The 56,873-nt window shown below is 70.8% G+C and carries 54 protein-coding genes, 1 tRNA gene and 2 rRNA genes (1 of these 57 running past the window's edge); 46 read left to right on the forward strand and 11 right to left on the reverse strand.

Going from position 1 to position 56,873, the window contains the following annotated elements:
* Positions 1-125, forward strand: a 23S ribosomal RNA gene (locus KDL01_RS01855); the annotation flags it as partial.
* Between the two features lie 112 nt (positions 126-237).
* A 5S ribosomal RNA gene (rrf, locus tag KDL01_RS01860) occupies positions 238-354 on the forward strand.
* Between the two features lie 107 nt (positions 355-461).
* Here rrf and KDL01_RS01865 read toward each other — a convergent pair.
* The 6 genes from KDL01_RS01865 to KDL01_RS01890 form a co-directional block, all read right to left on the reverse strand.
* The gene (locus tag KDL01_RS01865; protein ID WP_212526523.1) at positions 462-704 is read right to left on the reverse strand and encodes a hypothetical protein; all 243 of its coding nucleotides are present in this window, start codon (positions 702-704) and stop codon (positions 462-464) included.
* A 60-nt stretch (positions 705-764) separates the two neighbouring features.
* Positions 765-2,135 carry a DUF58 domain-containing protein gene (locus tag KDL01_RS01870; RefSeq protein ID WP_212526587.1) on the reverse strand — a complete coding sequence of 457 codons (1,371 nt, stop codon included), beginning with the start codon at positions 2,133-2,135 and terminating at the stop codon, positions 765-767.
* Between the two features lie 341 nt (positions 2,136-2,476).
* A complete protein-coding gene (locus KDL01_RS01875) occupies positions 2,477-3,586 on the reverse strand; it encodes an AAA family ATPase (protein WP_212526588.1) in 1,110 nt (369 codons plus the stop codon).
* Between the two features lie 65 nt (positions 3,587-3,651).
* Positions 3,652-4,992: a DUF4350 domain-containing protein gene (locus KDL01_RS01880; RefSeq protein WP_212526524.1), complete on the reverse strand. Its 1,341-nt coding sequence runs from the start codon at positions 4,990-4,992 to the stop codon at positions 3,652-3,654.
* Positions 4,989-5,699, reverse strand: coding sequence for a DUF4129 domain-containing protein (locus tag KDL01_RS01885; RefSeq protein ID WP_212526525.1), 711 nt, complete (start codon positions 5,697-5,699; stop codon positions 4,989-4,991). The genes KDL01_RS01880 and KDL01_RS01885 overlap by 4 nt, the downstream gene beginning before the upstream one ends.
* Positions 5,696-6,862 (reverse strand): hypothetical protein, encoded by a 1,167-nt coding sequence (locus KDL01_RS01890; RefSeq protein WP_212526526.1) that lies wholly within the window; start codon positions 6,860-6,862, stop codon positions 5,696-5,698. The genes KDL01_RS01885 and KDL01_RS01890 overlap by 4 nt, the downstream gene beginning before the upstream one ends.
* Before the next feature lie 219 nt (positions 6,863-7,081).
* Here KDL01_RS01890 and mtrA point away from each other — a divergent pair, with 219 nt between their 5' ends.
* From mtrA to pth, 11 genes are all read left to right on the forward strand, one after another.
* Positions 7,082-7,759: an MtrAB system response regulator MtrA gene (gene mtrA, locus KDL01_RS01895; RefSeq protein ID WP_034267548.1), complete on the forward strand. Its 678-nt coding sequence runs from the start codon at positions 7,082-7,084 to the stop codon at positions 7,757-7,759.
* 52 nt (positions 7,760-7,811) lie between these two features.
* Positions 7,812-9,710 (forward strand): MtrAB system histidine kinase MtrB, encoded by a 1,899-nt coding sequence (gene mtrB, locus KDL01_RS01900; protein WP_212526527.1) that lies wholly within the window; start codon positions 7,812-7,814, stop codon positions 9,708-9,710.
* Between the two features lie 2 nt (positions 9,711-9,712).
* On the forward strand, positions 9,713-11,503 hold the full coding sequence (locus tag KDL01_RS01905) for an LpqB family beta-propeller domain-containing protein (protein ID WP_212526528.1): 1,791 nt from the start codon (positions 9,713-9,715) through the stop codon (positions 11,501-11,503).
* Between the two features lie 371 nt (positions 11,504-11,874).
* A complete protein-coding gene (locus tag KDL01_RS42945; RefSeq protein ID WP_246575818.1) occupies positions 11,875-12,579 on the forward strand; it encodes a ComF family protein in 705 nt (234 codons plus the stop codon).
* Positions 12,580-12,884: 305 nt separating this feature from the next.
* Entirely contained in the window at positions 12,885-13,565 is a 681-nt protein-coding gene (gene hpf, locus KDL01_RS45050; protein ID WP_212526529.1) for a ribosome hibernation-promoting factor, HPF/YfiA family, read from the forward strand.
* A gap of 170 nt (positions 13,566-13,735) precedes the next feature.
* Entirely contained in the window at positions 13,736-14,461 is a 726-nt protein-coding gene (locus KDL01_RS01920; RefSeq protein ID WP_212526530.1) for a response regulator, read from the forward strand.
* 141 nt (positions 14,462-14,602) lie between these two features.
* Positions 14,603-14,673 (forward strand) — tRNA-Gln (locus KDL01_RS01925).
* Positions 14,674-14,749: 76 nt separating this feature from the next.
* The gene (gene glmU, locus KDL01_RS01930) at positions 14,750-16,213 is read left to right on the forward strand and encodes a bifunctional UDP-N-acetylglucosamine diphosphorylase/glucosamine-1-phosphate N-acetyltransferase GlmU (protein WP_212526531.1); all 1,464 of its coding nucleotides are present in this window, start codon (positions 14,750-14,752) and stop codon (positions 16,211-16,213) included.
* Positions 16,214-16,456: 243 nt separating this feature from the next.
* Positions 16,457-17,434, forward strand: a complete 978-nt coding sequence (locus KDL01_RS01935; RefSeq protein ID WP_212526532.1) for a ribose-phosphate diphosphokinase — start codon at positions 16,457-16,459, stop codon at positions 17,432-17,434.
* Between the two features lie 191 nt (positions 17,435-17,625).
* Complete coding sequence (locus KDL01_RS01940) at positions 17,626-18,243, forward strand: 50S ribosomal protein L25/general stress protein Ctc (protein WP_212526533.1); 618 nt, start codon at positions 17,626-17,628, stop codon at positions 18,241-18,243.
* Between the two features lie 18 nt (positions 18,244-18,261).
* Positions 18,262-18,840 (forward strand): aminoacyl-tRNA hydrolase, encoded by a 579-nt coding sequence (pth, locus tag KDL01_RS01945; RefSeq protein ID WP_212526534.1) that lies wholly within the window; start codon positions 18,262-18,264, stop codon positions 18,838-18,840.
* Between the two features lie 29 nt (positions 18,841-18,869).
* Here the strand turns inward: pth and KDL01_RS01950 are convergent, their stop codons facing one another.
* The 4 genes from KDL01_RS01950 to KDL01_RS01960 all read right to left on the reverse strand — a co-directional run bounded on the left by KDL01_RS01950 (position 18,870) and on the right by KDL01_RS01960 (position 21,354).
* The gene (locus KDL01_RS01950; RefSeq protein ID WP_246575827.1) at positions 18,870-19,547 is read right to left on the reverse strand and encodes an IS630 family transposase; all 678 of its coding nucleotides are present in this window, start codon (positions 19,545-19,547) and stop codon (positions 18,870-18,872) included.
* Positions 19,457-19,918, reverse strand: a complete 462-nt coding sequence (locus tag KDL01_RS42960; RefSeq protein WP_246575819.1) for a helix-turn-helix domain-containing protein — start codon at positions 19,916-19,918, stop codon at positions 19,457-19,459. The genes KDL01_RS01950 and KDL01_RS42960 overlap by 91 nt, the downstream gene beginning before the upstream one ends.
* Positions 19,919-20,031: 113 nt before the next feature.
* Positions 20,032-20,829: a hypothetical protein gene (locus tag KDL01_RS01955; protein ID WP_212526536.1), complete on the reverse strand. Its 798-nt coding sequence runs from the start codon at positions 20,827-20,829 to the stop codon at positions 20,032-20,034.
* An 18-nt stretch (positions 20,830-20,847) separates the two neighbouring features.
* The gene (locus KDL01_RS01960) at positions 20,848-21,354 is read right to left on the reverse strand and encodes a SigE family RNA polymerase sigma factor (RefSeq protein ID WP_212526537.1); all 507 of its coding nucleotides are present in this window, start codon (positions 21,352-21,354) and stop codon (positions 20,848-20,850) included.
* Between the two features lie 78 nt (positions 21,355-21,432).
* On the opposite strand from KDL01_RS01960, the gene hemL reads away from it, so the two are divergent.
* The 19 genes from hemL to KDL01_RS02055 all read left to right on the forward strand — a co-directional run bounded on the left by hemL (position 21,433) and on the right by KDL01_RS02055 (position 41,520).
* Positions 21,433-22,743: a glutamate-1-semialdehyde 2,1-aminomutase gene (hemL, locus tag KDL01_RS01965; RefSeq protein ID WP_212526538.1), complete on the forward strand. Its 1,311-nt coding sequence runs from the start codon at positions 21,433-21,435 to the stop codon at positions 22,741-22,743.
* 10 nt (positions 22,744-22,753) lie between these two features.
* The gene (locus tag KDL01_RS01970) at positions 22,754-23,419 is read left to right on the forward strand and encodes a histidine phosphatase family protein (protein WP_212526539.1); all 666 of its coding nucleotides are present in this window, start codon (positions 22,754-22,756) and stop codon (positions 23,417-23,419) included.
* Positions 23,420-23,535: 116 nt separating this feature from the next.
* Positions 23,536-24,120, forward strand: a complete 585-nt coding sequence (locus tag KDL01_RS01975; RefSeq protein ID WP_212526540.1) for a TlpA family protein disulfide reductase — start codon at positions 23,536-23,538, stop codon at positions 24,118-24,120.
* A gap of 3 nt (positions 24,121-24,123) precedes the next feature.
* Positions 24,124-24,954 carry a cytochrome c biogenesis CcdA family protein gene (locus tag KDL01_RS01980; protein ID WP_212526541.1) on the forward strand — a complete coding sequence of 277 codons (831 nt, stop codon included), beginning with the start codon at positions 24,124-24,126 and terminating at the stop codon, positions 24,952-24,954.
* Between the two features lie 32 nt (positions 24,955-24,986).
* Positions 24,987-26,789 (forward strand): cytochrome c biogenesis protein ResB, encoded by a 1,803-nt coding sequence (gene resB, locus KDL01_RS01985; RefSeq protein WP_212526542.1) that lies wholly within the window; start codon positions 24,987-24,989, stop codon positions 26,787-26,789.
* A complete protein-coding gene (gene ccsB / locus KDL01_RS01990) occupies positions 26,786-27,835 on the forward strand; it encodes a c-type cytochrome biogenesis protein CcsB (protein ID WP_212526543.1) in 1,050 nt (349 codons plus the stop codon). Before resB ends, ccsB begins: the two co-directional genes overlap by 4 nt.
* Before the next feature lie 146 nt (positions 27,836-27,981).
* Entirely contained in the window at positions 27,982-29,622 is a 1,641-nt protein-coding gene (locus KDL01_RS01995; RefSeq protein WP_212526544.1) for an LCP family protein, read from the forward strand.
* A gap of 80 nt (positions 29,623-29,702) precedes the next feature.
* A complete protein-coding gene (locus KDL01_RS02000) occupies positions 29,703-30,776 on the forward strand; it encodes a dihydrofolate reductase family protein (RefSeq protein ID WP_212526545.1) in 1,074 nt (357 codons plus the stop codon).
* Positions 30,777-30,901: 125 nt separating this feature from the next.
* Positions 30,902-31,576: a L,D-transpeptidase gene (locus KDL01_RS02005; RefSeq protein ID WP_212526546.1), complete on the forward strand. Its 675-nt coding sequence runs from the start codon at positions 30,902-30,904 to the stop codon at positions 31,574-31,576.
* Positions 31,577-31,684: 108 nt separating this feature from the next.
* On the forward strand, positions 31,685-33,151 hold the full coding sequence (locus KDL01_RS02010) for a menaquinone biosynthesis decarboxylase (RefSeq protein ID WP_212526547.1): 1,467 nt from the start codon (positions 31,685-31,687) through the stop codon (positions 33,149-33,151).
* Positions 33,148-34,068 carry a menaquinone biosynthesis prenyltransferase MqnP gene (gene mqnP / locus KDL01_RS02015; RefSeq protein WP_307846021.1) on the forward strand — a complete coding sequence of 307 codons (921 nt, stop codon included), beginning with the start codon at positions 33,148-33,150 and terminating at the stop codon, positions 34,066-34,068. The genes KDL01_RS02010 and mqnP overlap by 4 nt, the downstream gene beginning before the upstream one ends.
* Positions 34,069-34,087: 19 nt before the next feature.
* Entirely contained in the window at positions 34,088-34,789 is a 702-nt protein-coding gene (locus KDL01_RS02020; RefSeq protein WP_212526548.1) for a UbiX family flavin prenyltransferase, read from the forward strand.
* Between the two features lie 465 nt (positions 34,790-35,254).
* The gene (locus KDL01_RS02025) at positions 35,255-35,710 is read left to right on the forward strand and encodes an Lrp/AsnC family transcriptional regulator (RefSeq protein ID WP_212526591.1); all 456 of its coding nucleotides are present in this window, start codon (positions 35,255-35,257) and stop codon (positions 35,708-35,710) included.
* Positions 35,711-35,771: 61 nt separating this feature from the next.
* Positions 35,772-36,938, forward strand: coding sequence for an aminofutalosine synthase MqnE (mqnE, locus tag KDL01_RS02030; protein WP_212526549.1), 1,167 nt, complete (start codon positions 35,772-35,774; stop codon positions 36,936-36,938).
* 85 nt (positions 36,939-37,023) lie between these two features.
* Positions 37,024-37,578, forward strand: coding sequence for a GNAT family N-acetyltransferase (locus KDL01_RS02035; RefSeq protein ID WP_212526550.1), 555 nt, complete (start codon positions 37,024-37,026; stop codon positions 37,576-37,578).
* Positions 37,579-37,592: 14 nt separating this feature from the next.
* On the forward strand, positions 37,593-37,922 hold the full coding sequence (locus tag KDL01_RS02040) for a DUF4229 domain-containing protein (protein WP_212526551.1): 330 nt from the start codon (positions 37,593-37,595) through the stop codon (positions 37,920-37,922).
* Positions 37,919-38,770: a menaquinone biosynthetic enzyme MqnA/MqnD family protein gene (locus tag KDL01_RS02045; RefSeq protein ID WP_212526552.1), complete on the forward strand. Its 852-nt coding sequence runs from the start codon at positions 37,919-37,921 to the stop codon at positions 38,768-38,770. Before KDL01_RS02040 ends, KDL01_RS02045 begins: the two co-directional genes overlap by 4 nt.
* Positions 38,771-38,779: 9 nt before the next feature.
* Entirely contained in the window at positions 38,780-39,928 is a 1,149-nt protein-coding gene (gene mqnC, locus KDL01_RS02050) for a cyclic dehypoxanthinyl futalosine synthase (RefSeq protein WP_212526553.1), read from the forward strand.
* Positions 39,929-40,245: 317 nt separating this feature from the next.
* On the forward strand, positions 40,246-41,520 hold the full coding sequence (locus KDL01_RS02055; protein ID WP_212526554.1) for an amidohydrolase family protein: 1,275 nt from the start codon (positions 40,246-40,248) through the stop codon (positions 41,518-41,520).
* 91 nt (positions 41,521-41,611) lie between these two features.
* Here KDL01_RS02055 and KDL01_RS02060 read toward each other — a convergent pair whose 3' ends face one another.
* Positions 41,612-42,301 carry a demethylmenaquinone methyltransferase gene (locus KDL01_RS02060; protein WP_212526555.1) on the reverse strand — a complete coding sequence of 230 codons (690 nt, stop codon included), beginning with the start codon at positions 42,299-42,301 and terminating at the stop codon, positions 41,612-41,614.
* Between the two features lie 52 nt (positions 42,302-42,353).
* On the opposite strand from KDL01_RS02060, the gene KDL01_RS02065 reads away from it, so the two are divergent.
* The 14 genes from KDL01_RS02065 to nuoL all read left to right on the forward strand — a co-directional run.
* Positions 42,354-43,979: a N,N-dimethylformamidase beta subunit family domain-containing protein gene (locus KDL01_RS02065; RefSeq protein ID WP_246575820.1), complete on the forward strand. Its 1,626-nt coding sequence runs from the start codon at positions 42,354-42,356 to the stop codon at positions 43,977-43,979.
* 69 nt (positions 43,980-44,048) lie between these two features.
* A complete protein-coding gene (locus tag KDL01_RS02070) occupies positions 44,049-45,362 on the forward strand; it encodes a geranylgeranyl reductase family protein (RefSeq protein ID WP_307846024.1) in 1,314 nt (437 codons plus the stop codon).
* A 681-nt stretch (positions 45,363-46,043) separates the two neighbouring features.
* On the forward strand, positions 46,044-46,403 hold the full coding sequence (locus KDL01_RS02075) for an NADH-quinone oxidoreductase subunit A (protein WP_212526556.1): 360 nt from the start codon (positions 46,044-46,046) through the stop codon (positions 46,401-46,403).
* A gap of 9 nt (positions 46,404-46,412) precedes the next feature.
* Complete coding sequence (locus tag KDL01_RS02080; protein WP_212526557.1) at positions 46,413-46,967, forward strand: NuoB/complex I 20 kDa subunit family protein; 555 nt, start codon at positions 46,413-46,415, stop codon at positions 46,965-46,967.
* Positions 46,964-47,698, forward strand: coding sequence for an NADH-quinone oxidoreductase subunit C (locus KDL01_RS02085; RefSeq protein ID WP_212526558.1), 735 nt, complete (start codon positions 46,964-46,966; stop codon positions 47,696-47,698). The genes KDL01_RS02080 and KDL01_RS02085 overlap by 4 nt, the downstream gene beginning before the upstream one ends.
* Positions 47,695-49,107 (forward strand): NADH-quinone oxidoreductase subunit D, encoded by a 1,413-nt coding sequence (locus tag KDL01_RS02090; RefSeq protein ID WP_212526559.1) that lies wholly within the window; start codon positions 47,695-47,697, stop codon positions 49,105-49,107. The genes KDL01_RS02085 and KDL01_RS02090 overlap by 4 nt, the downstream gene beginning before the upstream one ends.
* Positions 49,104-49,808, forward strand: coding sequence for an NADH-quinone oxidoreductase subunit NuoE (gene nuoE, locus KDL01_RS02095; RefSeq protein ID WP_212526560.1), 705 nt, complete (start codon positions 49,104-49,106; stop codon positions 49,806-49,808). Before KDL01_RS02090 ends, nuoE begins: the two co-directional genes overlap by 4 nt.
* Positions 49,805-51,121, forward strand: coding sequence for an NADH-quinone oxidoreductase subunit NuoF (nuoF, locus tag KDL01_RS02100; RefSeq protein ID WP_212526561.1), 1,317 nt, complete (start codon positions 49,805-49,807; stop codon positions 51,119-51,121). Before nuoE ends, nuoF begins: the two co-directional genes overlap by 4 nt.
* Position 51,122: 1 nt before the next feature.
* Positions 51,123-53,669: an NADH-quinone oxidoreductase subunit G gene (locus KDL01_RS02105; protein ID WP_212526562.1), complete on the forward strand. Its 2,547-nt coding sequence runs from the start codon at positions 51,123-51,125 to the stop codon at positions 53,667-53,669.
* Positions 53,669-55,030, forward strand: coding sequence for an NADH-quinone oxidoreductase subunit NuoH (gene nuoH / locus KDL01_RS02110; RefSeq protein WP_212526563.1), 1,362 nt, complete (start codon positions 53,669-53,671; stop codon positions 55,028-55,030). The genes KDL01_RS02105 and nuoH overlap by 1 nt, the downstream gene beginning before the upstream one ends.
* A 91-nt stretch (positions 55,031-55,121) precedes the next feature.
* Positions 55,122-55,709: an NADH-quinone oxidoreductase subunit NuoI gene (gene nuoI, locus KDL01_RS02115; RefSeq protein ID WP_438801943.1), complete on the forward strand. Its 588-nt coding sequence runs from the start codon at positions 55,122-55,124 to the stop codon at positions 55,707-55,709.
* Positions 55,709-56,524 (forward strand): NADH-quinone oxidoreductase subunit J, encoded by an 816-nt coding sequence (locus KDL01_RS02120; RefSeq protein ID WP_212526565.1) that lies wholly within the window; start codon positions 55,709-55,711, stop codon positions 56,522-56,524. Before nuoI ends, KDL01_RS02120 begins: the two co-directional genes overlap by 1 nt.
* Positions 56,521-56,820, forward strand: a complete 300-nt coding sequence (nuoK, locus tag KDL01_RS02125; protein WP_212526566.1) for an NADH-quinone oxidoreductase subunit NuoK — start codon at positions 56,521-56,523, stop codon at positions 56,818-56,820. The genes KDL01_RS02120 and nuoK overlap by 4 nt, the downstream gene beginning before the upstream one ends.
* A 19-nt stretch (positions 56,821-56,839) precedes the next feature.
* Positions 56,840-56,873: the 5' portion of an NADH-quinone oxidoreductase subunit L gene (gene nuoL, locus KDL01_RS02130; protein WP_212526594.1), read on the forward strand. It continues 1,895 nt past the right edge of the window; only the first 34 of its 1,929 coding nucleotides appear in the window; the start codon lies at positions 56,840-56,842; its stop codon lies off the right edge, out of view.

The following is a 56,873-nucleotide window of genomic DNA, read 5'->3' on the forward strand; positions in this document are numbered from 1 at the left end:
AGATGAGTCCTCCCACCACCTTGAGTGGGTAAGGCCCCCTAGAGACCATGGGGTTGATAGGCCGGACATGGAAGCGGGGTAACTCGTGGAGTGGACCGGTACTAATAGGCCGAGGGCTTACACACCCATCAAGATTCTCTTCTGCTGCAGCGCAGCACACACTCGCATCCACTATCTGGTTCACAGGTACCCGACCCGCCCCTGCCCGGGGTGTGTGGTTGATGTATCTGACGAACGTGCGGCGGTCATGGCGGCGGGGAAACGCCCGGTCCCATCCCGAACCCGGAAGCTAAGCCCGCCAGCGCCGATGGTACTGCCAGGGAGACCTGGTGGGAGAGTAGGACGCCGCCGCACTACACGTAAGCCCTGTAGGCCCCCGACCAGCAATGGTCAGGGGCCTACAGGCATTTGTGCACGAATTCGGATGCTCGGGCTTCAGCATGCGCTGCCTCGCCGGGCGATCACAGCCCCCGAAGCGCCTGCTCGAGGGTCGCATAGATCGACCAGCACAGAATCGATCCGTCGTCGAAGATCGTCCCCATGTACCAGTCGTCGTCGCTGACGCATTTCACGACACAGAGCTCGTGGCACGCGATGACCAGCTCAGGTCGGAGACCGACCTCGACCTGTCCGGAGAAGTCCGCGGTGACGGCCATGGTGGGTTCCAGCAGGACCGCGGTGACATCACCGGAGACGGCGCGCACTCGTTCGACGGTCCATCCGGTAGGCAGGAGGCTGGCCACGGCTCAGTATTTCAGCCGCTGTCAGAGCTTGCCGCGGACCTTCAGCGACAGGTACTTGTCCGCGAGGGCGGGGGCGAAGTCGCTGGGAACCTCGTCCACCACTTCGACGCCGATGCGGTCGAGCTCGGCGGCGGTGCCGCGGCGCACGCTCAGGGCGAGTTCGGACGAGGCGGCGGAGAACACCGCGTTCGCGTTGCCGCGGCCGGCCGCCATCTCGGCGATGCGGGGATCGGCGACCGAGGCCACGATGACGGTGTGCTTCCTCGTCAGCTGCTTGAGCTCCGGGAGCAGGCCCTCGTGGATCGCGGCCGCGTCCAGGCTGGTCAGCAGCACGATCAGGGAACGGCGGCGCACCTGGGCCAGCAGCTGGCGGGCCAGGCCGCTGCCGTCGAGTTCGACGAGGGCGGGCTCGAGGGTGGCCATGGCGTCGCTGAAGAGCGCGAGCGTGCGGCCGGGCAGGGCGCCGGTCACCGAGACGCGCAGATCCTGGTCATAGGCAAGCAGATCCACGCGGTCTCCGGCGCGGGTGGCCAGGGCGGCCAGCAGCAGCGCGGCGTCCATCGCGGAGTCCAGCTTCGGCTCGTCGCCCACCCGGCCGGCGGAGGTGCGGCCGGTGTCGAGGGCGATCACCACGTGGCGGTCGCGTTCCGGACGCCAGGTGCGCACCACGACGTCGTTGCGTCGGGCGGTGGCCCGCCAGTCGATCGAACGCACGTCGTCGCCGATCACGTATTCGCGCAGCGAGTCGAACTCGCTGCCCTGACCGCGCACCAGAACCGGTGTGGCGCCGTCGGTTTCGCGCAGTTGCCGCAGCCGCATCGGCAGGTGCCTGCGACTGTGGAACGGCGGCAGGACGCGCAGGCGCCACGGGACCTCGTGCGAGACCTGACGTCCCGCCAGGCCGAACGGTCCGAACGTGCGCACCGTCACCAGGTCGGGCCTGCGGTCTCCGCGCCGGGTCGGCGTGAGCACCGTCTCGACGTGCTGCACCGCTCCCGGAGGCAGGTCGAGCGTGTGCCGGGGCTCCACGGGCAGACGCCCAGGCGCCGCGGCCGCGGGGGAGTCGGCGGACGCCGGTTCCCGGGGAACGCTGCCGGCGCTCGGCGTCCAGGCGTCGCGCAGGACTCCCTGCAGGGTGCGCTGACCGGTGTTGCGGACCAGCAGGCTGACATGCGCGGTGGCGCCGAGGCGGACCGCCGCGTCGCCGCCGCGCTCGAACTCGAGGTCCTGCGGCCGGCCGCACTGCACCAGGTCCATCGCGATTCCGGTGCCCAGCACGGCTTCGAACGCCGCGGCACACAGCAGCCCGGGCACGTGCAGCAGGCCGGAGCCCGCCGCCACGGCCACGCTGCCCAGCCCGGCGACCAGGCCGGTGCGCCCGGTCAGCACGATGCTGCGCACGGCGTGCCGGGCCGAGTGGGTGGTGCGGGCGTCGTGCGCTTCAGAAGTGCCGGTACCGACGGGTGCGGGGGCAGCCTGATCGTGAGGGATTGCGGCGAAGTCGGTCGGCAGGATCCGCGTGGGGACGGGCCCGGGCGCGGAGGCAGCGGCGGCATGGGTCTGCGTCGTACCCGCCGCGGCCGCCCAGCTCCCGCCGCCCTGGACCTGCGTCGGGGGCAGTGGCGCGGGCGGCTGCCCGCCCTGGCCCCAGGCTGCGGGCGTGCGCGGGGGCACCGGCGGCTGCTGGGGCTGAGCCTGAGCCGGGGTGTCCGCGCCGCGCCTGCTGCCTGTTCTCACCGTGGGACGACCACGGCGCCGAGGATCGAATCGAGCACGGAGTCGGCCGAGACGCCCTCGAGCTCCATCTCCGGGCGCAGCCGGACGCGGTGCCGCAGCACCGGCTTGGCCAGTGCTTTGACGTCGTCCGGGGTCACGTAGTCGCGGCCGGAGAGCCAGGCCCAGGCGCGCGAGGCCTGCAGCAGCGCGGTCGCGCCGCGCGGGGAGACACCGACCTCGAACGCGGCGGAGGCGCGGGTCGCGCGGACCAGGTCGGCGATGTAGCCGAGCACCTCGTGCGCGGCCGTCACCCGGCGTACCGCCGCGCGGGCCACGGCCAGCTGCTCCGCGTCCGCCACCGGCCGCACGCCCGCCGCGGCGAGGTCGCGCGGGTCGAAGCCCTTGGCGTGCCGCTCGAGCACCGCGATCTCCTCGTCCCGCGAGGGCAGCGGCAGCACCAGCTTCAGCAGGAACCGGTCCAGCTGCGCCTCCGGCAGCGGGTAGGTGCCCTCGAACTCCAGCGGGTTCTGCGTCGCGGCGACCATGAAGGGCGTCGGCAGCGGGCGGGACTCGCCGTCCATGGAGACCTGGCGCTCCTCCATCGCCTCGAGCAGCGCCGCCTGGGTCTTCGGCGGGGTGCGGTTGATCTCGTCGGCCAGCAGCATGTTCGTGAACACCGGGCCCTCGCGGAAGGAGAACTCCGCGGTCCGGGCGTCGTAGATCAGCGAGCCGGTGATGTCGCCGGGCATCAGGTCCGGGGTGAACTGCACCCGCTTGGTGCCCAGCGAGATCGACGCCGACAGCGCGCGCACCAGCAGCGTCTTGGCGACACCGGGCACGCCCTCGAGCAGCACATGCCCCTGGCACAGCAGCGCGATGACCAGGCCGGTGACGGCCGCGTCCTGGCCCACCACCGCCTTCGCCACCTCGGTGCGCACCCCGCGCAGGGCCCGCAGCGCCGCGGCCGCCTGCGCCGCCTCGGCGGACTGGCCCTGTTCGGGCGCGGACGGGGCCTGTGCGGGGGTGGCCGGCCGGGTCGGGATCGGCTGCGGCGCGTCGGCGTACGGCGTGGCCGGCAGCGTCGCGTCGAAGGGCTGCGCCTGGGGCGGGACCCCGGGCGCGGGCATGGACTGGTGCGGTACCTCGGGAGCGCCGTCGCTCACCGGTGTGACATGCGTGGCTCCGGACTCGCTCACCGTGACCGGACCTCCTGTTCCAATCGGTCGAGCTGGTCGGTCAGCCGCACCAGTTCGGCTTCGGTCTGCGGCACGTCGCCCGCGAGGACGGCGTGTACCTCCTCGGGGCTGTGCCCCAGCCGCGCCGCCAGGGGCGCCACCAGCATCTGCGGGGATCTGCCCGCGGGACCGGCCGGAAGTCCCAGCAGCGGCGCCACCCGGCGGGCCGTGGCCGCGCGCAGCAGGCCGGCCGCCCGGCCGTGCGCGGCGGCCCTGCGGTAGAGATTCGCGTGGCCCTCGACCGTCTCGGCCGCGCGGACCCGCACCGGCAGGGCCTCGCCCACCAGCCGTCCCATCCGCCGGGCCCGCCAGTACGCCAGGGCCGCGGCCGCGACCACCAGCTGCAGCACGGCCCACCAGATCCAGTGCGGCAGCAGCGAGTTCACCTGCAGCGCGCCGGCTCCGCCCGCCTGCGGCGGGGCGGTGGGCAGCAGCGTCTGGTTGCCGCTGCCGGCCCCGCCGGACTGGGAGCCGCCGTCGCAGGCCGAGCCGCCGCAGCCGCCGAGGTTCGGGTCCTCGGTGAACGAGGCGGCCAGCCACACCAGGTCGGAGTGCGCGCCGAACAGCCGCAGCGCCAGGGCCGCGTCCCCGTCGTCGGTCAGGTACCTGTTCTCCGCGAACGACGTGGTGCCGAGCACGATGACGTCGCCGCCGGTGTGGTCGTCGTGCAGCGAGACCATTGTGGGCTCGTGCTCCCCGGCCGCGGACGCGACGTCGTAGCAGCCGGTCACGTCGGAGACGTAGGCGGACGCGGTCGACGCGGTGGACTGCGCGCTTGGACTCGCGCTCGGCGAGGCCGAAGCCGTGGCCGTGGCCTTCGGCTCGTTGATCGCGTAGAAGGTGGAGTAGTCCGGCGCCAGGATCGTTCCGGCCACGGCGGCATCGGCCTGGTCGCAGGAGGCCTGCAGTCCCGTGGTCGTGCTCCGCTCCGGGTCGTCGCTCGACCCGGCCAGGGTCACCCCGGGAGCGAACGCCGCGAGCAGGTCGGCGTCGGTGGTCAGCACGATCACCCGGCCCCACTGGGCGGTGGCGAGCTCGGAGACCTCGGCCGCGGAGAGCCCGACCTCGTCGTCGTTGATGACGAGGGTGGAGTCGGGTCCGGCGTCGCCGAGGGCCTCGTCCGGGGACTGGGCCGTGTCGTACTCGACGCCGTTCTCCATCAGCAGATTGAGCAGGGCGTCGTTGTTCGTCGGGTCGGCCAGCGGGCCGCTGTCCGCCCCGGCCATGGCGGCCGGGCCGAGCGCGAGCGCGGCGGACATCAGCACCAGCGCGAGGCTCCGGCGTGCGTGCTGCCTCATCGGCCTACCGCCTGCTCTCGCGTGCTCACGGCCTCGTCCACGGCGCTGATCACGCTGTAACCCTCCGGTGTGCCCAGGTACTCGCCGTATTCGACCTCGTCGAAGGCCTGGGCCGCGTCGAGCAGGGCCGCGGAGTGCTCGGGCAGGACCAGACCGGCGTCCCAGGCGGCCTCGTCGGCGGTGCGGTCCCGGCGCTCGGGCAGCAGAGCACGTTCATCGAGCACTGCGATGGTCGCCCGGAACCGCTCGCGGATGGCCTCCTGCCAGTCGCCGCCGCGGGCCGCCTGCTCGGCGTTGTGCCGGTGCAGGGCGGCGCCGGTCAGCGGGCGCTCGGCGGCGGCGCCGAGATGCTTGGGGGCCTTGGACTTCCGGGTCTCAGTGCCCTTGTCCTTCTCGGACTTCTTGTCCTTCGCGTCCCGGCGCGGCTTGCCGAGTTTGCGCAGGATCAGCAGCAGCACAATGCCGAAGATGACGATGAGCACGACCACCAGCAGCGTGGTCAGATCGCTCGAGGAGTGGTGCGCCGCGGCCGCGGTGGCCGTGGGCGACGGAGTGGGGGTCGGACTCGGCGACGGAGAGGCCGTGGTCGGCGGTGGCGGCGTGGTGGGGGCCAGGTGGTACTTGCCCTGGGACAGCTCCTGCTGCGCCAGCTGCTGTGCCTGCTGCTTGTCCGGCGTCACCGGCACGTCGGCGCGGATCACGCTCATGCGCTCGGGCCTCCGCTCCCGCGCCGCGGTGCGATCTGCGCCAGCCGGGCCCAGGCGATGCGGATGTCCAGGCCCTCGCGGCGGAAGCGGCGGTCGACGTAGACCAGCACGGCCGTCGCGGCCCGGTAGGGCGTGGTCAGCAGCCCGGTCAGCAGGTAGACGAGCGCGTAGGTCAGCAGCCACCAGCTGAAGCCGGGACTGCCGGGCAGGGCCGCGAACTGGGCGCCGACGCCGTAGGTCTTGCGCAGTTCGGCCCCGATCACGTCGAGGGCCGCGGTCGCCGCCGCCACGATGAGCAGGGTGAGCAGGCAGGTCCAGGCGATCCGCAGCACCCCGCGCCGGGCCAGCCGCCGGGACCGGCGCAGCGCCGCGGCCACGCCGATGCCCTCCAGGGCCGCGGCCGGGGCCGCCACCGCGGTCGTGGCGGTGAGCAGGACGCAGGGTATGCCCAGGGCGAGCAGCACCAGCACGTACCAGCCGGCCACGATGCTGCCCGGGTGTATCGCCGAGCTCCAGGCCATCAGGCCGAACAGCACCGTCATCACGATCCGCGGCAGCGAGGTGATCAGCGCGAGCGCGTAGAGGCGGGCCACCCGGCCGCGCAGCAGCGTGCGCAGAGCGGTGGCGTCGGCCGGCTCGGCGTCCACGTAGGCCTTGACCGAGGGGGCGAACAGGCCGGCGACGACCGTGGCGGCGAATCCGGAGCAGACCACCGCGATGAGGATCTCGGTGGTGACCAGGCTGACCCGCTCGCCCTTGCTCGGCGCGAAGGAGGCCACCGTGTCGCCGATCAGGTTCGTGCTGATCCACATCGGGTGCGCCTGCACCGCCGTGCTCACGGCCCGGTTGAACCACCAGGTCAGGGCGAGCGCGACGGCGCCGCAGGCGGTGATGACCGCGGCCGCGCGCACCAGCAGGAACCTGGGCAGCGTGGGCAGCGCGCCGATCGCGCCGTCGATCAGCTCGAGCACGGTCATCGGGCGCAGCGGGATGGGCCGCTGCCGGAACTCGCGTCGTCGGGCCGGCCGGCCCGGGGCGGTGAGCAGGGGCGTGGCCGCCGGGGCCGGTCCCGCCGGACGCGTGGGGCCGGTGTTCGGGGGCGTGACGGCGGTGGACGGCGAGGTCCACGGCCTCGTCGCCTCACCTGCCGGAGTCTCGGGCATTCCCCACCCTCGCCGCGGTTCGTTGAACTCCACGCGGCCTCTCCCGCAACCGCGTAGGGTGCAGATTCTGTCATGCCAGGTAGAGACAAATCCACCGTGCCATAGACGGGCGTATCCACGCCGAGGCCCCCAAGGCCTTGTCGACTACGCGAACTAGGTGTGAAGTTGTCGCTGTATGCGAGGATGTCTCGGTAACCCCGTGGAAGGAGCGAACCCCGTATGAAGGGTCGCGTGCTGATCGTCGACGACGACACCGCGTTGGCGGAGATGTTGGGCATCGTCCTGCGGGGCGAGGGCTTCGAGACCGCCGCTGTCGCCGACGGTGACCGCGCGTTCAGCGCCTTCCGGGAGTTCAAGCCGGACCTGGTGCTGCTGGACCTGATGCTGCCCGGCCGGGACGGGATCGACGTGGCCAGGCAGATCCGGGCCGAGTCCGGGGTGCCGATCGTCATGCTGACGGCCAAGAGCGACACCGTGGACGTGGTGGTGGGCCTCGAGTCCGGCGCCGACGACTACGTCATCAAGCCGTTCAAGCCGAAGGAGCTGGTGGCGCGGGTGCGCGCGCGGCTGCGTCGCGCGGACGAGCCCAAGCCGGAGACCCTGGCCATCGGGGACCTGACCATCGACGTGGCCGGGCACTCGGTCAAGCGCGGCGGCGAGCCGATCGCGCTCACGCCGCTGGAGTTCGACCTGCTGGTGGCCCTGGCCCGCAAGCCCTGGCAGGTGTTTACCCGCGAGGTGCTGCTCGAGCAGGTGTGGGGTTACCGGCACGCTGCCGACACCCGTCTGGTGAACGTGCATGTCCAGCGGCTGCGCTCGAAGATCGAGCACGACCCGGAGAAGCCGGAGATCGTCATCACGGTCCGCGGCGTCGGGTACAAGGCCGGCCCGGCCTGAGCCGCGTGCGGACGGGCATAACGGGTCACGACGCGATGGGTGGCTGCTGATCATGGCGCTCAGGTGGCGCCGGTGGGGCGCGGCCGCACTGCGCTTCCCCGGACAGGTGCGCTCCCGCTGGCGGCGGTCGCTGCAGTTCCGCGTGGTGGCCGTGACGATGGTGCTCTCCGTCGTGGTGGCGGTCGGGCTCGGCGAGTACGTGGCCGACCGGGTGGCCCGGGGGTTGCAGTCGACCCGGCTGACGGTGGCCTCCGGCGTGGCCGAGTCGGGCTTCGCCCAGACCCAGTCCACGCTGCAGTCCTTCGGCTCCGGCACCACGGCCAACGGCGGCAACGCGGACGCGCTGGTCTCCAGCCTGACCGACCAGCTCAACCGGGGTTCGGCCGGCGGCCAGCTCTACCAGGTCGCGGTGGAGCTGGTGGACGACGGCAGCAACTCGGTGGCGCCGGAGAGCTCGCTCAACTTCGACCCGTCCAAGGTCCCGTCCGAGCTGCGCGACCAGATCAGGAACTCCTCCGACCACACCTACCAGCAGTACGCGGTGTTGCAGGAGAGCTCGCCCGAGGGCCCCAAGAGCGTGCCCTCGGTGATCTTCGCCCGGCAGGTCTCGACCAACTCCGGCCTGGTCGCCGACATCTTCTACGCGTTCCCGCTGGCCCAGGACCAGCAGACGCTGAACCTGGTCGAGGAGTCGCTGGCGCTGGCCGGGCTGATCCTGGTGCTGGCGCTGGCCGGGATCGCCTGGTTCGTCACCCGGCAGGTGGTGGTGCCGGTGCGGATGGCCGCGGCCATCGCCGAGCGGCTGGCCGCCGGGCGCCTGGACGAGCAGATGCGGGTGCGCGGGGAGGACGACCTGGCCTCGCTGGCCACGTCCTTCAACAAGATGGCGATGAATCTGCAGAGCCAGATCCGCAGGCTCGAGGAACTCTCCCGGATGCAGCGGCGCTTCGTCTCCGACGTCTCGCACGAACTGCGCACGCCGCTTACCACGGTGCGGATGGCGGCCGACCTGATCCACGACGAGCGCGAGAGCTTCGACCCGACCGTGGCCCGGTCCGCCGAGCTGCTCCAGACCCAGCTGGACCGGTTCGAGGAACTGCTGGCGGACCTGCTGGAGATCAGCCGGTTCGACGCCGGCGCGGCCGTGCTCGACGCCGAGCCGGTGGACCTGCGGGTGCTGATCCAGAAGGTGGTGGACTCCGCCGAGCCGCTCTCCGAGCGCAAGGGCAGCCGGGTGATCACCCGCTTCCCCGAAGGCCCGGCGGTGGCCGAGGTCGACACCCGCCGGATCGACCGGATCCTGCGCAACCTGGTGGTCAACGCGATCGAGCACGGCGAGGGCAAGGACGTGGTGGTCTCCGTCGCCGCGGACGAGGACGCGGTGGCGGTGAGCGTGCGCGACTACGGCGTGGGCCTGCGTCCGGGCGAGTCCTCGCTGGTGTTCAACCGGTTCTGGCGGGCCGACCCGGCCCGCGCGCGCACCACCGGCGGCACCGGCCTCGGCCTGTCGATCGCGCTCGAGGACGCGAAGCTGCACCGCGGCTGGCTCCAGGCCTGGGGCGAGCCGGGCGGGGGCACCCAGTTCCGGCTGACCGTGCCGCGCACCGTCGGCACCGAACTGCTGCACTCGCCGATCCGGCTGGAGCCGGAGGATTCGCAGCACCACCAGCGCCACCGGCGGCTGCCGCCGGCCTCGTCGCACACCCGCGGCCTGGTGCGGGCCGGGATGACGCAGCCGCCGGAGCTCGGGCGCTCCGCCTCGCGGCTGGAGCTGACCGCGAGCACGTTCGTACTGCCCGGCCCTGACGAGAACCCGCCGCCGCCTGCGCTCAGCGCGGGTACCGGCGTGGGTCCGGGAGCCGGGATCGGAACAGGAGCGGGGACCGAGGACCCCGGCTCACCCGAGGGCGAACGCGCCGATCGGGCGCGGGACGAGGGGGAACAAGCGTGAGGATGCAGCGCGTTCCGGGGCGGGCGATACGCGTGGCCGGGCTCGGCGCGCTGGCCGGGTGCACGGCCGGCTGCGTGAGCCTGCAGACGAGCGGGCCGGTCACGCCGGTGACGCAGGCGGGCGGCGGAGGCTACTCGCAGATCCAGATCTGGCCCTCGCCGCCGTCGGGCGACGAGCAGCCGGGCAACCTGGTCGCCGGGTTCCTGCAGGCCGCGCGCAGCGGCTCGGCCAACAGCGGCATCGCCGCCGCCTACCTGACCGCGGCGGCGCAGCAGCAGTGGAAGACGGACCAGAAGTCGGTCATCGTCGTGGCCGACGGCACCCAGACCGCGCCGACGGCCTCGGACGAGGGCGGGACGGTCGAGACGGTCTCGGGCGACGTGGTGGGCGTGCTCGACGCGCACGCGCAGTACTCGGCCCAGATGGGCGAGCAGCCGTTCAGCTTCGGGCTGACCAAGACCGACAAGGGCTACCTGATATCGAGCCTGCCGCCCGGTTTCGGCGTGGTGCTCCAGCAGTCCGAATTCGAGTCCGAATACGCCGTGCACGACATCTTCTTCGCGAACGCGCAGCAGAACGGCAAGCTGATCCCGGCTCAGGTGTACCTGCCGGGCACCGACTCCGACCAGGCCGTCGCGAACCAGCTCACCGCGCTGGTACTGGCCGGCGTCCCGGCCCGGCTCGGCGACTCGGCCGTGAACGGGGTGGGCGCGGCCACGCTCAAGAGCCTGGCGTTCGAGCCGGACGACTCGGTCCTGGTGACGCTGGCCGGAAAGGCCTGCTCCCAGCCGCGGGCCGAGTGCAACACGCTCGCGCTGCAGCTGGCCGCCACGCTCTCGGCGGGCGTGAGTACGAAGGTGAGCAGCGTGCGGGTGGTCGACGCCGACGACAGCGCCTCGGGCCAGACGCTGGACGGCGTGGACTTCGGCGCCTACTACAGCTACGGGCTCGGCAACGGCGCCGCGGCCAACGACGTGTACGCGGTGACCAAGGACGGCCAGGTCGAGCGGTTCGGCCTGAACCCGGGGTCCACCAGCACCGCGCCGCAGCCGGTGCAGTTCGGCTCGGCCAAGACCAAGTTCGGCCAGGTCGCGGTCCAGCCCGGGCGCCAGAACATCGCGCTGACCAGCCAGGACGGCACCCAGCTCTACATCGTCGACCAGGAGCCCTACACCGGCCAGCTGCACTCGGTGTTCAACGGCACCGACATCTCCTCGCTCAGCTGGGACGGGCTCGGGCACCTGTGGTTCACCGCGGTGAGCGACGGGGTCACCGAGATCTACCGGTACAGCGACGGAAACTACTACCAGGTGCAGGTCGAGGGGCTCGACGGCGCGGTGGGCGACATCGCGGCCGCGCCGGACGGGGACCGGGTGGCGGTGTCCTACCAGTCCAGCGCGGACGGCTACTCGGTCGCCATCGGCACGGCGAGCGGCCAGTTCGACGACTCCTGGACGCTCGAGTTCCAGGGCGCGGCGACGGTGGCCGACTCGTGGACCCAGGTGCTCGACTTCGGCTGGTACAAGGAGGACACCCTCTCCGTGCTCGGCATCCCGGCCGTGGCCGGCTCGCTGCGGCTCTTCCAGCTCTACGCGGACGGCTCGCCGGTCTACTACTCGCTCACCCAGCAGCCGATCGAGGCCAACCCGGTCACCGACACCCAGGACGTGTGCTGGAACTCGGGCGGTCAGCCGATCGCGGCCACCAAGGAGGGCAAGCTCTACGTGCTGTCCGTGGAGGGACAGGACGCGCAGCTGCTGACCGCCGGACCGGTGAGCTCGCCGAGCTACTAGGGGCTGTACGGAGTCCAGATCTAGGCGGAACGGCCCAGCGCCCTCGGGGCCTGCCTTCGGCGCCGTGGCTTCGCCTGGCCGCCTGTCCGGAACGCCCACAGACGACCGAGTATGAGGGCGCCCCGGACAGGCGCCCAGACTCGCCGCTGAGCCGTTCCGCTGATCTAGATCTGAACTCCGCACAGCCCCTAGCGGCGGCCCCGGGCCTGTGTGACGGGCACCCGCGGGCCGGATCCGGGCCCTGCGCCGGCCCCGGACCCGGATCAGCTCTCGAACTCACGGCGCACCGGAGCGGATGTGCGCTCGATCCTGCGGATTCTCGCGCTCCGCGGGACTGACGCGCGCTCAGCACTCCGCCTATCATCAGTCAGATGAGGCTCAAGAGCTGGGGACTGCTGCTGGCGGACCTCCTGCTGCCGCTCGAGTGCGCGGGCTGCGGCGAGGCGAGGTCCCGATCCGCGCTGCCCGGGCTGTGCACCCTGTGCGCGCTGAGCCTGTCCGGCCCGCCGCTGCCCGCGCGGCTGCTGCGGCCGCAGGACGGGCTCGGGCCGGTGCCGCCGGTGCACGCGCTGGCGGCGTATCTCGATCCGGTGCCGGAGATCATCATCGCGCAGAAGGAGCACGGGCGCCTGGACCTCGCCCGCCCGCTCGGCCAGGAGTTGGCCAGGGCGGCGGAGGCGGCGGCCTGCGGGTGCGACCCGCTGTGGCTGGTACCCGTCCCCTCCACCCGCTCGGCCACGCTGCGCCGCGGCCAGGACCCGATGCTGCGGATGGCCCGCGTCGCCGCCCATCGGCTGCGAGAGAGCGGTCGCAGCGCCGCGGTGCTGCCCGCGCTCACGCACCGGCGGAAGGTGGCCGACCAGGCCGGCCTGGGCCGGCGGGCCAGGGCGGAGAACCTGGCCGGGGCGCTGGCCGTGCGCTCCGCCAGCGCGCGGCTGCTCGGGGAGCGGGCCGTGGTGCTCGTGGACGACGTGGTGACCAGCGGCGCGACGCTGGCCGAGGCGGCCCGGGCGCTGACCGCGGCGGGCAGCACGCCGGTCGGCGCGGCCGTGCTCGCGGCCTCGCGGCTGCGCTGAGCGCCGCGTCGGCCTAGGCCCCACTGAATGCCCCGTTCCCGTCCTTCGCCGAGGTATTCCTGGGACGGTCTCACCTTTCACCCGCATGGATGAGCGCGGGGCTCTTGGCTCTACCGTATGGGCGCTCAGGGGATTACGTTCCTGAATACGAGGCAATACGGTCTGCCCGGGCAGCTCGACCCGCTGCCCTACCCGACCCGTCCCGCCCCAAACGAGAGGCTGCTATCTCTGCATTTCCATTCAACCGCGGACGATTCGGGCGTATGGTCGGACAAGCCTGACGGAACAAGCGAGAGGGTGCACCCGTGGAGATTGTCGTGAAGGGTCGCAAGGCTGAGGTGACCGACAGGTTCCGCAAGCACGTGGAGGACAAGCTCAGCCGGATCGAGCGCTACGACCAGAAGGTGATCAGCCTCGATGTCGAACTCTCGAAGGAGCGCAACCCCCGCCAGAACGGGCGCTCGGAGCGCATCGAGCTCACCATGCGCGGCCGCGGGCCGGTGATCCGCGCTGAGGCCTGCGCGCAGGACGCCTACTCCGCCCTGGACATGGCGGTCGGCAAGCTCGAGGCGCGGCTGCGCCGGGCGGCCGACCGGCGCAGGGTCCACCACGGCCGCCGCACCCCGGTCTCGGTCGCCGCGGCCACCTCGGGCCTGACCGACTCCGAGCTGGGCGGGGACAGCCTGCCGGTCCAGGAGGAGCACGCGAACGGGCACGAGCGGCACATGGTCGGCTCGATCGAGGTCGAGGGAGACGGGCCGCTGGTGGTCCGGGAGAAGACGCACGCGGCGCCGCCGATGGCGCTGGACCAGGCGCTGTACGAGATGGAGTTGGTGGGCCACGACTTCTTCCTGTTCGTCGATTCCGAGACCAAGCTGCCCTCGGTGGTCTACCGCAGGCGCGGCTACGACTACGGTGTGATCCGTCTGGACGACGCCGCCCACTTCAGCGGGTACGAAGCCGAGCTCGGTCAGGCCGCGGCCTGACCGCGAGGAGCGCTCGGCTCCGCCCGCGCGTGCAAGCGTGCGAATGCACGTCGCGCGGAGGGCTATTATCAGGAGTCATCGACCCCAGACGATGATGGTCCGACTACGGAGTGTGCCCGGCCGAGTCCCGGCCGGGCACGGCGAGCGGTGGAGTCCGAGGGAGGGGCTGGATGACCGAGACCCGGCAGGGGCCCGCGGTGCCGGCGCAGCGCGGAGATGAGCCGATCAGGGTTCTGTTGGTGGACGACCACGCCCTGTTGCGGCGGGGGCTGGACATCGTGCTGCAGACCGAGCCCGACATCGTCGTGGTCGGCGAGGCCGGCGACGGGAGCGAGGCGGTGGCCAAGGCGGCCGAGCTGCTGCCGGATCTGGTGCTGCTGGACGTGAAGATGCCCTCGCGCGACGGGATCGGCGGCGGGATCCAGGCCGCCGCGGCGATCAAGGAGGTCGCGCCGTCCACCCGGATCGTCATGCTCACCATGAGCGAGGAGGAGGAGGACCTCTACGAGGCGATCAAGGCCGGTGCGTCCGGCTACCTCCTCAAGGGGATCCTGCCGCACGAGATCGCGGACTCGATCCGCGCCGTGGTGGGCGGGCAGTCGCTGATCTCACCGCCCATGGCCGCGAAGCTGCTGACCGAGTTCGCCACGATGGTGCGCCACGGCGAGGACCGCAAGAACCCGGGTCCGCCCGCGCCCCGGCTGACCGACCGCGAGCTCGAGGTGCTCAAGCTCATCGCGACCGGCGCGAACAACAGCAAGATCGCCAAGACCCTGTTCATCAGCGAGAACACGGTCAAAAACCACGTGCGCAACATCCTGGAGAAACTCCAGCTGCACTCGCGGATGGAAGCGGTCATGTACGCCGTCCGCGAGAAGATCCTCGACCTGCCCTGACGGCCCGTCGCGTTGCCGGGCCGCGGCGAGCGCCGTACCGATCCGTCCTGACACACCCTCAGGCCGGGCGCCGCCGCGGCGAGGCAACGCGTTGGCGGCCGGGTGCGCGCATACGGCATCATGGACCTGCGTTCCCCGCGATCCCGGGTCGTCTAGCGGCAGGACATCAGATTTTGGTTCTGAGTACGGAGGTTCGAATCCTCCCCCGGGAGCAACAAGATCACCGTGAGGTCACGGGCAGCCGGTAGGCTCGGCGGCGAAACCCTCGTCGACGCGGAGGCAGTCAACGTGCCCACTGAGAATCGACCCGCCGCGGTCATCGTCCTCGCCGCCGGCGGCGGCACCCGGATGAAGTCCGCCACTCCCAAAGTCCTGCACGAACTGTGCGGCCGCCCGCTGGTCGGCCACGTCGTGGCGGCGGCGCGGGAACTCGGGCCGCAGGAGCTCGCCGTGGTGATCGGCCACGGGCGCGAGCAGGTGGCCGCATACCTCGAGGCGGCGGACCCGGCGGCGCGGGCCGTGGTCCAGGACCAGCAGCTCGGCACCGGCCACGCCACCCGGGTGGCGATGGAGGCGCTGGCCGCGCAGCGCGAGCTCGACGGCACCGTCCTGGTCGTCACCGGCGACGCCCCGCTGCTGACCGCGGGCACCCTGCGGGCCCTGCTGGCCGCGCACCAGGACGCCGGGCGGGCGGTCACCGTGCTCAGCGCGATCGTGCCGGACCCCGCCGGCTACGGCCGGATCGTGCGCGAGGACGGCGCGGTCGTGGCGATCGTGGAGCAGCGCGACACCGACGCGGCGCAGGCCGAGATCACCGAGATCAACTCCGGTCTGTTCGCCTTCGACGCCAAGGTGCTGCGCGAGGCGCTCGGCCGGGTCGGGCGGGAGAACTCGCAGGGCGAGGAGTACCTGACCGACGTGCTCGGCCTCGCGGTGGCCGACGGCCTGGCCGTGGGCGCGTACGTGGTCGAGGACTGGCACGAGACCCTGGGCGTGAACGACCGGGTGCAGCTGGCCGAGATGCGCCGGCTGCTCAGCCGCCGGATCAACGAGGCGTGGATGCGCGAGGGCGTCTCGATCATCGACCCGGCCAGCACCTTCATCGACGTCCAGGTCGAGCTCGAACGGGACGTGGTGGTGCACCCCAACACCCAGCTGCACGGGGCCACGGTCATCCGCGAGGGTGCCGAGATCGGGCCCAACTGCACGCTCACCGACACCAGCGTCGGCACCGGCGCGGTGGTGACGAACACCACAAGCGAAGGCGCCGAGATCGGCCAGGACGCCACCGTCGGCCCCTACACCTACCTGCGCCCCGGAACCCGGCTCGGCGCCGGGTCCAAGGCCGGCGGCTTCGTGGAGATGAAGAACGCGGTGCTCGGCCAGGGCTCGAAGGTGCCGCACCTGTCCTACGTGGGCGACGCGCGCATCGGCGTCAACTGCAACCTCGGCGCGGGCACCATCACCGCGAACTACGACGGGGTGAGCAAGCACCGCACCGAGATCGGCGACTTCGTCTTCGTCGGCTCCAACAGCGTCCTGATCGCCCCGGCCAAGATCGAGGACGGCGCGTTCGTCGCGGCCGGCTCCGCCGTCAACGCCCCGGTCGGGCCGGGCGAGCTGGCCGTGGCCAGGTCCCGGCAGCGCAACATCTCCGGCTACATCGAGCGCAAGCGCCCGGGCAGCCCGGCCGCGCACGCCGCCGCCCGAGCCCGCGAGGCGGACGAGGCGATGGCCGAGGAGGGCGACTGAGCGGCGGCTCGGCCCCCGAGACGCCGAGCGCGTGCGGGCGGTGCGGGGCGGGTCCCGGCGGAAAATCGGGATGAACCCCACACCGCCGTATGGTGTCCGCGGGGGTGATCGCCGGACAATTTCTGCGACAATAGGGCGGGGCAGATCCGTCCGTCTGGCGATGGAACGGGTACCGCCTCCCGTTCCACCGCATTCGCCACAGGATCGGGCACACTCCGTCGAAGCCGTCAAGGAGCACCGCGCGTGACCGGGATCGAGGCCGCCGGCCAGAAGAAACTGATGCTTTTCAGCGGCCGGGCACATCCGGAGCTCGCCGAGGCCGTGGCCCGGGAGCTCGGGGTGGAGCTCGCGCCGACCCAGGCCAGAGACTTCGCCAACGGCGAGATCTATGTGCGCTTCGAGGAGTCGGTGCGCGGCAGCGACGCGTTCGTGCTGCAGAGCCACACCGCGCCGATCAACCAGTGGATCATGGAGCAGCTGATCATGGTGGACGCGCTCAAGCGCGCCTCCGCCAAGACCATCACCGTGATCATGCCGTTCTACGGCTACGCCCGGCAGGACAAGAAGCACCGCGGCCGCGAGCCCATCTCCGCCCGGCTGATGGCGGACCTGTTCAAGCAGGCCGGCGCGCACCGGATGATGGCCATCGACCTGCACACCGACCAGATCCAGGGCTACTTCGACGGCCCAGTCGACCACCTGTGGGCGATGCCGCTGCTGATCGACTACATCCGGGAGAACATCGACCGGGACCGGCTGACCATCGTCTCCCCGGACGCGGGCCGGGTGAAGGTCGCGGACAAGTGGTGCGACAAGCTCGGCGCCCCGCTGGCCATCGTGCACAAGCGGCGCGACGTGAACGTGGCCAACCAGGTCTCCGTGCACGAGATCGTCGGTGACATCAAGGACCGGGTCTGCGTCCTGGTCGACGACATGATCGACACCGCCGGCACCATCTGCGCCGCCGCCGACGCCCTGTACGAGAACGGCGCCGCCGAGGTCGTGATAGTGGCCACCCACGCGGTCTTCTCCGGACCGGCCGTGGACCGGCTCAAGAACTCCCGGGTGAGCAAGGTCATCGTCACCGACACCCTGCCGCTGCCGGACGAGCGCCGCTTCGACAAGCTCACCGTGCTCTCCGTCGCCCCGATCGTGGCCCAGGCCATCTCGGAGGTCTTCGACAACGGCTCGGTGACCTCGATGTTCGAGGGCGTGGCGTAACCCCCCGGCTTACACCGGCTAGAATCTCACCAACGCCCGGCGAGGGAGTGGCCGGCCGCGCTCAGCGCTGCCGGCGGGCTCCGTGATCGACGTGCTGATCGCGCTCCAGGCGCGGCGGGAAACCCGCCGCGCGCGGGTTCGATTCGCCAGATCGTCCAGGCTGAAACCGATCCCGTCTAGGAGGCATCACCATGTCCGAGATCAAGATAAGCGCCGAGGCGCGCGAGAACTTCGGCAAGGGCGCGGCGCGTCAGCTGCGCCGCGACGGACGCATCCCCGCCGTGCTCTACGGGCACAAGGAAGAGGTCGTCCACCTGTCCCTGCCCGAGCACGAGCTGTTCCTCGCGCTCAAGACCCCGAACGTCCTGCTGAACCTGGACCTCGGCGGCAAGAGCCAGCTGGCGATCCCGAAGGCCGTGCAGAAGGACCCGGTGCGCCGCACCCTCGAGCACGTCGACCTGCTGCTCGTGCGTCGCGGCGAGAAGGTCACCGTGGACGTCCCGGTGATCACCACCGGCGAGATCGCCCCCGGCGGCCTGCTCGAGCTCGTGTCCACCTCGCTCTCGGTCGAGGCCGAGGCCACCCACATCCCGGCCTCCTTCGAGGTCTCGGTGCAGGGTCTCGAGGAGGGCACCCAGGTTCTGGCCGGCCAGGTCAACCTGCCCAACGGCGTGACCCTGGTCACCGACGCCGAGGCCGTCGTCGTGCACGTGCTCACCCCGGCCGCGACCCTGGTCGAGGAGCCGGCTGAGGAAGAGGCCGGCGAGGGCGACGAGGCCGAGGCCGAGGCCGGCGCGGACTCCGAGTAGTCCAAGTAGTCTGCACGCATGAACGAACCCTGGTTGGTGGTCGGGCTCGGTAACCCCGGGCCCGGCTACGCCGCCACCCGGCACAACGCCGGGTTCATGGTCGCGGACCTGCTGGCCGAGCGCATGGCCGGCAGGTTCAAGGCCGGCAAGGGCGCGGCGCACGTACTCGAGGGCCGCATCGCCGGCGAGCGGGTGGTGCTGGTCAAGCCGCAGTCCTACATGAACCTCTCCGGCGGCCCCACCGTCGCCGCGCAGAACTTCTACAAGGTCCCGCTCGAGCGGATCATCGTCGTGCACGACGAGCTCGACATCGACTTCGGCGCCCTGCGGCTCAAGCGCGGCGGCGGCGACGGCGGCCACAACGGCCTGAAGTCGATCACGAAGTCCCTCGGCTCGCGCGAGTATCTGCGGGTGCGCTTCGGCATCGGCCGCCCCCCGGGCCGCCAGGACCCGGCCGACTTCGTGCTCAAGCCCTTCGCCTCCACCGAGGCCAAGGAACTCCCGCTGAACGTCGACCGAGCCGCGGACGCCGTCGAGGCGCTGCTCACCGGCCCGCTGGAGACCGCGCAGAACCGGTACCACGGCGCAGCCGTTTAATGCCGATTGCTGATCGGCTGGGCGGGTGCTCATGGCCAGTCAAGTCCGGTATGTCGCAGGAAGGGCGTGAGCAGTTCGGGCTGCTTGCACAGCCGGTCGAGCGCGCGGCCGGCGGCGTCCGTCAGTTCGGCGAGGTTGGCGGCGCAGTAGTTCGCCAAAGGGCCGTTCTTGATCCACGCCCAGATCTGCTCGACCGGGTCGAGTTCGGGCGCGTAGCCGGGCAGCGGCACCACGCTGAGCCAGGAGGCGTTGGCGGCGATGAACGCCTTGGTCTTGCGGCTGGTCACGTGCGCCGAGAGCCGGTCCCACACCAGGATGACCTTGCCCGGGCCCAGGCGTGCGTGCAGGTCGGTCAGCAGCGGGCCGAACTCGTTCTCGGTGAACGAGGCGTTCGGCGCGAGCGCGTAGAACATCTTCGGCAGACGCCCGGCCCGGTAGCAGGCGAACGCGGCCATCGAGGTCTTTCGCTCATGGGCGTAGGAGCAGCGCAGGATCACCCGCGCCCCGCGCTTGGCCCAGGTGCCGCGGATCGGCGGGGTGAGCATCGCCCCGGCCTCGTCCTCGAATACGATCCACGCCCGGGTGCGCTTGGCCTGCGCGACGATGTCCGGCCAGGTCACCTCCCGCCACTCGGTGATCGCCTGCTCATCGCGCTGGACGGCCCGGCGTCCCGGGCGGTGATGGGAGTAGCCGATCCGGCGCAGCAACCTCCAGACCCCGGCGGTGGCCGCGAAGCGCACCCGAACAACTCCTCGATCAGGTCGTTGACCCACTTGAGCATCCACCGGTCCTGCTCGTGACCATGTGCGAGCGCACCCCGGTCCAGCTCCGTGACCAGGACCGCGACCTGCTCCTCATCGAGCAGACGGGGATGGCCGGGACGGCCGGTCGAACGCAGGGCCTCGGCCCCGCCCTCTTCCCACCGCGCCTTCCACAGGTCGACCGCGGAATCGCTCACCCCCAGCGCCTCGGCGATCACCACGTTCGGCACGTGCTGCTCGAACAGTTCCGCGGCCCGCAATCGCCGCTTCTCCCGGAACGCCCGCTCCCGGCCACCCGGAGTCATGGAAGTACCCATACTTACGGTCTACCACCACTGCCAACAGCCCAGCCGATCAGCAATCGGCATTAATCACTGCCACGCCGCAGCCGCTGAGAAGCGCTGTCACGGCGCGGCGGTCGGATGTGGCGTCAGGACCCCGGCAGTTCCGAGGGGATGGGCGTGGCGGTGGAGCGCACCCAGCTGCCGAGCAGGCCGACCGAGGCCGCGTCGGTGTAGATCTCCTGCATGGCGTCGGACAGGCCGAGCGCTCGGAGCTGATCGTTGGTCAGCACCCGGGGCTCGGACTTCGGCGAGATCGACGCCAGGCCCTGCGGCTGCAGGCCCGCCGTGGCCGTGGGGTTCTCATAGTCGGCCATGATGATGTACCGCATGGAGTCCCCGGTGAAGACGTACGCCAGGTCCATATGGCCGGGAGCGAACGCGTGCACGGTGCCGTCGGCGTTCGCGGAGCACCCCGCGGGCACTATCGCGCAGTCACTGGGCAGGGTGGTCACCAGGGGATAGGGAGTCGTGGCCGAGGACCCGTAGAAGATGAAGCGCAGCAGCCAGGACTGCGAACCCTCCGTCACCTCGAAGGCCGCGTACTTGTCGATGCCGCCGACGCCGAGAGGGAAGTAGCTCGGCTTCCAGACCACCTTCGCGCCGGGTACCGGCCAGTCGCTCTGCAGCAGCTTCGCCGCGTCGTAGGCGAACTGCTGCAGGCTCTGCGTGGAGCCTGTGCCCACGGACGCCCCGGTCGCGGTGTGCGCCCACGGCGAGGCGATGGTGAGCGTGCCGACGCCGAGCACCAGCGCCGTGCTCGCCGCCACCATCGTCGCGCGCTTGGTCTTGGTACGCCGCTGGTGGATCCGGGTCACCTCGGCGAGCTGGTCGGGCAGGTCGGGCAGGTCGTCGACGGCCGTACCCATCAGTTCGTGCAGATCCATGGTTCTCTCCTCGTCCGATCAGTGCGTGGCGAGCTCGGCGAACCGGTCGCCGAGCAGGGTCCTGAGTTTCTCCAGCGAGCGCGAGCACTGGCTCTTGACGTTGCCCTCGCTACAGCCGAGCACGGCCGCGGTCTGCTCGACCGTCAGGTCCTCCCAGTAGCGCAGGATCACCATCGCCCGCGGCTTCGGTGGCAGGGCGCGCAGCGCCTGAAGGATCGTCAGCCGCAGGTCCGCGGAACCGTCCTGGGCCGAGGTGTCCGACGGGGCCCGGCTCAGCGCGAGCGCCTGGACCTCGGCCTCCCGCCGCAGCCTGCGCCGCTCGGTCAGGAACACCCGGATCAGCACCGTGCGCGCGTAGGCGTCCGGATTCGCCGCCTCGCGCACCCGGTTCCAGGACCTGAGCAGCGCCACGAGCGTGGACTGCACCAAGTCCTGCGCGCGGTCCCGGTTCCCGCTCAGCAGATACGCGGTCCGGTACAGCTGTTGTTGTCGCTCGCGGGCGAAGTCCGCGAAATCCTCATCCATACCCCTGTCAGAGCGCCGCCGGCGGCCGCGGGTTGCACCGCGTCCGGGACCGCCCGGACGCGATGAGAGACTGGGGCGGTGAGCTACGACTACGACGCCCCCGCCTCGGCCAAACTCTTCGACCGCGCCCAGCTGGTCACCCCCGGCGGGGTCAACTCGCCGGTGCGCGCGTTCCGCGGCGTGGGCGGCACGCCCCGGTTCATGGTGTCCGGCAAGGGCGCCTACCTCACCGACGCCGACGGGCGCGAGTACGTGGACCTGGTGTGCTCCTGGGGGCCGATGATCCTCGGCCACGCGCACCCGGCGGTGCTCGAGGCGGCGGGCGCGGCGCTGGCGCACGGCACCTCCTTCGGCACGCCCAGCGAGGGCGAAGTGGTTCTGGCCGAGGAGATCGTGGACCGGATCGCGCCGGTCGAGCAGGTGCGGCTGGTCTCCTCCGGCACCGAGGCCACCATGTCCGCGATCCGGCTGGCCCGCGGCTACACCGGCCGGTCCAAGGTGGTGAAGTTCGCCGGGTGCTACCACGGACACGTGGACGCGCTGCTCGCCGCGGCCGGCTCCGGCCTCGCGACGCTCGCGCTGCCCGACACCCCCGGGGTGACCGGCACCCAGACCGGCGACACGATCGTGCTGCCGTACAACGACATCGAGGCCGCCCGCGCCGCGTTCGCCGAGCACGGCCAGCAGATCGCCTGCGTCATCACCGAGGCCGCCGCCGGGAACATGGGCGTGGTCCCGCCGCGGCCCGGCTTCAACGCGGCGCTGCGTGAGCTCTGCCACACCCACGGCGCGCTCTACATCTCGGACGAGGTGATGACCGGCTTCCGCTGCTCGCGCGAGGGCTGGTTCGGCATCGACGGCGTCGTGCCCGACCTGATGACCTTCGGCAAGGTGATGGGCGGCGGCTTCCCGACCGCGGCCTTCGGCGGCCGCGCCGAGGTGATGGCCCAGCTCGCCCCGATCGGCCCGGTCTACCAGGCCGGCACGCTCTCCGGGAACCCGGTGGCCACCGCCGCGGGCCTGGCCACCCTGCGCCACTGCACCCCCGAGGTCTACACCCGCCTCGACGCGACCGCCCGCACGGTGGCCGCGCTGGCCTCCGAGGCGCTGACCCGCGAGGGCGTGGCGCACCGGGTGCAGTTCGCCGGGACGATGTTCTCGATCTTCTTCACCGACACCGAGGTGGTGGACTACGCCACCGCCAAGACCCAGGACACCGAGCGGTTCAAGGCCTTCTTCCACGCCATGCTGGCCGGCGGCGTCTACCTCCCGCCGAGCGCCTTCGAGGCCTGGTTCGTCTCGGCCGCGCACGACGAGGACGCCGTCGCCCGTATCGCCGAGGCCCTGCCCGCCGCCGCCGCGGCCGCCGCGGCCGCCGTCAACTCATAGGATGAGTGCCATGACGCAGATCGATCCCGGGGTCAAGACCGTCGTGCACCTGATGCGCCACGGCGAGGTGCACAACCCCCAGGGCATCCTCTACGGACGCCTGCCCGACTTCCACCTGTCCGAGCTCGGGCGCAAGATGGCCGAGCGCGGGGCCGAGTTCTTCGCCGAGCGCGACGTGGTGCACGTGGTGGCCTCGCCGCTGGACCGGGCGCAGGAGACCGCGGCGCCGATCGCGGCGCGCCGGGACCTGGAGGTGGCCACCGACGGGCGGCTGATCGAGGCGGCGAACTTCTTCGAGGGCAAGCGCTTCAGCGTCGGCGACGGCGTGCTCAAGCGGCCGCAGGTGTGGTCCAAGCTCTACAACCCGATGCGTCCGTCCTGGGGCGAGCCGTACAAGGAGCAGGTCGCGCGGGTGCGCGCGGCGCTCGAGACGGCCAGGGACAAGGCACTCGGGCACGAGGCGGTGTGCGTCAGCCACCAGCTGCCGATCTGGGTGAGCCGGCTGGCCGCCGAGCACAAGCACCTGTGGCACGACCCGCGCAAGCGTCAGTGCTCGCTCGCCTCGATCACCTCGTTCGTCTTCGTCGGCGAGCAGCTCGTCGGGCTCGAGTACCACGAGCCGTCCAAGGACCTGCTGCCGGTCAAGACGACGAAGAAGTTCGTCGCCGGGGCTTAGACCGGGTCCGCGGAAACCGCCGCGTCCGGTGTGCCCGGACGTGCGGCAAACTGAACCTCCCTGAGAACGGCTGACCCGACGGCTTCGTCCGGAATCGGCCGTGCGAGACTCTTCGCATGGTCGCATGGAACCCAGGCCGTCGGGCCGGAGTGCTCGCGCTCACCCTGACCGCCGTCGCCGCGTTGGTGGCCGGCTGTTCGGGGTCGGGCAGCTCCGATGGAGGCAACATCGGGTACGTCAGCGTCTCCACCGGTATCACCCAGATCAACGCCGCGGACCGGCAGAGCGCCCCGGCGCTGTCCGGCACCACGCTCCAGGGCGCCTCGTACGCGACGTCGTATACGGGCCACGTCACCGTGATCAACGTCTGGGGCTCGTGGTGCACCCCGTGCCGCGAGGAGGCGGCCGATCTGGCCGAGACCTACCAGAAGTTCAAGGGCAAGGGTGTCGAGTTCCTCGGCATCAACACCCGGGACGACAACGCCTCGGCTCTGACCTACCAGCAGTACTTCAAGATCGACTACCCCTCGTTGCAGGATCCGGATGAGGCCCTGGTGCTCGACCTCAAGCAGATCATCCCGGCCACCAGCGTCCCGGCCACGGTGATCGTCGACGCCAGCGGCAAGGTCGCGGTGCGCTGCCTCGGCGCGATCACCGAGCCCGAGCTGATCAAAGAGCTCGACTACGTGCTCGGGAGCTGACCGGTGTCCTCCGTCGGTTCCCTCGTTTACAGCGGCTCGCTGCTCCTCGCGGTCCCCGTGGCCGTAGCGGCGGGGGCGGTCTCCTTCGCCTCACCGTGCGTGCTGCCGCTGGTGCCCGGCTACCTGTCCTACGTCACCGGCATGTCCGCGGTGGACGCGCAGGACCGGCAGCGCGACGCGCAGGCGCAGGAAGTCGGGGCCGACGGGGACGCGGCCACGGCCCGGCGCGCCCGCTTCGGCTCGCGGCACCGGACCCTGCTCGGCGCGGTGCTGTTCGTGCTCGGATTCTCCGCGGTGTTCGTCTCCGCCGGGGCCGCCTTCGGCTTCGTGGGCGATAATCTGTTGTCCCATCAGCGCGGCCTCGACATCATCTTCGGCTGCGTCATGATCGTCATGGGGATCTTCTTCGCCGGCCTGGTGCCGGACCGCTGGAGCGCGTGGATGCAGCGCGACCTGCGGGTGCACTACCGGCCGACGATGGGCCTGCTCGGCGCGCCGCTGCTCGGGGTGGTCTTCGGCCTCGGCTGGACCCCCTGTCTCGGGCCGACGCTGACGGCGGTTCAGGAACTGGCCATCGACCAGGGCACGGCCACCCGCGGTGCGGTGCTGGCCGCGTTCTACTGCCTGGGGCTCGGCCTGCCGTTCCTGCTCACCGCCCTGGCCTTCGGCCGGGCGATGCGCGCCTTCGGCTGGATAAAGCGGCACTACACCGCGGTCACCCGGTTCGGCGGGGCCATGCTGGCCCTGGTCGGGGTGGCCCTGGTCAGCGGGGTCTGGCAGCAGCTGATCACGCACATGCAGAGCTGGGTGCACGGTTTCAGCCTGCCCCTGTAGTTCACGCGGGGAAGACGAGAAGGACATTCCAAGTGAGTGACACAGCGCAGGACGCCGCCGCGGCGGCGAAGCCCGAGCCGCAGGGCCCGGGCGAGCCCGCGGAGGGCGCGTTCGCCGCGCCCGATTCCGCCGTGCCCGAGGGCGCCGAGCCCGAGGCCGCCGAGCCGACCCCGGAGGAGGCGGCCGAGGCCCTGGCCACCGAGCGTGCGGAGAAGCTCTCCACCGCGCGGAATTTCGACGACGGGATAGCGGTTCCGCGGCTCGGCTGGCTCGGCATGCTGCGCTGGATCTGGCGGCAGCTGACCTCCATGCGCATCGCGCTGGTGCTGCTGTTCATGCTGTCGCTGGCCGCGATCCCCGGCTCGATCCTGCCGCAGCTGAGCATCGACCCGTCCAAGGTCACCACGTTCTACCAGTCGCACAAGAGCTGGGCGCCGCTCCTCAACGACCTGCAACTGTTCAACGTGTTCGAGTCGACCTGGTTCGGCGCGATCTACTGCCTGCTGTTCATCTCGCTCATCGGCTGCATCGTGCCGCGGTCGCTCGCGCACTACAAGGCGATGCGCACCAACCCGCCGGCCGCGCCGCGCAACCTCAAGCGGCTGCCGGTGCACGCCTCCTTCACCACCACCGCCGACGCGGACGAGGTGCTCAAGCTCGCCCGCAAGCGGCTCAGGGGCCGCCGGTTCAAGGCCGTGCACGGCACCGACCGCAACGGCGGCGGCTGGGTCTCGGCCGAGAAGGGCTACCTGCGCGAGACCGGGAACCTGCTGTTCCACCTCTCGCTCATCGGCATCCTGGTCGGGGTCGCGATCGGCCACTTCTTCGGATTCAAGGGCGCGGTCCTGGTCACCGAGGGCACCGGCTTCAGCGACACGGTCACCAGCTACGACAGCCTCACCCTGGGGCCGGCCGTGAGCGCGCAGGACCTGCCCAACTTCCGGTTCACCCTGAACAAGTTCACCGCCTCCTACCAGGAGAGCGGCGACCAGTTCGCCCAGCCGCGCACCTTCGACGCCTTCGTCACCCTCTTCGCCACCCCGCAGAGCACGGCGAAGAACGTGGACGTGCAGGTCAACTCGCCGATCAACGTCAACGGCACCAACGTCTTCCTCGAGGGCCACGGCTACTCGCCGGTGGTGGAGGTCAAGGACGGCAAGGGCAACGTGCTGTTCGACGGACCGGTCACCTTCCTCGGCCAGGACGCGTACTTCGACTCCTCCGGCGCGATCAAGGCCCCGTCCAACACCTCGGGCGGCACCGACCTCGGCTTCCAGGGCTGGTTCCTGCCCACCGCGTTCGAGCAGACCGGATCGATGCCGGCCTCGGTCTTCCCGGCGGCGCAGAACCCGATGCTGATCCTCTCCGCCTACGCCGGCGACTTGAACATGAACGGCGGCGAGGACCAGAGCGTCTACAGCCTGGACACCTCCAAGATGAAGCAGCTGGACGTGAAGTCCAAGACCGCCAGCGCCGCCTCGGGCAACGCGCTGCAGCTGAAGGTGGGTCAGACCGCCACCCTGCCCGACAGTGACGGTTCGATCACCTTCGTCGGGGTCAAGCAGTGGGCGCAGTTCAACATCGCCTACGACCCGGGCCAGAAGGTCGTGCTGCCCTCCGCGATCGCGGCCGTGCTGGGTCTGATCGGCTCGCTCGGCATCCGCCGCCGCCGGATCTGGGTCCGGGTGACCGAGCAGGAGGACGGCACCAGCCTGGTGGAGGTGGCCGGCCTGGCCCGGACCGAGGGCGCGACGCCCACCGCCGAAGTGACCCAAACCGCGCAAGCCCTGGCCGCCGCCGTCCGGCGTCCCGTTCCCGATGGAGCCCCCGCGTGAGCATCAACGAGACATTCGCGCACTACAGCAATCTGTTCATCGTCCTAGCACTGACCATGTACGCGATCGCGTTCGTGGCCTACACCGCGGAATGGGCCTTCGGCACCAGCTCCCGGTTCGGCCGCAGCGTCGAGCAGGTGGGCGCCGGGCAGGCCGAGGACCGGGTGGTGCGCCAGGGCGCGGCCCCGGCCGTGGAGTCGGTCAACGCGGTCGACGGCGGACACGGCGTGACCGTGCTGACCCGCTCGGTGGCCGAGGAGGAGGAGCCGACGATCTCCAACGGCAACCTGCGCGCCGAGATCTTCGGCCGCTTCGCCGTGATCGTCAGTGTGCTCGCGTTCGCCTTCCACTTCGCCGGTGTGCTCTGCCGCGGCCTGGCCGCGCACCGCGTGCCGTGGGCGAACATGTACGAGTTCTCCTGCGCCGCCTCGCTGGCCATGAGCTTCGCCTACATGGTGCTGCTCGGCATGCGCAAGAAGGTGCGCTGGCTCGGCCTGCCGGTCACCTTCATCGTGCTGATCACCCTCGGCATCGCCTGGACGCTGCTGTACACCGACGCCGAGGAGCTCGTCCCGGCGCTGCACTCCTACTGGCTCTACATCCACGTGACCGCGGCCGTGATCAGCACCGGCGCGTTCGGCGTGGCCACCGTGGCGACGATCCTGTACCTGGTCAAGGGCGCCAACGAGGAGGGCGCGCTGCCCCGGATGACCGCCACGCTCGAGCGGCTGCCCTCGTCGGTGGCGCTGGACCGCACCGCCTACCGGGTCATCGCCTTCATCTTCCCGCTGTGGACCTTCGCGATCATGGCCGGTGCGATCTGGGCGGAGAAGGCCTGGGGCCGGTACTGGGGCTGGGACCCCAAGGAGACCTGGTCGTTCATCGTCTGGGTGGTCTACGCCGCCTACCTGCACGCCCGGGCCACCCACGGCTGGAAGGGCAAGGCCGCGGCCTACGTCGCGCTGATCGCGTTCGCGTGTGTGCTGTTCAACTACTTCGGCGTGAACACGCTGCTGACCGGCAAGCACTCGTACGCGGGGCTCTAAAGACCGTATGTCCGGTTCTGTAACAGTCGGGCGACAGCTCACGAAATGGGAAACCAGGGCGAATCGTTCTCCGTCTGTCCTTTCAGACACCGAGCGCGGCGGCTGAGGTACGGCCGCCGCCGCCGTGTCGGGAAGGACGAGGGACCATGGCGAACGACGGCGATGCGTATCCCGAGGAGTTGTGGAACCCGCCGTCGGACGGCCAGGTCAACCCCGACATCGACCTGGACGAGGTGGACCCCTCCGGCCGCGCCGGGCGCGTGGCCGGCCGCCGCCGGGGCCGGAGCGGGCGGGCCAGGCCGGCCTCGCGCCGGCGCAAGATCCTGAAGTGGACCGCGCTCGGCACCGCCGGCCTGGTGGCCGTGGTCGCGGGTCTCGGCACGTACGTCGTGCTGCACCTCGACGGGAACATCAAGCACACCGCGCTGCTGCCGACCGGTGTCACGCAGGCGTCCGAGACCCCGGACAAGTTCGGCAACACGGCCATGAACATCCTGCTCATCGGCACGGACGCGCGGGTCTCCGCGGCCGACTGCTCCCTCGGCGGAGACTGCTCGAGCAGCGGTGACGGCAACTCGGACGTGATGATGGTCATCCACCTGTCCGCGGACCGCACCAACTCGACCATCATGTCCATACCCCGGGACACCATGACGCAGATCCCGGCCTGCGGCTCGAACAGCTCGTACTACGGGATGGTCAACTCCTCGCTGCAGTACGGCGCGTCCTGCACCGTCGCCACCGTGCACCAGCTCACCGGCCTGACCATCGACCACTACATGGAGGTCGACTTCTCCGGCGTCGTGGCCATGTCCGACGCCCTCGGCGGCGTCCCGGTGTGCGTGAGCAACACCATGTACGACAAGGACTCCGGCCTGCGGCTGAACGCGGGCACCACGGTGGTCGAGGGCAAGCAGGCGCTGGAGTTCGTGCGGACCAGGCACGGCTTCTACGACGGCTCCGACCTCGGCCGGGAGAAGGCCCAGCACATCTTCCTGTCGGACATGATCAGGCAGCTGCGCTCCGAGGCCTCGCTGACCGACCTGGGCAACCTCTACTCCATAGCCAACGCGGCCACCAAGTCGCTCCAGGTGGACGACGGGCTGGCCGGTGTGACCAACCTGATCAGCCTGTTCGACACGATGAACAAGGTCCCCACCGACCGGGTCACCTTCGTCACGATGCCCTGGGAGCTGGACCCGGCCAACACCGAGCGGGTGATCCCGGAGCAGGCCCAGGCCGAGCAGATGTTCACCAACATCAAGGACGACGTGTCCTACTCCAGCGCCAAGAGCTCCGACTCCTCCACCACCTCCAGCAAGACCGCCACCGCGACCGCGACCGCCACCGCCGGCTCGGCCTCGAACGTGGTCACCTCGGAAGTCCACGCGCAGATCCTCAACGGCACCGGCGTCTCCGGCCGCGCCTCCGACCTGACCCAGGCCCTGGTCTCGGCCGGCTTCAGCTCGGGCGACCTGTCCACCGGCAACGCCTCCTCGACCGCCAAGACCGTGGTCTACTACCCCTCCGGCCGGGCCGACTCGGCCGCCGCGGTGGCCGACGCGCTGGGCATCCCGAGCTCCCAGGTGGTCGAGTCCAGCTCGTACTCCGAGGTCACGGTGGTCGTGGGCACGGACTGGACCAGCGGCACGACCTACCCGGCGAGCGCGAGCGGCGCCAGCTCCGCGGCGACGACCGCGGCCTCCGCGCCGAGCGAGTCCTCGGCGCTGAACGCGGCCACGACCGGCCAGTGCGTGCAGGTCGCGCCGGACGACATCGTCAACTAAGCCCTGTCTTCGAGCCAGCGTCGCGGCCCCGGCGATGGTGTGAAGACACGGCCTAGGGCTCGGCGGATACGATCGGCGGCATGCACGTCCTGCTGAGTTTCGCCGCGTCCCTGGACGGCTGCCTCGACGACACCACGCCGGAGCGGCTACTGCTGTCGAACCCGGAGGACTTCGACCGGGTCGACGCCGCCCGCGCGGCGTGTGACGCGATCCTGGTCGGTGCCGGCACGGTGCGTGCCGACGACCCGCGGCTGCTGGTGCGCTCGGCCGAGCGGCGGGCCGAGCGCGTGGCGCTGGGCCTGGCGCCGAGCCCGCTGCGGGTGGTGCTCACCGGCGCCGGCGGGATCGATCCGGAGGCCAAGGTGCTGACCACTCCGGGGGCTGAGACGCTGCTGATCGAGGGCCGCCCGGACCTGCGCGCGGTGCTCGCCGAGCTCGAGCGGCGCGGAGTACGACGTCTGATGGTCGAGGGCGGATCCGCCGTGCTGTCCGCGTTCCTGGCCGAGGACCTCGCGGACGAGATCCAGTACGCCGCCGCGCCCTTCCTGATCGGCGACGCCGCCGCGCCGCGCGCGTTCGGCCGGCCCGGCGCCGTGCTCTTCCCGCAGAGCCCGGACCGGCGGATGATCCTGGCCGAGTCGCGCGCCCTCGGCGACGTGCAGTACACGCGCTACCTGGTCCGCCGCGGCCACTCCGACGAGGAGCTGCTGCGCCTGACCATCGAGCTCTCCCGCTCCTGCCCGCCGGTGCTCAAGGCCTACTCCGTCGGCGCGATCATCGCAGCGCCCGACGGTAGCGTGCTGAGTACCGGATACTCGCGCGAACCGCGTTACGGCCTCGGCGATCCCTCGGCCAACCACGCCGAGGAGGTGGCCATCGCCAAACTCGGCTACGAGGACCCGCGGCTGCGCACCGCGACGCTCTACACCTCGCTCGAACCCTGCTCTCCACGCGCCTCCCGCCCGCGCAGCTGCACCGATCACATCCTCGCCGCCGGCATTCCGCGCGTGGTGCTCGGCTGGCGCGAACCGACCCTTCTGGCGGTGTGCGACGGAGTCGAGCGGTTGAGCGCCGCCGGTGTCGAAGTACTCGAACCCGCGGGCTTCGCCGCCGCCGTGGCCGAGGTGAACAGGGCCGTTCTGTCTCAGGACTGACCGCAGTGGATAACGACTCGGATACACGACAACCCAGGGGTCTGGTTAGGCGTCATGTCATCGGGCTACAACCCCGGTGAGACCTGCTTGAGGGGCAGGGCCGCCGTCAGCGCAGGGAGAGCGCAGTGTCCGCATTCCGCCGTTCTATCCCCTTCATCGCCGGGGGCGCGCTGTTGGCCGCCTCCGCGTTCACCGCCTCAGGCTGTTCGGCCACCGCCGAAGCCGACCCCGTCTCAGCCGCCGCCACCAGCGCCCAGGCCTCCTCGCCCGCCGCGGAGGCGAGCAGCGCGAGCCCGTCCGCATCCCCTTCCGGGTCCGCCTCCGCGTCCCCGTCCGCGGCGCCGAGCACGGCCGCCGCCTCGCCCTCGCCCGCCCGGTCCACCACGAAGCCCTCGGCCACCGCCGCGCCGGTCGACACCCTGGCCGCCGAGAACGCCGCACTCAAGGCCAAGGGCGTGCCCTGCGACGCCACCGCCGTGGCCTGCGTCTCGCTCTCCAAGCAGGAGGCCTGGCTGCTGCGGGACGGCAAGGTGGTCTACGGCCCGGTCAAGGTGGCCACCGGCCGCGCCAGCCTGCCCACCCCGGCCGGGAACTTCAAGGTCTACTACAAGGTGGTCGACGGCTGGTCCACCACGTACGACGCCCCGATGCCCTACAGCGTCTTCTTCTACGAGGGCGACGCGTTCCACGAGGACCCGATCACCGTGCGTTCGCACGGCTGCGTCCACCTCTCGCTCAGGAACGCCGAGTACTTCTACAAGTTCCTGCAGCTCGGGGACAAGGTGGAAGTCCGGTACTGAGCGAGCTCGCGAGCGGACAATTCAGCACAGTGCCTTCGCGAGTGTGCCTGCCGAGCGCTGGCGAGGTGGGTGCACGAGCGCTACGCGGGGCGGTGGATACTTGTCGGCATGGCCTACGAAGATCTCCGCTCGTTTCTCAAGGCCCTCGAGAAGGAGGGTGAGCTCCGCCGGGTGAAGGCGGAGGTCGACCCCTACCTCGAGATCGGCGAGATCACCGACCGGGTGCAGAAGTCGCGCCGGGACGGCCGCCCCGGACCGGCGCTGCTGTTCGAGAACGTCAAGGGCTCGAGGCTGCCGCTCGCCATGAACGTCTTCGGCAGCGAGCGGCGGCTGTGCCTCGCCCTCGGCCTCGAGAGCCTCGATGAGATCGGCGAGCGCATCGCCGGCCTGCTCAAGCCCGAGCTGCCGCACGGCATCTCGGGCCTGAAGGACGCGCTGGGCAAGGCCGCGCAGCTGCGCACCGTGCCGCCCAAGAAGGTGCGCACCGCCCCGTGCCAGGAGGTCGTGCTCAGCGGCGACGAGGTGAACCTGGACCTGCTGCCGGCGCTGCACACCTGGCCGCAGGACGGCGGCGCGTTCTTCAATCTGGGCCTGACCCACACCAAGCACCCGGAGACCGGCCAGCGCAACCTGGGCCTGTACCGGCTGCAGCGCCACGACGCGCGCACCGTCGGCATGCACTGGCAGATCCACAAGGACTCCACCAACCACTACGCGGTCGCGCAGCGGCGCGGCGAGCGGCTGCCGGTCGCCATCGCCTTCGGCTGCCCGCCGGTGGTCAGCTACGCGGCCACCGCGCCGCTGCCCGCGGACATCGACGAGTACCTGTTCGCCGGGTTCGTCCAGCGCGAGCGGGTCGAACTGGTGGACTGCAAGACCGTGCCGCTGCAGGTGCCCGCGCACTGCGAGGTGGTGATCGAGGGCTGGCTCGAGCCGGGCGTGACCCGGCCGGAGGGCCCGTTCGGCGACCACACCGGCTTCTACACGCCGGTCGAGCCCTTCCCCGCGCTGACCGTCAGCACCATGACGATGCGCAAGGACGCGATGTTCCAGTCCATCGTGGTCGGCCGCCCGCCCACCGAGGACGGGCCGCTGGGCAAGGCCACCGAGCGCTTCTTCCTGCCGCTGCTGAAGATGATCATCCCGGACATCGTGGACTACGACCTGCCGGAGACCGGCGGCTTCCACAACTGCGCCATCGTCTCCATCGACAAGCGCTTCCCCAAGCACGCGCAGAAGGTGATGCACGCGATCTGGGGCGCCGGGCTGATGTCGCTGACGAAGCTGATCGTGGTGGTGGACGCGGACTGCGACGTGCACGACTACGCCGAGGTCTCCTGGCGGGCCTTCGGCAACGTGGACTACGCGCGCGACATCCTGGTCACCGAGGGCGCCGTGGACCACCTGGACCACGCCTCGTACCAGCAGTTCTGGGGCGGCAAGCTCGGCCTCGACGCCACCCGGAAGCTGCCCGAGGAGGGCTACACCCGCAACGGCGGCTGGCCGGAGATGATCGTGTCCGATCCGGCCACCGCGGCCAAGGTGGATCGGCGCTGGAAGGAGTACGGGCTGTGACGACGGTCGAGGACGCGACGGGCCCGGCGCCCGCGCAGGGGCTGGGCGGGAAGGCGAAGGCCTTCAAGAACCTGGTGTTGCTCGAGCACTCGGTGTTCGCGCTGCCGTTCGCCTATATCGCGGCTCTGACGGCGATGTTCTCCGCCTCCAGGACCGTGCACTGGCGGCAGCTGGTGCTGGTGACCATCGCGATGGTGGGCGCGCGCAGCTTCGCCATGGCGGTCAACCGGATCATCGACCGCGAATTCGACGCGCGCAACCCGCGCACGGCCCGGCGCGAGCTGGTGACCGGCGTGCTCTCGGTCAAGGCGGCCTGGGCCGGCGCGATCACGGCCCTCGCGGTGTTCCTGGCCGCGGCCGCCTCGCTCAACTGGCTGGTGTTCTGGCTCTGCCCGCTGGCCGTGGTGCCGCTGGTGCTCTACCCCTACGGCAAGCGGTTCACGAACGTCCCGCACGCCCTGCTCGCCCTGGCCCAGGCGATCGGCCCGATCGGCGCCTGGATGGCGGTGAGCGGCGCGTGGAGCTGGTCGGCGGTGGTGCTCGGGCTGGCCGTGGGCATCTGGATCGGCGGCTTCGACCTGATCTTCGCGCTGCAGGACATCGAGACCGACCGGGAGCAGGGCCTCGGCTCGGTCCCGGCCAAGTGGGGCGTGGCCGTGGCGCTGACCGGCGCCCGCGCGGCGCACGTGGTGACCATGGCCCTGTTCATCGTGTTCGGCGCGCTCACCCACGCCGGCGGCTTCTGGTGGTTCGGCATCGTCGTGGTGGCCGCGGCCTTCGTCTACGAGCACGCGCTGCTCAGCCCGACCGACCTGTCCCGGCTGGGCCGCGCGTTCTTCACCGTCAACGGCTTCGTCGGCATCGCGCTGTTCTGCTTCGCCCTGCTCGACCTGCTCGTGCGCGGCCTGCGCGGCTGACGTAACCTGGCGTCAGCTCATGAACACGAACAGCCCGTACGCCGCGTCCACCGCGCCCGCCGAACCCGCCGCCGCGCGCCACCCCTGGGTGCTCGGGGTCTCGGGCGCGTCCGGCACGCCCTACGCGCTGTCCGCGATCGTCGGCCTGCTGGACGCGGGCGAGGACGTGGACCTGGTGGTCAGCCGGGCCGCGCGGCTGACGATCCTGGACGAGACCGGCATCGCCTTCCGGGACGCGCACTGGCGTGAGGACCTCGCCGCGCTGCTCGGCTGGAAGGGCGAGGACGCGCGGCTGGACGCGGTGCGGTACTGGCACGCCGGGGACTTCGCGGCCGGCCCGTCCTCCGGCAGCTACCCGGCCAAGGGCATGGTGGTGATCCCGGCGACGGCGGCGGCCGTGGCGGGAATCAGCATCGGGCTGTCCAAGGACCTGTTGCAGCGCGCGGCCTCGGTGAACCTGAAAGAGCGTCGGCCGCTGGTGCTGGTCCTGCGCGAGGCGCCGCTGAGCTCGAGCACGCTGGAGCAGTTGCTCGCGCTCAGCCGGGCCGGAGCCGTGGTGCTGCCCGCCTCGCCCGGCTTCTACGCGGGCGGCCAGAGCGTGCAGCGGCTGGTGGACTTCGTTGCCGGGAAGGCGCTGGACGCGCTCGGGGTCGAGCACGGGCTGCTGCGGCGCTGGTCCGGCGAGCTCGGCGAGGCGCGGCTGCAGGACGAGCCCGAATAGGGCCCCGCGCGCGGCGTCCGCATACAGCGGCGTCCGCATACATACGCGCATACGCGAGGCGCCGGACCCGGCCGGAGGGAGGGGGACGGCTCGGGTACGGCGCCTCGGGGGGAGAGCGGTCAGTTGGTCTCTAAGGGCGCGGTGTGCGCCGGGTGCGGCAGGTCAGCGAGCGGAGCCCGCGCGTGCGCGCTTGCGGGCGGCCTTGGCCAGGCGTGCCCGGGAGGCCTCGGCCAGCATTTCGGCGTGGCGGGCCTTGATGTACTCGGGGCTGTAGATCATCTTCTTCGCAGCCTCTTTGAATCGAAGAACCTCGTGTCCGTATGCCTTAGATTCTAAGGCGTGAGAGCGCAAGAGTCTAATTGATCAAAGGCCGTGTCCGGGTCTTGCTGCGCTGGCGGTAACCTGTCCTCGGCCCGCGCGCCCCCCTCGCGTCGGGTCGTGGCCGATCGGGAAGGTGAGAGCACGGTGGACGCGGTCGACCGCACGCTGGTGGAGGCGTTGCGAGCCAACGGGCGCGCCACGTACGCGGAACTGGCCCGGCTGGTGGGCCTGTCCGGTCCGAGTGTCACGGACCGGATCAACCGGCTCGAGCAGGCCGGGGTGATCACCGGCTATCGCGCGGCGGTGAACCCGGGCGCGCTCGGGCTCGGCGTCACGGCGCTGATAGGAGTGCTGCTCTCGGACGCCGCCGACCACGACGACGTGGCCCGCAGGCTCAAGGACGTGCCGGAGATCGAGGACTGCTGGTTCGTCGCGGGCGAGGAGTCGTATCTGCTCAAGGTGCGCGCCGCCGACCCGCTGGGCCTGGAGAAGATCATCGGACGGCTCGGCCGGATCCGCGGCGTCGCGCGCACCCGCACCACGATCGCGCTGTCCACCAAGTGGGAGGCGCGCCAGATCCCGATCCCGACCGAGGAGTAGCGCCGCCGCGCGGCGTAGGCTGAACCCGCTATCTACTGCTGAAGGTGTGAGGGAGCGGGCCGTGGACGTCGGTCTCAAGCGGGAACTCGAAGCCAAGGTACTCGCCGGCGAACGGCTCGACCGTGCGGACGGCGAAGCGCTCTACGCCTGCGACGACCTGGCCTGGCTCGGTTCGCTGGCGCACGAGGTGCGCACCCGCAAGAACGGGGACCGGGTCTACTTCAACGTCAACCGGCACCTGAACATGACCAACGTCTGTTCGGCCTCCTGCGCGTACTGCTCGTTCCAGCGCAAGCCGGGGGAGAAGGACGCCTACACGATGCGCATCGAGGAGGCGGTCCGGCTCGCCAAGGAGATGGAGCCCGACGGCATCACCGAGCTGCACATCGTCAACGGGCTGCACCCGACCCTGCCGTGGCGCTACTACCCGAAGTCGATCAGCGAGCTCAAGGCCGTGCTGCCGAACGTCTCGATCAAGGCGTTCACCGCCACCGAGATCCACTGGTTCGAGCGCATCTCCGGCCTGAGCGCGGACGAGATCCTGGACGAGCTGATCGAGGCCGGGCTCGAGTCGCTCACCGGCGGCGGAGCCGAGATCTTCGACTGGGAGGTCCGCCGGCAGATCGTGGACCACGAGACCCACTGGGAGGACTGGTCGCGCATCCACCGGCTCGCCCACGGCAAGGGTCTGCGTACGCCCTCGACGATGCTCTACGGGCACATCGAGGAGCCGCGCCACCGCGTCGACCACGTGCTGCGGCTGCGCGAGCTGCAGGACGAGACCGGCGGCTTCGCCGTGTTCATCCCGCTTCGCTTCCAGCACGACTTCCACGACTCGCAGGACGGCAAGCAGCGCAACCGGCTGATGAACCAGCCGATGGCCACCGGCGCCGAGGCCCTCAAGACCTTCGCCGTCTCCCGGCTGCTGCTCGACAACTTCGACCACGTCAAGTGCTTCTGGGTGATGCACGGCCTCGGCACCGCCGGGCTCTCGCTCAACTACGGCGTCGACGACCTCGACGGCTCCGTGGTCGAGTACAAGATCACGCATGACGCGGACAAGTTCGGCACGCCCAACAAGATGTCCCGTGACGGCCTGCTCGACCTGATTCGCGACGCCGGCTTCACCCCGGTCGAGCGCAACACCCGCTACGAGGTCGTGCGCGAGTTCCCCGGCCCCGACCCGCTGCGCCGGGAGAGCCCGCAGTCCATGTCCTTCGCCGAGTAGCCGCCGTCGCGTGACCGGGCGGCCACGCGATGTTCCACGTGAAACTTCATGCGCATGAGCGGGATTCCATGCAACAATGGGTGGCATGACGCTGAACTTCGTGGCCGACCCGGAGCTGACCGAGTTGCTCCAGGCGGAGATCGTGGCCTGCTGGACCGACGTGAGCAACGCCGGCGGCGCCGTCGGCTTCGTGCCGCCGGTGACGATGGACGACGTGGCCCAGACGGCGCGCGGGCAGTTCGCCGGCGTGCTCGAGGGGCGCGACCGGCTGGTGGTCGGGCGCGAGACGGCCGGGGAGTACGCCGGCCGGCTGGCCGCGCTCGCCTTCCTCACCTCGAACAGCTTCGTGTTCACCGCGCACTGGCAGACCGTCAAGCGCGTGATGGTGCACCCTGATTTCCAGGGCAGGGGCTACGGCTACCGGCTGATGGCCGAGGTCGCCGCGGTCGCCCGGGAGGGCGGGATCGAGCAGCTGCACCTCGACTGCCGGGGCGGGACCGGCAACGACCTGTTCTACAAGAAGTGCGGCTACAACGAGTACGGCCGCATCCGCAAGGGCCTGAAACTGCCCGAGCGGGCGGGCGAGGAGCCGGGGGCGACCCCGTACCGGGACCTCATCCTCATGGCGCTGGAGCTGTGAGGTACCGTGAGTCCGTGAGTGCGAACAATGAGCCGGTCGTCCCGACCGCGGAGCGAATCCCGCACGCGACCCTGCGCTACACCACGCTGCGGCTCGCCCTCTTCCTCGTCTCCCTGGTGTTGATCTGGGGCATCGCGGAGCTGGCCGGCATGCAGCTGGACGACGCCAACCGGCTGTTCCTGCTCGCCGTCGCGCTGGTGGTCTCCTCCATCGCCTCCTTCTTCGTCCTCGCCCGCTACCGCGGCGCCATGTCCGCGGGGCTCGTGGCCCGCACGGAACGGCTCAGCGGCAAGGTGCGCGACTCGGCCTCGTTCGAGGACGAGGACGAGGAAGTCGAGGCGTGACGGCCGAGCGCCGACCCCGCGTCGGCCACATCCAGTTCCTCAACTGCGTGCCGATCTACTGGGGCCTGATGCACTCCGGCGCGCTGCTCGACCTCGACCTCGTCAAGGACAGCCCGGAGCGGCTCGGCGAGCGCCTGGTGGCCGGCGAACTCGACATATCGCCGATCTCCTTCGTGGAGTTCCTGCGCCACAGCGACGAACTCGTGGTGCTCGCCGACGTCGCGGTCGGCTCGGACGGCCCGGTCATGTCCTGCAACCTGGTCTCCCAGGTGCCCTTCGAGGAGCTCGACGGCGAGCGCGTCGCCCTCGGCTCCACCTCGCGCACCACGATCCAGCTCGCGCAGCTGCTGCTGCGCGACAAGTTCCAGGTCAACCCGCGCTACTACAGCTGCCCGCCGGACCTGTCGATCATGATGCAGGAGGCCCCGGCCGCCGTCGTCATCGGCGACGTCGCGCTGCGCGCCGCGCTCTACGACGCCCCGCGCCGCGGCCTGCGCGTGCTCGACCTCGGCGCCGCCTGGAAGGACTGGTCCGGGCTGCCGATGGTCTTCGCGGTCTGGGCCGTGCGCAAGGACTACCTGGCCGCGAATCCCGGCCTGGTGCGGGACGTGCACAAGGCCTTCCTCTACTCCCGCGACCTGGCCATCGAGTCCGTGGACAAGGTGGCCGCGCAGGTGGCCCGCTGGGAGGAGTTCGACGCCGACGTGCTCGAACGCTACTTCACCACCCTCGACTTCTCCTTCGGTCCGCGCCAGCTGGCCGGTGCCCGGGAGTTCGCCCGCCAGGTCGGCGGGCAGATCGAGGTCGACCCTGACGTGCACATCGAGGTCCTCGGGCCCGAAGCATAAGGTGTGAGCATGACTGCTGACGTGCTGGAGCGCGCCGCCGCGGGCGGGCGGATCACCGAGGAAGAGGCGCTGGAGCTCTACCGCAACGCGCCCTTGCACGCGTTGGGCAAGGCCGCGGACACCGCGCGCCGGGCCAAGCTGCCCTACCTCGCGGACACCGCGACGTACATCATCGAGCGCAACATCAACTACACCAACGTCTGTGTGACGGCGTGTAAGTTCTGCGCGTTCTACGTGCCGCCCAAGTCGCCCGACGGCTGGTCGCGCGACCTCGAGGAGATCCTGCGCCGCTGCGGCGAGACGGTCGAGCTCGGCGGCACCCAGGTGATGTTCCAGGGCGGCCATCACCCCGAATACGGGGTCGAATACTACGAGCGCGCCTTCTCCGCCATCAAGGAGAACTACCCGGAGCTGGTCATCCACTCCCTCGGTGCCTCCGAGATCCAGCACATGGCCAAGGTCTCCGGCGTGCCGATCGAGGACGCCATCGTGCGGATCAAGACGGCCGGCCTCGACTCGCTGGCCGGGGCCGGCGCCGAGCTGCTCCCGGCCCGCCCGCGCACCGTCATCGCCCCGCTCAAAGAGTCCGGCGAGCGCTGGCTGGAGATCATGGAGAAGGCCCACACGCTGGGCCTCGAGTCCACCTCCACCATGCTGATGGGCACCGGCGAGACCAACGCCGAGCGGATCAGGCACCTGGCCATGATCCGGGACGTGCAGGACCGCACCGGCGGCTTCCGCGCCTTCATCCCGTACACCTACCAGCCGCTCAACAACCACCTCAAGGGCCGCACCCAGACCACCACCCTGGAGTACCTGCGGCTGATCGCGGTGGCGCGGCTGTTCCTGCACAACGTCAACCACATCCAGGGCTCCTGGCTGACCACCGGCAAGGAGGCCGGCCAGCTCAGCCTGCACTACGGCGCGGACGACCTCGGCTCGGTGATGCTGGAGGAGAACGTGGTCTCCTCGGCCGGCGCCCGGCACCGCTCGAACCGCAATGAGCTGATCCACCTGATCCGTACCGCGGGCCGCGTCCCGGCGCAGCGCTCGACCACCTACGAGCTGCTCGCCGTGCACGAGGACCCGGCCGACGACCCGGTGGACGAGCGGGTGCGCTCGCACATCGCCTCCACCGCGCTGACGCTGGTCGACTAGGGAGTGTCTTCAAAGGGGCGTCGGGTCAGGCCGCGGTGTCTGACGCGTGCGCTCGCAAGGCGCCGGGCCGTGCGCATACTCGGTCGTCTGTAAGCGGTCCGGCAACGCCGCGAGCGTGCGTGGCAGGCGCCGCGGCCCCGGCGAACCTTTGAAGACACGACCTAGGCGGGCCGCGATCCCGCACCTCGCGGGTCGCCGGCTGCCGCGCGCTCGTTCGCCGCACGCGCGGACGGGCGCGTGGGTGGCGCTCAGGGGCCCGGTTCGCCGCGGGCTGTGCGCCGTCGGCGTGGCGGGGCCGATTCGGTAAGGTCGTGCGCATGCAGACCCTCCACAGCGCGCCGATAGTCCTGCCCGTGTCCGCCGAGCCGATCGGCGACGGCGCGGTGCTCGTCGACGGCGACCGGGTGCTCGCCGTCGGCGCCCGGGACGCCCTGGTCGCGGCCCATCCCGGCGTACGGGAGCGTCGGTGGGCCGGCGTGCTCACCCCCGGCCTGGTCAACGCGCACGCTCATCTGCAGTACACCGACTTCGAGGACCTCAACGCGCTCGGCCAGCCCTTCCCGGTCTGGATCAGCGAACTGACCTCGCGTCGGCCGAGTTTCACCGACGCGATGTGGTGCGAGTCCGCGCGCCGCGGGGTGAACCTCATGCTCGACTCCGGCACCACCTCCGTCGCCGACATCGTCACCGACGCCTGCGTGCTCGCCCCCACCGCCCGCAGCGGCATCGGCGGGATCTCCTACCTCGAGATCGTCTTCCAGGACGCCCGCAGCTGGTCCGAGTCCGGCCGCGCCCGCCTGCTCGACCAGCTCGGCTCGAGCCCGGCCGGCCGGCGCCTCGGCGTCTCCCCGCACACGCCGTACACCGTCGCCGGCGCCGTGTTCGCCGACGCGGTGGCCATCGCCAGGGACAAGGGCCTGCGCATTCACCCGCACGTGGCCGAGTCGCCCGCCGAGACCCAGTACGTGGCCCAGGGCACCGGTCCGTTCGCCGAGTCCATGACCAAGTTCGGCAAGGCGATGGAGCTCATCCGCGACGGCGGCTGCGGCCTGACCCCGACCATGTACCTGGACAAGCTCGGCGTGCTCGCCCCCGACGTGCACGCGGCCCACTGCGTCCACTGCGACCCGGCCGACCGCGCCGTCCTGCGCGAGCGCGGGGTCTACGCGGCGCTGTGTGCCAGGTCGAACAAGATCCTGCAGGCCGGACAGCCGCCGGTGGCCGACTACCTGCGCGAGGGCTCCCCGTTCGGCATCGGCACCGACTCGCTCGCCTCGACCCCGTCCCTCGACCTGCTCGAGGAGGCCGCCGCGCTGCGCGACCTCGCCCGCGCCCAGGGCTACCTCGAGCCCGACCTCGACCGCCGCATCCTGGAGGCCGCCACCCTCGGCGGCGCCGGCGCCATGGCCCTGCCCGACGCCGGCCGCATCGAAGCGGGCGCCCGCGCCGACCTGGCCGTCTTCGAAGTCCCGGGCCTGGCCGACCTCACCCCCGAAGCCGCCTACACCGCCCTGCTCGACGCCGCCGCCCAGCGCAGCCACCGCTGCCTCGCCACCGTCCTCGGCGGCACCCTGGTCCACCGCAACGCCTGAGCGCACCGGTGTCTGACGGAGTGTCGGGTGAAGCGGATCGTGCGGCTGAGGACACCTCAGCCGCACGATCCGTATCGCGTGGGAGCTACCGCTACGCCCGCCCGCGGTGCAGGGTGACGATGCCGCCGGTCAGGTCGCGCCAGGCGACCTTGCGCCAGCCGGAGGCCTGCAGCAGGGTGGCCAGGCCGCGCTGGTCGGGCCAGGCGCGGATGGACTCGGCGAGGTAGACGTACGCCTCGGGGTTCGACGCCACCCGGTTGGCGAGCGCGGGCAGGGCGCGCATGAGGTACTCGAGGTAGACCGTGCGGAACGGGGCGAAGGTCGGGTGGGAGAACTCGCACACGACCAGGCGGCCGCCCGGCTTGGTCACCCGGCGCAGCTCGCGCAGGGCGGCGGTGGTGTCGGCGACGTTGCGCAGGCCGAAGGAGATCGTGACCGCGTCGAAGACGGCGTCGGCGAAGGGCAGGCGCATGGCGTCGCCGGCGCAGAAGTCGAGGAAGGGGTTGCGTTCCTTGCCCACCTCGAGCATGCCGAGGGAGAAGTCACACGCCACCACACTCGCGCCGGCCTGCTGGAACGGCACCGAGGAGGTGCCGGTGCCGGCCGCGAGATCCAACACGCGCTCGCCCGGCCGGGCGTCCACGGCCTGGGCCACCGCCTTGCGCCACAACCTCGTCTGGCCCAGCGACAACAGGTCGTTCGTCAGGTCATAGCGTTCGGCGACCCCGTCGAACATGGCGGCGACTTCATGTGGTTCCTTGGCCAACGACGCTCTGCTCATGCCCCTATCCTGGCACCTATCGGAATGCCCGTGAGCGAAGGGGCTCGAAAAGATGACGCGGCGCTCTGAGCGGGCACGCAGCCGTCGCCCCGCACGTCTTCTCGCCACCACTCTCGTCGCCGCCCTGACCGCCGTCCTGACCCTCTCCACGGCCTCCTGCGGCGGCTCCCCGGGCCCCGGTACCGGCTCCGGCGCCGATCCCGCGCAGCAGGCCTCTGCCAGGGCTCAGGGCGGCTCGGCGGGCGCGATCGACGTGGCGGCCGAGAACGCCAAACCCGGTACGCGCGCCTGGGCGGTGGACGACTCGCGGCTCGGGGCGCAGGACGCCATCGAGGGCTACACCGACCACGCGTCGGTGGCGCCGGGGCAGTCCTTCCGGCTCTACGTCTCCACGACCGCCCCCTCCTTCACCGTCGCCGCCTACCGGATCGGGTACTACGGCGGCGCCGACGGGCACCTGGTGTGGCAGTCCCCGCAGACCCCCGGCGTCCACCAGACGGCCCAGTCGATCGATGCCACCACTCACACGGTCGAGTGTGATTGGCAGCCCTCGCTGACCGTCGGGACGAGCGGCTGGGTACCGGGGGAGTACCTGCTGCGGCTCGACTCCTCGGCCGGCGACGAACGGCTGGTGCCGTTGATCGTGCACTCCACCTCCACCGCCGGACGGGTCGTCATCCTCGCCGGGACCACCACGTGGCAGGCGTACAACACCTGGGGCGGCTACTCGCTCTACCGGGGGCCCGACGGCGCCTACGCCACCCGGGCCCGCGCGGTGTCCTTCGACCGGCCCTACCTCGATCCTGACGAGCCGTCGGGTGACGGCCTGTTCTTCCCGTTCGACCAGGCCCTGGTCTCCTTCGCCGAGCAGCACGGCCTGCCGGTGGCCTACGAGTCGGACCTCGAGCTCGAGACCAGCCCGCAGCTGTTCCAGGGCGCCCGCGCGATCGTCTCCGACGGGCACGACGAGTACTACTCGCAGACCATGCGCGACACGCTGCAGAACGCGCGCGACCGGCAGGGCACGAATCTCGCCTTCCTCGGCGCGAACGCGATCTTCCGGCACATCAGATGGGGCTCCACGCAGCTCGGGGCCGACCGCCTGGTGATCTGCTACAAGGACGCCACCGAGGATCCGCTGGCCGCGAGCGACCCGACCCAGACCACCCAGGACTGGCGCTACGCCCCCGACCCGCGCCCGGAGAACGCGCTGACCGGCTCGCTCTACCAGTGCAATCCGGTGGACGCGCCGTACGTCGTCTACGACCCGGACAACTGGATCTTCGCGGGCACCGGCGTCACCCAGGGCACCTCCTTCCCCGGCCTGGTCGGGCCGGAGTACGACCGGGTGGTGGACATCGGGACGACGCCGCATCCGATCGAGGTGCTCAGCCATTCGCCGCTGACCTGTCAGGGGACCGGGAGCTACCAGGAGTCCTCGTACTACACGGTCGCCTCCGGCGCGGGTGTGTTCGACGCGGCCACGATGCGGTGGGAGTGCGCGCTCGGCTCGCAGTGCTCCGCCCACTTCGGCCAGGGCGCGCGGGATTTCGTCCGCCGGGCCACCCTCACCCTGCTCACCGCCTTCGCCGCGGGTCCGGCCGGGCGCGCCCACCCGGCCGTGGACAACACCGCGGCCGACTACGTGCCGCTGGGCGAGGGCCTCGGGATCGACTAACCAGGCCGACAATCGTTCCGGACCGAGCCGACAATCGTTTCGGAAATGTCTTGCCGATAGACTTCCCATGTGCAGAGCTTGAGTGAGAATCAGGCCGACGTCATCGTCGTCGGCGCCGGTCCGGCCGGGTCGACCACGGCCTACCACCTGGCCAAGGCCGGGCTGGACGTGCTGCTGCTGGAGAAGACCTCGTTCCCGCGGGAGAAGATCTGCGGCGACGGGCTGACCCCGCGCGCGGTCACCCAGCTGGTCCGGATGGGCATCGACACGTCGGTGGACAACGGCTGGCTGCACAACAAGGGCCTGCGCATCATGGCCGGCGGCGTGCAGCTCGAACTCGACTGGCCCGAGCTGGCCTCGCACCCGAACTACGGCCTGGTGCGCCCGCGCTCGGACTTCGACGAGCTGCTGGCCCGCCAGGCCAAGGGCGCCGGGGTGCGGCTGCTGGAGAACTGCAACGTCTCCGGGCCGATCCTGGACCCGCGCACCTCCCGCATCGTCGGCGTCACGGCGAAGCTCGGCGCGGGTGCCGGGGAGAGCGGCGAGGCCGGCGCGTCGCGCGCGGGCGCCGAGGTCGAGTTCCGCGCGCCGCTGGTGGTGGCCGCCGACGGCAACTCCACCCGGCTGTCCATCGCGATGGGCCTGCACAAGCGCGAGGACCGCCCGATGGGTGTGGCGTACCGGGCGTACTACAAGAACCCGCGCCACAACGACGACTACCTCGAGTCCTGGCTCGAGCTGACCGACTCCAAGCACCCGGACCGGCTGCTGCCCGGCTACGGCTGGATCTTCGGCATGGGCGACGGCACCTCCAACATCGGCCTGGGCATCCTGGACACCTCCAAGGCCTTCGGCAAGGTCGACTACCGCGACATGATGCGCCGTTGGCTGGGCGGCACCCCCGCGGAGTGGGAGCTGACCGAGGACAACCGCACCTGTCCGATCCGCGGCGCCGCGCTCCCGATGGGCTTCAACCGCAAGCCGCACTACACTCGCGGCCTGCTGCTCGTGGGCGACGCCGGCGGCATGGTCAATCCGTTCAACGGCGAGGGCATCGCCTACGCCATGGAGTCCGGCGAACTGGCCGCCCGCGTCATCGCCCAGGCCAAGGCGCGCACCGGTACCTACGACCGCGAACTCGCCCTGTCCGACTACCCGCGGATCCTGGCCGAGACCTACGGCGGCTACTACACCCTCGGCCGCGTCTTCGTGAAGCTCATCGGCAACCCGAAGGTGATGAAGCTGGCCACCCAGCGCGGCCTGTCCCACCCGATGCTGATGAAGTTCACCCTCAAGCTGCTGGCGAACCTGACCGACCCGCGCGGCGGGGACGCGATGGACCGGATCATCAACGGTCTGGCGAAGGTGACGCCGCGCGCGTAGCGCAGTACGGGAGACGACGCGGAGCCGTCGGTGGCGCAGATGCCGCCGGCGGCTTTTTCGTGCCCGGATTCACCGGGAATTCGCCGGGATGTCGCTTCCGAGTTCGTGCACGCGCTCACAAGCGTTCGCGTGAAAGTGTCACGGCCGCGTCATAGATCGATCTCGGGCATGTCATGGCGGGGTCTCGGCCGCGTCACCGACCCCTGCGACGGCCTGAGCGGGCGGTTCGCCCGGATCGGGGCGGCAGACGGAGATCGGCTTCTACATGAAGTAGAGACCCTCCGTCAAAACGATCTCAGTAAGTGGATCATCATGAAGGCCTTCACCCTCGCGATTGTGACGGCCATCACAAGCCGTGATCATCACTAAATGTCCGGTTCATGATCGACGATCAATTCGGATCTATCCGATTACGCCTGACCTGGGCGTGATGCAGATCACGAAGCGCGACGCGGCGTGTAAGGACTACGTTACAGATCAGCAGGAGCCCGTACCTCCGGGCCGTGGCGGACATCACAGTTGCCGCGGCGTAGGATGGCGGCGAGCGAGGCAGTGTGCGGTAGTTCGGCAAGCCCCGGCCCGGGTGCGAGGTCGCGTCCGGGAGCGCAATAGCGTGACGCGAAGGGCAACTCCGCGTTGTGCTTGTGAAATCCTTCACGAGTAGGGAGATGGCAGCGCGGGATGGATACGTACGTACCGGTGCTCCTCCTGGGTCTGATCGCGGGTGGATTCGCGGTGTTCTCCGTGATCATGGGGGCGATGACCGGACCCAAACGGTATAACCGGGCCAAATACGAAGCCTACGAGTGCGGTATCGAACCGACCCCGCAGCCGATCGGCGGCGGGCGCTTCCCGGTCAAGTACTACCTCACGGCGATGCTCTTCATCGTCTTCGACATCGAGATCGTCTTCCTCTACCCGTGGGCCGTGGCCTTCGACTCGCTCGGCTGGTTCGGCCTGACGGAGATGGTCCTGTTCATCGTCACGGTCTTCGTCGCCTACGCGTATGTCTGGCGGCGCGGCGGGCTCGAGTGGGACTAGGAGGTTCCCATGGGTATTGAGGAGAAGGTGCCGAGCGGCTTCCTGCTCAGCACGGTCGAGGGGCTCGCGGGCTACATGCGCAAGGGCTCGCTGTGGCCGGCCACGTTCGGATTGGCCTGCTGCGCCATCGAGATGATGGCCACCGGCGCGGGGCGCTACGACCTCGCGCGCTTCGGCATGGAGGTCTTCCGCGCCTCGCCGCGGCAGGCCGACCTGATGATCGTCGCGGGCCGGGTGAGCCAGAAGATGGCCCCGGTGCTGCGCCAGATCTACGACCAGATGCCCAACCCCAAGTGGGTGCTGTCGATGGGCGTGTGCGCGTCCTCGGGCGGGATGTTCAACAACTACGCCATCGTCCAGGGCGTGGACCACATCGTCCCGGTGGACATCTACCTGCCCGGCTGTCCGCCGCGGCCGGAGATGCTGATGGACGCGATCATCAAGCTGCACGAGGAGATCCAGAAGATGCCGCTCGGCGTCGACCGCGTGCAGGCGGCCCGTGCGGCCGAAGAGGCCGCGCTCAAGGCGATCCCCACCATCGAGATGAAGGGGCTGCTGCGATGAGCGAAGGCAACCTCCCCGAGCCGAACGGAAACGGAAACGAACTGCCGCAGCCGCTCGCGGTGCAGGCGGCCGAGATCGTGGCGGTGCGCCACGGCATGTTCGGCGGCAGCGGGACCGGCGGCGACACCTCGGGCTACGGCCGCCTGGTCCGGGTGATCGAGTTCCCCGGCCAGAGTCCGCGGCCCTACGGCGGGTACTTCGACGAGGTCGAGAACGAGCTGTTCGGCGCCCTCGACGAGCAGGGCCTGGCGCCCGAGACCGCCATCGAGAAGGTGGTGGTCTACCGCGACCAGCTCGCCTTCCACGTGCGGCGCGCGCATCTGGCGCAGGTCGCCAAGACCCTGCGGGACGACCCGGCGCTCAGGTTCGAACTCTGTCTCGGCGTCTCCGGGGTGCACTTCCCCGAGGAGACCGGGCGGGAGCTGCAGATCCTGGTGCCGCTGCTCTCGATCTCGCACAACCGCCGGGTGCAGCTGGTGGCCACCTGCCCCGACGAGGACCCGCACCTGCCCTCGCTGACCGGGGTCTACCCGGCCGTCGACTGGCACGAGCGGGAGACCTGGGACATGTTCGGGATCATCTTCGACGGCCACCCGGCGCTCACCAGGATCCTGATGCCGGACGACTGGCCCGGCCACCCGCAGCGCAAGGACTATCCGCTCGGCGGCATCCCCGTCGAGTTCAAGGGCGCCCAGATTCCGTCGCCGGACCAGCGGAGGAGCTACCGATGAGCGTGGATGTGGCACAGACGGTGGGTGACGACCGGTCCGAGCAGCCCGATCCGGCGAGCGGGCCCACCGTGCTGGTGGGCGACCCGTACGCGGCCGGCTCCGACCCGGCCGGCGAGCAGGTGTTCACCCTGGCCGGCGGGGACTGGGACGAGATCGCCCGGGAGCTCTCGCGCAACGAGGGGGACAGCCCGGAGGAGCGGATCGTCGTCAACATGGGGCCGCAGCACCCGTCCACGCACGGGGTGCTGCGCCTGGTGGTGGAGACCGAGGGCGAGACCGTCACCGAGGTGCGCTGCGGGATCGGCTTCCTGCACACCGGGATCGAGAAGAACCTGGAGTTCCGCAACTGGACCCAGGGCGTCACCTTCGTCACCCGGATGGACTACACGACGCCGTTCTACCAGGAGGTCGCCTACTGCCTCGCGGTGGAGAAGCTGCTCGGGGTGGAGGACCAGATCCCCAAGCGGGCGAGCGTGATCCGGGTGCTGCTGATGGAGCTCAACCGGATCGCCTCGCACATGGTGTGCATCGCCACCGGCGGCATGGAGATGGGCGCGCTCAGCGCCATGATCTTCGGCTTCCGCGAGCGCGAGCAGGTGCTCGACATCTTCGAGATGGTCACCGGCCTGCGGATGAACCACGCGTTCGTCCGGCCCGGCGGGGTGGCCCAGGACCTGCCGCCCGGCGCGGTGGACAAGATCCGCGAGTTCCTCACCTACATGCCCACGCGCATGAAGGACATCGAGGCGCTGTGCAACGAGAACCCGATCTTCAAGGGGCGCACCGAGAACGTCGGCTACCTCGACCTGACGGGCTGTATGGCCCTGGGTATGACCGGGCCTGTTCTGCGCGCCACCGGGCTGCCGCACGACCTGCGCAAGTCGCAGCCCTACTGCGGCTACGAGGACTACGACTTCGACGTCGTGACCTGGGACAGCTGTGACGCGTACGGGCGCTACCGGATCCGGATGGACGAGGTGCGCCAGTCGCTCAAGATCGTGGCCCAGTGCCTGGACAAGCTCGAGCCCGGCCCGGTGATGATCGAGGACAAGAAGATCGCCTGGCCCGCGCAGCTCGCCCTCGGCGGCGACGGCATGGGCAACTCGCTCGACCACATCCGGCACATCATGGGCGAGTCCATGGAGGCCCTGATCCACCACTTCAAGCTGGTCACCGAGGGCTTCCGGGTGCCGCCCGGCCAGGTCTACGTCGGCATCGAGTCCCCCAAGGGCGAACTCGGCTGCCACGCGGTCTCCGACGGCGGAACCCGGCCCTACCGGGTGCACTTCCGCGACCCGTCGTTCAACAACCTGCAGGCCGTGGCGGTCATGTCCGAGGGCGGCATGCTCGCGGACCTGATCGTCGCCGTGGCCTCCATCGACCCTGTGATGGGAGGTGTGGACCGATGAGCACCGCGGAACTCGGGCTCCCCCGCGTCCCGGCCAAGGGCTATCCCCAGGACGTGGTGGACCGCCTCGAACCGGACGCCGACGCGGTCATCGCGCGCTACCCGGTCAAGCGCTCGGCCCTGCTGCCGCTGCTGCACCTGGTGCAGGCCGAGGAGGGCTTCGTCTCCGGCGACGGCATCCGGTACTGCGCCGAGAAGCTGGGGCTCTCCACGGCCGAGGTCACCGGCGTCGCGACGTTCTACTCCATGTACAAGCGCCGCCAGGTCGGGGACTTCCACGTCGGGGTGTGCACCAACACGCTGTGCGCGGTGCTCGGCGGGGACGAGATCTTCGCCGAGCTCAAGGCCCACCTCGGCGTGGGCAACGACGAGCGCACCGCGGTCAGCCCGGAGGGCAGGAGCCTGACGCTCGAGCACATCGAGTGCAACGCCGCCTGCGACTTCGCCCCGATGATGACGGTCAACTGGGAGTTCTTCGACAACATGACCCCGGACAAGGCCAAGGCCCTGGTGGACGACCTGCTCGCGGGCCGTCCCGTGGTGGCCACCCGGGGCCCGGCGGTGTGCGGCTTCCGCGAGACCGAGCGGATCCTGGCCGGGTTCGAGGACCGGCGCGAGGACGCGGTGCACGGCGGCGGCTCGGCCGGCCCGGAATCCCTGGTGGGCCTGACCATCGCGAAGCAGCGGGGAGAGCAGGCATGACGCTCAAGCTGGCCCCGGTCCTCTCCCGCGCCTGGGACGAACAGGACTCATACACGCTCGACGGCTACCGGCGGCACGACGGCTACACCGCGCTGCGCAAGGCCCTGACCGAGATGACCCCGGACGAGGTCATCACCGAGGTCAAGGACTCCGGCCTGCGCGGGCGCGGCGGCGGCGGGTTCGCCACCGGCGTCAAATGGTCCTTCATCCCGCAGGGCGACGGCAAGCCGCACTACTTCGTGGTCAACGCGGACGAGTCGGAGCCGGGCACCTGCAAGGACATCCCGTTCATGCTGGCCAACCCGCACGAGCTGATCGAGGGCATCGTCATCGGCGCCTACGCGATCCGCTCCGAGCAGGCCTTCATCTACGTGCGCGGCGAGGTCACGCACGTGGTGCGGCGGCTGCTCGCCGCGGTGCGCGAGGCCTACGCGGCCGGGTTCCTGGGCAAGGACATCCTCGGCTCCGGATTCGACCTCGAACTCGTCGTGCACGTCGGCGCCGGCGCGTACATCTGCGGCGAGGAGACCGCGCTGCTCGACTCGCTCGAGGGGCGCCGCGGCCAGCCGCGCAACCGGCCGCCGTTCCCGGCGGTGGAAGGGCTCTACGCCAGCCCCACCGTGGTCAACAACGTCGAGTCGGTCGCCTCCGTGCCCTCGATCATCCGTCGGGGCAAGGACTGGTTCCGCACCTTCGGGAGCGAGAAGAGCGCCGGGTTCGGGTTCTTCTCCCTGTCCGGCCACGTGGTGCGGCCGGGACAGTACGAGGTGGGCCTGGGCGTGACCCTCAGGGAACTGCTGGACCTGGCCGGCGGAATCCGGCACGGGCACCGGCTGAAGTTCTGGACGCCGGGCGGCTCCTCCACCCCGCTGTTCACCGAGGACCACCTCGACGTGCCGCTGGACTTCGAGAACGTGCAGGCGGCCGGCTCGATCCTGGGCACCCGCGCGCTGCAGGTGTTCGACGAGACCACCTGCGTGGTGCGCGCGGTCCTGCGCTGGACCGAGTTCTACGCGCACGAGTCCTGCGGCAAGTGCACCCCCTGCCGCGAGGGCACCTACTGGCTGGTCCAGGCCTACCGCAGGCTCGAGGCCGGCCAGGGCAGCGAGGCGGAGCTGGAGAAGCTGCTCGACATCTGCGACAACATCAACGGCCGTGCCTTCTGCGCACTGGGCGACGGCGCGGTCTCGCCGATCGTCTCGTCCATCAAGTACTTCAGGGACGAGTACCTCGAGCACCTGCGCCACGGCTGCTGCCCCTTCGATCCGGCGCGAACCACGGTGTGGGCCCCGGCGCTGACGGGAGCGTACTGAGATGACGGTAACCACCGCGGACATCCCCGCCCAGGGCAACGGCGCGCAGCTGGAGGTCCCGCCCGGGCACGTGCAGCTGACCGTGGACGGCATCCCGGTCGTGGCGAAGAAGGGCGAGCTGATCATCCGGGTCGCCGAGCGGCTCGGCATCGCCATCCCGCGCTTCTGTGACCACCCGCTGCTCGACCCGGTCGGCGCCTGCCGGCAGTGCCTGGTGGAGGTGGAGGGACAGCGCAAGCCGCTGGCCTCGTGCACCACCACGGTCGCCGACGGCATGGTGGTCAAGACCCAGCGCACCTCGCCGGTGGCGGACAAGGCGCAGCAGGGCGTGATGGAGCTGCTGCTGATCAACCATCCGCTGGACTGCCCGGTCTGCGACAAGGGCGGCGAGTGCCCGCTGCAGAACCAGGCGCTGAGCAACGGCCGCGGCGAGACCCGGTTCGAGGGCCCCAAGCGGACCTTCGCCAAGCCGATCAACATCTCGACCCAGGTCCTGCTCGACCGGGAACGCTGCGTCAACTGCGCCCGGTGCACCCGCTTCGCCGAGCAGATCGCCGGAGACCCCTTCATCGAGCTGATCGAGCGCGGCGCCCAGCAGCAGGTCGGCATCTCCACCGCCGGGGACCAGGACTTCGAGTCCTACTTCTCCGGCAACACGGTGCAGATCTGCCCGGTCGGCGCGCTCACCGGCGCGGCCTACCGGTTCCGCTCCCGCCCCTTCGACCTGGTCTCCACGCCGACCGCGTGCGAGCACTGCGCCTCCGGCTGCGCGCTGCGCACCGACCACCGGCGCGGCAAGGTACTGCGACGCCTGGCCGGGGAGGACCCAGAGGTCAACGAGGAGTGGAACTGCGACAAGGGCCGCTGGGCCTTCCAGTACCCGACCCTCGGGGACCGGATCACCACCCCGCTCGTGCGCAAGGACGGCGAACTGGTGCCCGCGTCCTGGCCCGAGGCCCTGCGCGCGGCTGCGGCCGGACTGCGCACCGGACGCGGCCACGCCGGCGTGCTCGTCGGCGGACGCGCGAGCTTCGAGGACGCCTACGCGTACGCGAAGTTCGCCCGGCTGGCGCTGGACACCAACGACATCGACTTCCGGGCCCGCCCGCACAGCCACGAGGAGGCCGAGTTCCTCGCGGCCCAGGTGGCCGGACGCGTTCCCGGCGGCGAGGGCACGCGCGACGCGGTCACCTACGCCGACCTGGACAAGGCCCCGGCGGTGCTGCTGGTCGGGTTCGAGCCCGAGGACGAGTCCCCGATCGTCTTCCTGCGCCTGCGCAAGGCCTTCCGGGTCAACAAGACGCAGGTCGTGGCCATAGCGCCGTTCGCCACCCGCGGACTGCGCAAGTGCGGCGGCACGCTGCTCAAGGCCGCCCCGCACACCGAGCCGGAGTTCCTCGGCGCCCTGGCCGCCGGCAGCTACGACGCAGGGCTCGACCACGCCGCCCTCGAGGTGGCCACCAAGCTGCGGGCCGAGGGCTCGGTCATCCTGGTCGGCGAGCGGCTGGCCGGAGTGCCCGGCGGCCTGAGCGCCGCGGTGCGCCTGGCCAAGGTCACCGGCGCCCGCCTGGCCTGGGTGCCGCGGCGGGCCGGCGAACGCGGCGCGGTCGAGGCCGGCGCGCTGGCCAACCTGCTGCCCGGCGGCCGGCCGATCGGCGACCCGCTCGCCCGCGGCCAGGTCGCCACCGCCTGGGGAGTACGGGCCCTGCCGACCATCGAGGGCCGGGACGGCGACGCGATCCTGTCCGCCGCGCGCTCCGGGGAGATCAGTGCCCTGCTCATCGGCGGCGTGGACCCGGATGACCTGCCCGACCCGGCCGGGGTGCGCTCCGCCCTGGACGCGGCCGGATTCGTGGTCTCGCTCGAACTGCGCCACAGCGCCGTGACCGAACGGGCCGACGTGGTCTTCCCGGTCGCGGCCGTGGCCGAGAAGTCGGGCTCCTTCCTGGACTGGGAGGGACGCACCCGCCCGTTCCAGCAGGCGCTGAGCCCCGAGGTGGTGCAGACCCACGGCGGCCACGTCACCGACCTGCGCGTGCTCGACCGGCTCGCCGACGCCATGGACGTCCACCTCGGACTGCCGGACGTGGCCGCCGCCCGCCGCGAACTCGACGAGCTCGGCGACTGGGACGGCCCCCGGGCCCTGCCCCCGCGTACCGAGATCCTGACCCTGCCGGCCCCCGGTGAGGGCCAGGCCGTGCTCGCCACCTGGCACCAGCTGCTCGACGACGGGCGGCTGCAGGATGGCGAGAAGTACCTGGCCGGCACCGCCCGCCGTTCGGTCGTGCACCTGTCCCCGGCCACCGCCAAGGAGATCGGGGCGTACGAGGGCGGACCCGTGTCGGTGGGTACCGACGCCGGCACGGTGGTGCTGCCGCTGGAGATCGCCGACCTGCCCGACCGGGTGGTCTGGCTGCCGACGAACTCCCCGGGCTCGCACGTACGCGCCGTCCTGTGCGCGGACACCGGGGCCATCGTGACGCTGGCCGCCGAGCCGCCCGCGTCCGCCGCCGCCGACGAGGCCGGCGCCGAGGAGGAGGAGCGCTGATGGCCAACATGGACCACTGGGTGATCAACGGCTTCGACACCCACATTCCGTGGTGGTTCCTGCTGTCCCTGGTCAAGGCGGTCGCGGCCTTCGCGATGCTGGTGGTGCTCACCCTGTTCAACATCTGGTTCGAGCGCCGCGTGGTGTCCTGGATGCAGATGCGCGTGGGCCCGGACCGGGTCGGCCCGCAGGGACTGCTGCAGTCCCTGGCCGACGGGGTGAAGCTGGCGCTCAAGGAGGACATCGTCCCGACGAACGCCGACAAGCCGGTGTTCTGGGCGGCCCCGGTGATCTCCACCGTCCCGGCCTTCCTCGCCTTCGCGGTGATCCCCTGGGGCGGCCGGGTCTCGATCTTCCACCACTGGACCACGCTGCAGCTGGTCGACCTGCCCATCGGCGTGCTCTACATCCTCGCGGTGTCCTCCATCGGCATCTACGGGATCGTGCTGGCCGGCTGGAGCTCGGGCTCGACCTACCCGCTGCTCGGCGGCATCCGCTCCTCCGCCCAGATGATCTCCTACGAGATCGCGATGGGCCTGAGCTTCGCCGGGGTGTTCCTGTACGCGGGCACCATGTCCACCAGCGGGATCGTGGCCGCGCAGGCGCACACCTGGTACATCATCCCGCTGTGCGTCTCCGGGATCATCTACATGATCTCGATGGTGGGCGAGACCAACCGCGCCCCCTTCGACCTGCCCGAGGCCGAGGGCGAGCTGGTCGGCGGCTTCCACACCGAGTACAGCTCGCTCAAGTTCGCCCTGTTCTTCCTGGCCGAGTACATCAACCTGGTCGTGGTCTCCTGCCTGGCCATCACGCTGTTCTTCGGCGGCTGGCGGGCGCCGTGGCCGATCACCACCTTCTGGTCCGGCGCGAACCAGGGCTGGTTCCCGATGATCTGGTTTTTGGCCAAGCTGCTGATCTTCGTGTTCGTCTTCATCTGGCTGCGCGGCACGCTGCCCCGGCTGCGCTACGACCAGTTCATGCGGCTGGGGTGGAAGGTGCTCATCCCGGTCTCGCTGGTCTGGCTGCTGCTGGTCGCGGTGATCCGCCAGCTGCGCAACGCCGGCGACATGGACCAGGGGCACCTGGTGCCGATCTGCCTGGTCGCGGGCGTGCTGTTCGTGGCCCTGCTGATCGGCCTCGAGGTGCGCGAGCGCAACCAGGACGAGCGCGCCCGGCGCCGGCGCAACGCCGAGGACGCCGCGCGGGAGCAGGACACCTCCGGCTTCGGCGGCGGCTTCCCGGTCCCGCCGATGCCCGGCCAGGTCCGCCCGATCGTCGCCCGCCGCGCCCCGCGCACCCCGAGCCTCGCCCTGGCCGCCAACGGCCATTCCACGGAGGAGTCGTCTGATGGCGAGTAAGAAGCAGCCCCCGAAGGGCGTTTCGGGGGCGGAGACTGCCAAGGCGGGACCGCTGGCCTCGGTGGCCGGCTTCGGGGTCACCTTCGCGACGATGTTCAAGCACCCGAACACCGAGCGCTACCCCGAGGAGAAGGTCCCCACCCAGCTGCGCTTCCACGGCCGCCACCAGCTCAACCGGCACCCGGACGGGCTGGAGAAGTGCATCGGCTGCGAGCTGTGCGCCTGGGCCTGCCCGGCCGACGCCATCTATGTGGAGGGCGCCGACAACACCGAGGAGGAGCGCTTCTCCCCGGGCGAGCGCTACGGCCGGGTGTACCAGATCAACTATCTGCGCTGCATCCTGTGCGGCCTGTGCATCGAGGCCTGTCCCACCCGCGCGCTGACCATGACGAACGAGTACGAGCTCGCCGACACCAGCCGCTCTTCGCTGATCTACACCAAGGACCGGCTGCTCGCCCCGCTCACCGACGGCATGGTCCCGGCCCCGCACCGGATGTACCAGGACGCGGACGGCCACGAGGTGACCGAGAAGGAGTACTACCGCGGCGAGGTCCCGCGCGCCGACGACGACCTGCTGCGGCCGCTGCTGGCCGCGGCCCGCGCCGCCGACGCCGCGCGGGTCGGCGCCCGGGTGGACGTGCCCGGGGACGCGGCCGAAGAGTCCGGAGAGGAGTCCTGATGGGAAACACCGGCCACGGCGAGACCCTGCTGTTCTGGCTCGGCTCGATCGTCTCCGTGCTCGGCGCGCTCGGCCTGATCTTCTCCAAGAAGATCGTGCACGCGGCACTGGCCCTGTGTTCGGTGATGCTCTGCCTCGCCTTCTTCTACATGGCCCAGGGCGCCGTCTTCCTCGGCGTCGTGCAGGTCGTCGTCTACACCGGCGCGGTCATGATGCTGTTCCTGTTCGTGCTCATGCTGATCGGCATCGAGTCGCAGGACTCGCTGACCGAGACCATCCGCGGCCAGCGCTTCCTCGCGGTGCCGCTCGTGGTCGCCTTCGGCGCGGTGCTGATCGGCGTGTACGCGCACGCGAACCTGCCCGCCTTCGTCGGCACCGACGCGGTCAACGCCAAGGGCGGCGGCAACGTCACGGCCCTGGCCCAGCTGCTCTTCTCCCGCTACTACTGGGCCTTCGAGGTCTCCTCCGCGGTGCTGATCACCTCGGCGATCGGCGCGATGGTGCTCACCCACCGGGAGCGCACCACGCCGCGCAAGTCGCAGCGCGAGCAGTCGATCGAGCGCTTCGAGCGCTGGGGCCGGGGCGAGCGGATCCAGGTCACCGGCCTGCCCAACCCCGGCGTCTACGCCCAGCACAACGCGGTCGACACCCCGGCGCTGCTGCCCGACGGCTCGCCCGCCGAGGTGAGCGTGAACGCCACCCTGCGCGGGCGCGACACGGTCCGCGGCTTCCGGCCGCTGCCGCTGCCCGGCCAGGTCAACGGCCAGGTCAACGGCAAGCAGAGCGCCAAGCAGAGCAACGAGGTGTCGCAGTGAACCCGGCCAACTACCTGTACCTGTCCGCGATCCTGTTCACCCTCGGCGCGCTGGGGGTGCTGATCCGGCGCAACGCCATCGTCGTGTTCATGTGCATCGAGCTGATGCTCAACGCGGCGAACCTGGCCTTCGTCACCTTCGCCCGGATGCGCGGCGCCCTCGACGGCCAGATCATCGCGTTCTTCACGATGGTGGTGGCCGCGGCCGAGGTCGTGGTCGGCCTCGCGATCATCATCATGGTCTTCCGTACCCGCCGTTCGGCCTCGGTCGACGACGCCAACCTGCTGAAGTACTAGGGAATAGGTGGCCTCGACGATGCCCTCGTCCTACGCGCCGCTCGCGGCGACCG

The organism is Actinospica durhamensis (genome assembly GCF_018139695.1).
Taxonomy (GTDB): domain Bacteria; phylum Actinomycetota; class Actinomycetes; order Streptomycetales; family Catenulisporaceae; genus Actinospica; species Actinospica durhamensis.

What these genes read in the sequence shown, in the direction of transcription:
- KDL01_RS01875 (WP_212526588.1), bottom strand. Translation starts at nt 3,586, where the DNA reads ATGCCCGCGCCCGGGGTCCCGCCCCAGGCGCAGCCCTTCGACGCGACG.
- KDL01_RS01880 (WP_212526524.1), bottom strand. Translation starts at nt 4,992, where the DNA reads ATGAGGCAGCACGCACGCCGGAGCCTCGCGCTGGTGCTGATGTCCGCC.
- KDL01_RS01885 (WP_212526525.1), bottom strand. Translation starts at nt 5,699, where the DNA reads ATGAGCGTGATCCGCGCCGACGTGCCGGTGACGCCGGACAAGCAGCAG.
- KDL01_RS01890 (WP_212526526.1), bottom strand. Translation starts at nt 6,862, where the DNA reads ATGCCCGAGACTCCGGCAGGTGAGGCGACGAGGCCGTGGACCTCGCCG.
- mtrA (WP_034267548.1), top strand. Translation starts at nt 7,082, where the DNA reads ATGAAGGGTCGCGTGCTGATCGTCGACGACGACACCGCGTTGGCGGAG.
- mtrB (WP_212526527.1), top strand. Translation starts at nt 7,812, where the DNA reads ATGGCGCTCAGGTGGCGCCGGTGGGGCGCGGCCGCACTGCGCTTCCCC.
- KDL01_RS01905 (WP_212526528.1), top strand. Translation starts at nt 9,713, where the DNA reads ATGCAGCGCGTTCCGGGGCGGGCGATACGCGTGGCCGGGCTCGGCGCG.
- KDL01_RS42945 (WP_246575818.1), top strand. Translation starts at nt 11,875, where the DNA reads ATGAGGCTCAAGAGCTGGGGACTGCTGCTGGCGGACCTCCTGCTGCCG.
- KDL01_RS01920 (WP_212526530.1), top strand. Translation starts at nt 13,736, where the DNA reads ATGACCGAGACCCGGCAGGGGCCCGCGGTGCCGGCGCAGCGCGGAGAT.
- KDL01_RS01940 (WP_212526533.1), top strand. Translation starts at nt 17,626, where the DNA reads ATGTCCGAGATCAAGATAAGCGCCGAGGCGCGCGAGAACTTCGGCAAG.
- pth (WP_212526534.1), top strand. Translation starts at nt 18,262, where the DNA reads ATGAACGAACCCTGGTTGGTGGTCGGGCTCGGTAACCCCGGGCCCGGC.
- KDL01_RS42960 (WP_246575819.1), bottom strand. Translation starts at nt 19,918, where the DNA reads ATGGGTACTTCCATGACTCCGGGTGGCCGGGAGCGGGCGTTCCGGGAG.
- KDL01_RS01955 (WP_212526536.1), bottom strand. Translation starts at nt 20,829, where the DNA reads ATGGATCTGCACGAACTGATGGGTACGGCCGTCGACGACCTGCCCGAC.
- KDL01_RS01960 (WP_212526537.1), bottom strand. Translation starts at nt 21,354, where the DNA reads ATGGATGAGGATTTCGCGGACTTCGCCCGCGAGCGACAACAACAGCTG.
- KDL01_RS01970 (WP_212526539.1), top strand. Translation starts at nt 22,754, where the DNA reads ATGACGCAGATCGATCCCGGGGTCAAGACCGTCGTGCACCTGATGCGC.
- KDL01_RS01975 (WP_212526540.1), top strand. Translation starts at nt 23,536, where the DNA reads ATGGTCGCATGGAACCCAGGCCGTCGGGCCGGAGTGCTCGCGCTCACC.
- KDL01_RS01995 (WP_212526544.1), top strand. Translation starts at nt 27,982, where the DNA reads ATGGCGAACGACGGCGATGCGTATCCCGAGGAGTTGTGGAACCCGCCG.
- KDL01_RS02000 (WP_212526545.1), top strand. Translation starts at nt 29,703, where the DNA reads ATGCACGTCCTGCTGAGTTTCGCCGCGTCCCTGGACGGCTGCCTCGAC.
- KDL01_RS02010 (WP_212526547.1), top strand. Translation starts at nt 31,685, where the DNA reads ATGGCCTACGAAGATCTCCGCTCGTTTCTCAAGGCCCTCGAGAAGGAG.
- KDL01_RS02020 (WP_212526548.1), top strand. Translation starts at nt 34,088, where the DNA reads ATGAACACGAACAGCCCGTACGCCGCGTCCACCGCGCCCGCCGAACCC.
- KDL01_RS02035 (WP_212526550.1), top strand. Translation starts at nt 37,024, where the DNA reads ATGACGCTGAACTTCGTGGCCGACCCGGAGCTGACCGAGTTGCTCCAG.
- mqnC (WP_212526553.1), top strand. Translation starts at nt 38,780, where the DNA reads ATGACTGCTGACGTGCTGGAGCGCGCCGCCGCGGGCGGGCGGATCACC.
- KDL01_RS02055 (WP_212526554.1), top strand. Translation starts at nt 40,246, where the DNA reads ATGCAGACCCTCCACAGCGCGCCGATAGTCCTGCCCGTGTCCGCCGAG.
- KDL01_RS02060 (WP_212526555.1), bottom strand. Translation starts at nt 42,301, where the DNA reads ATGAGCAGAGCGTCGTTGGCCAAGGAACCACATGAAGTCGCCGCCATG.
- KDL01_RS02065 (WP_246575820.1), top strand. Translation starts at nt 42,354, where the DNA reads ATGACGCGGCGCTCTGAGCGGGCACGCAGCCGTCGCCCCGCACGTCTT.
- KDL01_RS02075 (WP_212526556.1), top strand. Translation starts at nt 46,044, where the DNA reads ATGGATACGTACGTACCGGTGCTCCTCCTGGGTCTGATCGCGGGTGGA.
- KDL01_RS02080 (WP_212526557.1), top strand. Translation starts at nt 46,413, where the DNA reads ATGGGTATTGAGGAGAAGGTGCCGAGCGGCTTCCTGCTCAGCACGGTC.
- KDL01_RS02085 (WP_212526558.1), top strand. Translation starts at nt 46,964, where the DNA reads ATGAGCGAAGGCAACCTCCCCGAGCCGAACGGAAACGGAAACGAACTG.
- KDL01_RS02090 (WP_212526559.1), top strand. Translation starts at nt 47,695, where the DNA reads ATGAGCGTGGATGTGGCACAGACGGTGGGTGACGACCGGTCCGAGCAG.
- nuoE (WP_212526560.1), top strand. Translation starts at nt 49,104, where the DNA reads ATGAGCACCGCGGAACTCGGGCTCCCCCGCGTCCCGGCCAAGGGCTAT.
- nuoF (WP_212526561.1), top strand. Translation starts at nt 49,805, where the DNA reads ATGACGCTCAAGCTGGCCCCGGTCCTCTCCCGCGCCTGGGACGAACAG.
- KDL01_RS02105 (WP_212526562.1), top strand. Translation starts at nt 51,123, where the DNA reads ATGACGGTAACCACCGCGGACATCCCCGCCCAGGGCAACGGCGCGCAG.
- nuoH (WP_212526563.1), top strand. Translation starts at nt 53,669, where the DNA reads ATGGCCAACATGGACCACTGGGTGATCAACGGCTTCGACACCCACATT.
- nuoI (WP_438801943.1), top strand. Translation starts at nt 55,122, where the DNA reads ATGTTCAAGCACCCGAACACCGAGCGCTACCCCGAGGAGAAGGTCCCC.
- KDL01_RS02120 (WP_212526565.1), top strand. Translation starts at nt 55,709, where the DNA reads ATGGGAAACACCGGCCACGGCGAGACCCTGCTGTTCTGGCTCGGCTCG.